Below are 56,003 nucleotides of genomic sequence, written 5' to 3' on the forward strand. Positions count from 1 at the left end.
CCCCTGAGCGCGCTGGTCAATAATGCCGGCATTCTGTTTACCCAGAGCGCTATTGAAGACCTTAACGCTGAGCGGATTAATCGGGTGCTGGGCACCAACGTCACCGGCTATTTCCTCTGCTGTCGCGAGGCGGTAAAGCGGATGTCGCACCGTCACGGCGGCAAGGGCGGGGCGATCGTCAACGTCTCTTCGGCGGCGGCGCGTCTGGGCTCACCGGGTGAATACGTTGATTACGCTGCGTCGAAAGGGGCGGTCGATACGCTGACTACCGGCCTGGCGCTGGAGGTGGCGGCGCAGGGCATTCGCGTCAACGGCGTGCGTCCGGGCTTTATCTACACCGAAATGCACGCCTCCGGCGGCGAGCCGGGGCGCGTAGAGCGGGTGAAAGCGGCGCTGCCGATGCAGCGCGGCGGGCAGCCGGAAGAGGTCGCCCAGGCGATCGCCTGGCTGTTGAGCGACAAAGCCTCCTACGTCACCGGCAGCTTCCTCGAGCTGGCCGGAGGAAAATAGCCTCCGGCCAGCGCAAACCCGGGCGTTACTCTACCCGGGCTCAGCGACTTATGACGCCAGCCACAGCCGCAGGCGCATCCCCCAGCCGCTGGTCCAGCCGGTGGTCACGGATTTCACCTCGCCGCGGGAAATCACCACCAGGGTGGGCGTCACCTGCACGTCCCACTGGCCTGAAAGCCGGCCGTCGGGATCGTTAACCGTCGGCAGCGCCATTTTTTTGCGCGCCAGCCACTTCTCCAGCGCCGGGTCATCGCCGGAGCGCAGCGCCACCGTCATCACGTTGCCGCCATCGGCAGCCAGCGCGGCGACGGACGGCGTGGTGTAGCGACAGATGCCGCACCACGTGGCCCAGACGTAGAGCAGCAGCGGGCGCTCCTCACTCATGGCGCGCAGATCGACCGTCCGGCCGTCAACGGTCTGCAGCGGCGTGCTGGTAAAACTCTGCGGCAGCGCGGGTCGGCGCAGATAATCCATTCCGCCGATAGTCGCCGCCACGAGCAGCAGCAGAATCATCAGTTCGCGCAGCCAGCGGCGCAGTTTACTGCGCATGGGATTGTGCCAGCTGCTCTTTCACCAGCCCCTCCAGGTCGGCATACGAAATGGCCCCCGCCACCATCTGGTCGCCGACGATGGTCGCCGGGGTCCCCTGAACGTTCAGCACCTGGGACAAAATCAGGTTCATCTTCAACGAATCCATCGTCTTATCATCCACCTGTACGCCATCGGTAGCGGTCTTCTGCCGGGCGGCGAGAATGCTGGCATCATCGTGATACCCCTTTTTCGCCATCAGCCGCTGGTGCAGCGCCCAGAATTTGTCCGGCTGCTGACGCCAGGTTGAGAGCGCGGCTTTGGCGGCGTTGACCGAGCTTTGTCCCTTAAACGGCAGCAGCTTGACGATCAGCAGGACGTCGGGATTATCGTGGACGATTTTTTCCAGCAGCGGGTCGAACTGCTTGCAGTAGGGGCAGTTGTAGTCGGTAAACGACACGATGGTCAGACGCGGCGCTTTGGCCCCGATGCGCGGGCTATTGGGATCGTTAAACAGCAGGTTCGCCAGCTGAGCGTCGGAGGATGATTCAGCCTGCGGCGCCGGAGCGGCGGAGGCGAAAGCTGAGATGCACAGCAGCAGGAGGGCGGTAATCGTTCTCATCATTATTGTCCTTTGGCGGCGGAGAGCGCGGCGAGCAGCGCGTCACGATTTAACAGCGCGGGGAGTATCTGGCCCTGGGCTAAATCCGGTCCGTAAATTTGGTTGAAGGGGACCGCGGCGCTGCCGCGAGCGTTCAGAAAGCGGCTGATGGTTTCCGACGGCCGGCTCCAGTCACCGCGCAGCGCCACCACGTCGGGCGCAGAGAGCGCGTCCTGCACATCATCCCGCAGCAGCACGTTGTATTTATTCGCTTTACAGGTCACGCACCAGTCGGCGGTCACGTCGATAAAGACCCGCTTATGGTCAGCCAGGGCGGCGGTAATGGCCTGCTCGCTGAGCGGCTGCCACTTCACCCGGTCACGCCGGGACCCTTGACCGTCCTGCGGGAAAACGAGGACGACCGCCGCCGCGACGGCCACGGCCAGCGCGCCGGCACGCAGCGCCGTACGCCAGCGGTAGCGCCAGGCCGTCGCCATCAGCAGTACGACCGCTAAAATCACCATCAGCGCGAGCACCGGCGTGCGGCCTGTGTGCACCGTCAGCAGGCTCATCAGCCACAGCGACGAGCCGAGCATCATCAGCCCGAGCACGACCCGCACGGCGTTCATCCAGCGGCCGGGACGCGGCAGGCGCAGGGCCAGCCCGGGCCAGGCGGCAACCAGCAGCCACGGCAGGCTCATGCCTAATCCCATGGTGAAGAAGATGCCCCACAGCAGAGGCAGCGGCGCGACCAGCGCCACCGAAACCGCGGTGCCGAGAAAAGGCGCGGTGCACGGGGTTGCCAGCAGCGTGGCCAGCGCGCCCTGGGAGAAATGCCCCATCAGACCGTTGCCGCCGCGGGTGGCGAGGAAGGTGCTGGCGCGGGAGGAGAGGCGGATCTCCAGCAGCCCCAGCAGGCTGGCGCTGAACAGGACCATCACTAGCGCCATGACGCCGATAAACCACGGATTCTGGAACTGGATCCCCCAGCCTAAGGCCTGATTACCGAGGCGCAGCAGCGTCATCATCAGCGCCAGGGCGAGGAAAGAGGTGACGATGCCGCTTACTGACGCGAGGAACTGCCGCCGCACCGCGCCGCGCTGGCGAACGTCGGTTTGCACCAGCGAGCCGAGCTTCATCGCCAGCACCGGCAGAACGCAGGGCATAACGTTGAGGATCAGCCCGCCGGCCAGCGCCATCAGCAGCGCCCATCCCCACGACGTAGCGGGAGTCGGGGAGGCTGCGCCGATGACGAGCGCGCTCTCCTGCGCCTGGCCGCCGTCGGCCAGCACCAGAGAGAGGCGCTGATTGCGCAGGTCCGGCGCCGCCTCGCCCCAGCCGTCTGTCACCGGCAGCGTGGCGGTAAGGGTGTCGCCCTTGATGGTAAAGGTGGGTTTAGCGAAATCGACGTCATCCATGCTATCGATAAACAGGGAGGGCTGCTGCCAGCCGGCCTCACGAACGGCGGTCACCGTGAGCCTGCCGCTGCTGTAGCCGGCGGAGAGGTGCGTCGTCAGCCCGTCGGGCAGCGGCAGTGTGCCCATTGCGCGGGCGTAATCGTAGCCAAAGTCGCCTCCCGCAGGGGCGGTCATATCCAGCGAGAAGGGATAGTCGGTCAGAATGCAGACGTTGCTGCAGGTGGAAAGCGTCAGCACGCCGCTCAGCGTCGCGGGTAGCGGGCCGCGGATCGCCATCGGGAAGCTGACGTTGCCGTCATAGCCCTGGGTCGAAATACCGGCGACGTCAAAACGCTGCGGCACCGGCCAGCGCCAGCTCACCTCCAGCGGCTGATGCCAGGCGATGGCGGGCGCGATCCCACCTTCGCCCGGCGAGCGCCAGTAGGTTTCCCAGCCCTTTTCCAGAGCCACGTCCAGCAGCAGGCGGGTGTCGCCGCTGCCCTCGTTTTGCGCGCGCAGCCTGACGCTGGCGTGCTGATTATCGGCGGCGCGTAGCCAGCCGCTGTCGGCGGCCTGGCTTGCGGGCAGCCATAGCCAAAGCAGGCAGACCAGCAGTCGCCTGAATACCATAAGCATAAATTTTCTCCGTAAATGATTGATTAACCTGAACTGTCAGGAAAATTCTCATTCACGGAAGACGCAGAGCCGCAGATGCACCCGTAGCCGGGGAGGGGAGATAACGCGGGGAGGCCACAGCCGCTCGATGCGCGGCGGCACTGCCGCCAGCACCGTCAGCAGAAGCGCGAAAACGAACAGCGCCCCTTCAAACAGCACCGGCGGTGAGGCCAGCAGCGACTTTGCGCTCAGCTCGCAGGGGGTGACCGGCGCTTCGGCGCTGTCCGAACTCTGCTGGGCGGACTGCGTGACGGCGGCGGCGTTCATGACCAGCGCGTGCAGCCCCGCCATACGCTGCGCGGTGCATACCAGCACCACCAGACAGGCAAGGACTACAAGAAGAATGGCTTTTCGCTGTCGCTTAATCATGATCGCCTCAAATATTCACGTGGCCTATCTTAGCGGGCGAACGCGTTTTGGCAATGTGAAAGCTGTAAAGAAGTGTCCGCAACAGGTGTCCGGGAGGGGCATGACTCCTCTCCCGGCAGGGGGAGAGGAGGAGGCAGAGCAAGAAATCAGAGGTTTTCGCCGTTGCTGGCAATCACTTCTTTATACCAGTCGAAGCTCTTTTTACGCGAACGGGACATATCGCCGGTGCCGTCATCGTGCTTGTTGACGTAGATAAAGCCGTAGCGCTTGCTGTACTGGCCGGTGGTGAAGGAGACGCAATCGATGCAGCCCCACGGGGTGTAGCCCATCAGCTCGACGCCATCGTAAGTGACCGCTTTTATCATCTCTTCAACGTGGGCGCGCAGGTAGTCGATGCGGTAGTCGTCATTGATGCTGCCGTCTTCTTCTACTTTGTCATAGGCGCCAAAGCCGTTTTCTACGATGAACAGCGGTTTCTGATAGCGTTCGTACAGCTCGCACAGCGCGTAGCGCAGGCCCACCGGGTCAATCTGCCAGCCCCAGTCGGAGGCCTTAACATGCGGGTTCGGTACGCTGCCTTCAAAGCCGGAAATGGCATCGCCGCTGCCGCCTTCGGCCTTCACGGCGTTGGTCATGTAGTAGCTGAAGCCGAGGTAGTCGCAGGTGCCTTCACGCAGGATCTGCTCGTCACCCTCTTCCATCCTGATGTTGAAGCCGCGTCGCTCCCACTCGTTCAGCACGTAGGTCGGGTAGTAGCCGCGCAGCTGCACGTCGGTGAAGACGTAGCGTTCACGCATCGACTCCTGAGCGAACATCACGTCTTCAGGCTTGCAGGAGAACGGATAGAGGGCAACCATCGCCAGCATGCAGCCAACCTGCATCTCGGGGTTGATACGGCGCGCCGCCTTCACCGCCAGCGCGCTGGCCACGAACTGGTGGTGCAGCACCTGGTACATGGTCTCTTCCGGGTTTTCATGCTCGGTATAGACCACGCCGGAGCAGCAGTAGCCGAACAGCGGCGCGCGCCAGTTACGCTGGTTGTTGATCTCGTTAAAGGTCATCCAGTATTTCACTTTGTGCTTATAGCGCTCGAAGACCACTTCGGCAAAGCGCACGAAGAAATCGACAACTTTACGGTTAGTCCAGCCGCCGTACTGCTGCACGAGGTGCAGAGGCATTTCAAAGTGGGAGAGGGTGATAACCGGTTCGATGTTGTACTTCAGCAGCTCATCAAACATGTCGTCGTAGAACTTCAGCCCCTCTTCGTTCGGCTGAGCTTCGTCGCCGAGCGGGAAGATGCGGGTCCAGGCAATGGAGGTACGGAAGCATTTGAAGCCCATCTCGGCGAACAGCTTGATGTCCTCTTTGTAGCGGCCGTGAAAATCGATGGCTTCGTGGTTCGGATAATATTTACCCGGCTCAACCTGGTGGGTTATCTCGCGCGGTACGCCGTGCGCGCCGCCGGTCAGCACGTCGCAAATGCTCGGGCCTTTGCCGCCTTTATTCCAGCCGCCTTCCACCTGGTGCGCCGCTACCGCGCCGCCCCATAAAAAATCTTGCGGTAAGGATATTTTTTTCATGGTTGCTAATCTCGTTTGATGATCCGTTGTTTTCGAGTCTAGCAAAGGGCATATAAATGTCACGATATAACAATTTCCCGCCGCTGGAATATGTTACATCGAAAAAACAGGGTGTTATTTTCAGGCTATTTTACGGGCTAATTTACGCCCGAGGCTTTCAAGAATATAAATGACCGGAATTTGCGTTGTAATATCGTAGACGCCGCCGATGCGCGTTTGCGGTATGTGCCAGGAGAGGTTGAAATCAGCCAGCTTCGCCAGCCGCGAGTGTTCGTGGCTGGTTATCGACATCACCTTGCAGCGATGGAGACTGAACTGGCCGGCAAAGCGCAGGATCTCTTCGGTTTCACCGGAAACGGAGAGGACGATCGCCAGCGCGTTGCGGGCCATATCGTTCGTCACCGGGAAATAGGGATCGTCGATGTGATTACTGAATTTCCCGACGTTCGAGAAGAAGCGCGCGCCATATTTCGCCAGCGCGCCGGAGGTTCCGGCACCGACGAAAATAATACGCTCCGAGGCGAGGATAATATCCACCGCGCGCTCGAGTAAATCATCAAATTCATCGTTATTGACGCTTTTAAAAAAGCTCATTATTTCGCTGGCGCCGATATTTGCCTGTTGAGGCTGGTTCTGCTCGAGATATAATTTAAAGCGGACGCGAAACTCTGAGTATCCCTCACACTGCAGCTTGCGGCAGAAGCGCAGCACGGTGGTGGTGGAAACGCCGGCGGCTTCCGACAGCTCGCGGATGGTCATATACATCACTTTGTCACGATTCTTAATGACGTAGTGGTAGACCATCATCTCAAGATTGTTGAGACTGGCAATAGCGGCGTGGGAGAACATACTCACGGTAATAACTCACAATTCAGAATGACCAGGACGGAATGATATCATGCAGCCGAATGACATAACCTTTTTTCAGCGCTTTCAGGACGACATCCTCAGCGGCCGCAAAACGATCACCATCCGCAATGCCGCGGAGTCGCATTTCAAGGTCGGCGACGTGCTGCGCGTCGGGCGTTATGAAGATGACGGCTATTTTTGCACGATTAGCGTGGTCGCGACCTCCACGGTAACCCTCGCCACGCTGAGCGAACGGCACGCGCAGCAGGAAAATATGACCCTTGCGCAGCTGCGGCAGGTCATCACGGAGATCTACCCGGATGAAGAGCAGTTTTATGTCATTGAATTCAAACTGCTTTGAAAATAGTGAACGACTGTTAGGTGAAATTTAACTGTAACATTATGATTTTAAACTGCTTACAAATATTCATCGTTTTATTTTAGCTAACAGGTGTTCACTGGAATCATTCTCAGTTACCCTAGGTAGGCGTTGAAAGATTTCACGTTTTTGGAGTCAAATATGGTTCGCAAACCATTAATCACACAGGGATATTCTCTGGCAGAGGAAATTGCCAACAGCATCAGTCACGGGATTGGGCTGGTGTTTGGTATCGTCGGCCTGGTGCTGCTGCTGGTGCAGGCGGTGGACGCTAACGCCGGCGCCATGGCGATTACCAGCTACAGCCTCTACGGCGGCAGCATGATCCTGCTGTTCCTCGCCTCTACGCTCTATCACGCCGTTCCGCATCAGCGGGCTAAGCTATGGCTGAAAAAATTCGACCACTGCGCCATCTATCTGCTGATTGCGGGTACCTATACCCCTTTTCTGCTGGTGGGGCTCAACTCGCCGCTCTCGCGCGGCCTGATGATCGTTATCTGGAGCCTGGCGCTGCTGGGGATCTTGTTTAAGCTGACCATCGCTCACCGCTTTAAAGTTCTGTCCCTGGTGACCTATCTGACGATGGGCTGGCTGTCGCTCATCGTGGTCTATCAGCTGGCGATTAAGCTGGCGGCTGGCGGGGTAACGCTGCTGGCGATCGGGGGGATTGTCTATTCGCTGGGGGTTATCTTCTACGTCTGCAAGCGGATACCGTACAACCACGCTATCTGGCACGGCTTTGTGCTCGGCGGCAGCGTGTGTCACTTCCTGGCGATCTATCTGTACGTTGCGCAGGTTTAAATAACCGGCGCGCGGCGATGGCCTGTCGCGCGGGTTACGTGGCGCGGATAGCAGCGTCAGCGCTGCCTGCGGGCAGAGCGCTGGCGCCATTATCCGCACGCGGAGAGCTACTCTTCTTCCAGCGAGTACGGCAGCGGGGTGATGCTTAACGTGCCGGCATCATCGCGAACGCGGAACACGCTATCCGCTTCCATGTCGTTGTTCATCACCACCTGTACCAGCAGATGACCATCATCTAACTGTACGGCGGCCAGCACGGTGCCGGTACGGCGCCAGTTCTCGCCCATCTGCAGCTCAAGATCTTCACCGGCCTGCGGAACTCGGCTGGCTTTCCCGGTCAGAGACCACAGCGCCCGCTTGTTGGCTCCGCGGAATTTTGCCCGTGCGACCATCTCCTGCCCGGTATAGCAGCCCTTTTTAAAGCTGATGCCGCCCAGCGCCTGCAGGTTAGTGGCCTGCGGCAGAAACTGCGCGCTGTTGGCGCTATCAATGACCGGTAAGCCGGCTTCAATATTCAGCGCCAGCCACTGCTGGCTGTTATTCAGCTGGGCATCGCTGCGCAGGGCTTCGGTCACCCGGGCGGCGGTTTCAGCGTCGGTCACCAGCAGGAAGCGCTCTGCCGGATGTTCAAACCACAGCAGGCTGGTCGCGCCGTCGGTCACCACCTGCTTGTCGGCATTTGGCAGCTCGCTGAACAGCGGTGCCAGCGCGGCGCGGGCCTGGAAGCCGGCGACGCCCAGCAGGACGAGTTCATCGTCCGCGGCGATGGTCACCTTAGAGAACACCGCGTATTTTTTCAGTTCGGTCAGCTGCGCGTCGCGCAGGCTGCGGCGCTCAATCCACGCGAAGCCGCCGTCGCGGCGAAACACGCGCAGGTTGCTCCACATTTTACCCTTGGCGTCACAGTGCGCGGCCAGCAGGTGGCGATCGTCAGCCAGCGCGCTGACGTCAGCGGTGACCTGTCCCTGCAGATATTTCTCCGCATCCTGACCGGTGATTGTCGCCAGCGCCCAGTCGTCGAGGGTCATCAGCGTTAACGGCAGCCGCGCGGAAGAAGAGGGCTGACGTGGAGGAAAAGGTGTAAAAGCCATAGTCATGTCCTGAATAGCTTAACGCAGAGTGAATGACTAATGGTAAAAGAGCTATGGTGCAATGCAAGCGCTTTCGGCAGGCCATTTGTGCCCTAAGGGCGCAAGTGGGCGAACGAAGGAAAAGGATAAGGCCATAATAAATTTGTGGTTTTTATGGAATGCTGCTCGCGCTTCTCGATAATGCTGTAAAGTAAGTGCTAAAAACGGGTTAAACTAACCTATAGCCTAAATAATTCGAGTTGCAGGAAAGCGGCAAGTGAGCGAGTCCCCAGGAGCTTACTCGGGTAAGTGGCTGGGGGAACGAACGCGGCTAACGCACATGCAACTTGAAGTATGACGGGTATATACCTTTACGCTGGAAGGATAACATGGACATTACTAATAAAGCCCGCATCCACTGGGCATGCCGCCGGGGTATGCGTGAACTCGATATCTCCATCATGCCGTTTTTCGAGTATGAGTACGATACGCTCAGCGATGAAGACAAGCTGCTGTTCATCCGGTTGTTAGAAAACGACGACCCGGATCTGTTCAACTGGTTGATGAATCATGGCGAACCCTCCGATGCCCAGCTGCAGCGGATGGTAAAATTAATCCAGACTCGGAATCGGGAACGTGGTCCTGTGGCAATCTGATTTACGCATTTCCTGGCGTTCGCAGTGGTTCTCGCTGTTGCTCCACGGCATCGTGGCGGCCATCGTCCTGCTGATGCCCTGGCCGCTCAGCTACACCCCGCTATGGCTACTGCTGCTCTCTCTGGTGGTGTTTGACAGCGTACGCAGCCAGCGGCGGATCCACGCCTGTCAGGGAGAAATAAAGCTGATGACCGATTCCCGACTGCGCTGGCAAAAAGCGGAGTGGGAAATAGTCGGCATGCCGTGGGTCATTAACAGCGGGATGCTGCTGCGTCTGCGCCATCCGCAAACGCGTCGCAGCCAGCACCTGTGGGTGGCGGCTGATAGCATGGATGCGAAGGAGTGGCGCGATTTGCGCCGGCTGGTGCTGAACAAACCAGCGCAGGACTAGCAGGATTAAGAGCCTGGAGCGTCAGGCTCTTGCTTAAGCTCAGGCGACTCAGGCGAACTGTTCGGCCATTTCCCCAAGGATTTGCTCGCACCAGCTCTGGATACGATCGTCGCTCAGGTCATACTGGTTTGTTTCATCGAGCGCGAGGCCAACGAACAGTTGGCCATCGGCGACGATCGGCTTCTGGCTGGTGAACTCATAGCCTTCGGTCGGCCAGTAGCCGATAAACTTCACGCCCCGGGTTGCCAGCCTGTCGTGCAGCATGCCCAGCGCGTCGAGGAACCACTCACCGTAGCCCAGCTGATCGCCCATGCCGTACAGCGCCACTATCTTATCCTGCAGATCCAGCGTCTCGAGCTGCGGCCAGATAGCCTCCCAGTCTTCCTGAATCTCGCCGAAATCCCAGGTGGGGATGCCGAGGATCAGCACGTCGTAGCCGGTCATCAGCTCAGGGGAGTCATCTTTCAGATTGTGCAAGGTCACTAATTCAGGACCGATAATATCGCGGATTTTCTCCGCAGCCATTTCGGTGTAGCAGGTACTGGAACCGTAAAAAAGGCCTATGTTCATGACGTAAACATCTCAATTCATGCTGTGACTTTGCGGCTAGTCTACCAGAAAGGTGATGATACCCGTCATACTTCAGGCAGCCCGCCGCCGCCGTTTTTGTCCAGTCGTGCGGCTTATTTGGGTATACTGGGGACGATTTAACGAGCAAAGAGGCCGATGTGGAACAGGATCTGGCACAAATCGAGCAGTTTCTTGATGCCCTGTGGCTGGAGCGCAACCTGGCGGAAAATACGCTGAGCGCCTACCGCCGGGACCTGACGATGGTCGTGGAGTGGCTGCACCATCGCGGGCTGACGCTTGGCAGCGTCAGCGGGGAGGATCTCCAGTCCCTGCTGGCCGAAAGGCAAACCGGCGGCTACAAGGCCACCAGCACCGCGCGGCTGCTGAGCGCGGTGCGCCGTTTTTTCCAGCATCTGTATCGGGAAAAAATCCGCACCGACGATCCCAGCGCGCTGCTGGCGTCGCCAAAACTGCCGCAGCGCCTGCCGAAAGATCTCAGCGAAGCGCAGGTGGACCGCCTGCTGCAGGCGCCGCTGGTGGAGCAGCCTCTGGAGCTGCGCGACAAGGCGATGCTGGAGGTGCTGTATGCCACCGGCCTGCGCGTCTCGGAGCTGGTGGGCCTGACGATGAGCGATATCAGCCTGCGTCAGGGCGTGCTGCGCGTGGTGGGTAAAGGCAACAAAGAGCGGCTGGTGCCGCTCGGCGAAGAGGCGGTGCTGTGGGTTGAGAACTACCTTGAGTACGGCCGCCCGTGGCTGCTGAACGGCGTCGCCTCCGACGTGCTCTTTCCCAGCCAGCGCGCGCAGCAGATGACCCGGCAGACGTTCTGGTATCGAATTAAGCACTACGCGGTGCTGGCGGGGATCGATAGCGCCAAGCTCTCCCCGCACGTTTTACGCCACGCGTTTGCGACGCATCTACTAAATCATGGCGCCGACCTGCGCGTGGTGCAGATGCTTTTAGGACATAGCGATCTCTCGACGACGCAGATATACACCCACGTGGCGACCGAGCGTCTGCGACAACTTCATCAACAGCACCACCCGCGGGCGTGAGTGCTGAATAAAAAGGATTGAGTATGAAAAAAGGTTTACTGATGTTCACCCTGCTGGCGGCAACGCTCTCCGGCGCGGCGCACGCCGATAGCGCGACGATTAAGCAGTCGCTGGCCAAGCTGGGCGTGCAGAGCACCGACATTCAGCCTTCGCCGGTTAGCGGTATGAGCACCGTACTGACCGACGGCGGCGTGCTGTACGTGACCGACGACGGTAAGCACATTATTCAGGGGCCGATGTACGACGTCAGCGGCGCCCAGCCGGTTAACGTCACTAACTCGCTGCTGGTGGGTAAGCTGAACGCGCTGGAAAAAGAGATGATTATCTACAAGGCGCCGCAGGAAAAACACGTCATCACCGTCTTTACCGACATCACCTGCGGCTACTGCCACAAGCTGCATGAGGAGATGAGCGACTACAACGCCCTCGGCATCACCGTGCGTTACCTGGCCTTCCCGCGCCAGGGGCTGCAGAGCCAGACCGAGCAGGATATGCAGGCCATCTGGTGCGCTAAAGATCGCAACAAAGCGCTGGATGACGCGATGGGCGGCAAAGGTGTACAGCCGGCCAGCTGCAAGGTTGATATCAGCAAGCACTACACGCTCGGCGTGCAGTTCGGCGTCAACGGCACGCCGGCAATGGTATTGAGCAACGGCTACGTGTTGCCGGGCTATCAGGGACCGAAAGAGCTGAAAGCCTTCCTCGATGAGCATCAAAAACAAACCAGCGGTAAATAACTCGCGTGAAACAACAGACACAACTGCGCCGCCGTGAGGCGGTCGATGGCGCGGAGCTTCCCGCCGACCTTTCGCCGCTGCTGCAGCGGCTCTACGCGAGCCGCGGCGTACGCAGCGCGCAGGAGCTGGAGCGCGGCGTCAAGGGCATGCTGCCGTGGGCGCAGCTCAACGGCATCGACAAAGCCGTGGAGATGCTCTACGACGCCTTCCAGCAGGATTTGCATATTGTCATCGTCGGTGATTTTGACGCCGATGGTGCCACCAGCACTGCCCTGAGCGTGCTGGCGCTGCGCGCGCTGGGCTACGGCAACGTCTCTTATCTGGTACCGAACCGCTTTGAAGATGGCTACGGCCTGAGCCCGGAAGTGGTCGATCAGGCCCACGCCCGCGGCGCGCAGATGATCATGACCGTCGATAACGGCATCTCCTCGCATAGCGGCGTCGATCGCGCGCACGATCTGGGGATCCCGGTAGTCGTCACCGATCACCACCTGCCGGGCGATACGCTGCCGGCGGCGGAGGCTATCGTCAACCCAAACCTGCGCGACTGCGGCTTCCCGTCAAAATCGCTGGCCGGCGTCGGGGTGGCGTTTTACCTGATGCTGGCGCTGCGCACCTTCCTGCGCGATAAAAACTGGTTTGAAACGCGCGGGATTGCCGCGCCTAACCTCGCTGAGCTGCTGGACCTGGTGGCGCTGGGAACGGTGGCCGACGTGGTGCCGCTGGATGCCAATAACCGCATCCTCACCTGGCAGGGGCTGAGCCGCATTCGGGCGGGCAAGTGCCGCCCGGGAATTAAAGCGCTGCTGGAGATTGCCAACCGCGACCCGCAGAAGCTGGCGGCCAGCGATCTCGGCTTTGCCCTTGGCCCGCGGCTGAACGCGGCGGGAAGGCTGGACGATATGTCGGTCGGCGTGGCGCTGCTGCTGTGCGATAACGCCGGCGAAGCGCGGGTGCTGGCCAACGAGCTGGATGCCCTGAACCAGACGCGCAAAGAGATAGAGCAGGGGATGCAGGCGGAAGCGCTCACCCTGTGCCAGCAGCTTGAACGCAGCAGCGAAGCGCTGCCGGGCGGGCTGGCAATGTATCACCCGCAGTGGCATCAGGGCGTGGTCGGCATTCTGGCCTCGCGAATTAAAGAGCGCTTTCACCGTCCGGTTATCGCCTTCGCGCCGACGGGAGATGGGCTGTTAAAAGGCTCCGGCCGCTCTATTCAGGGGCTGCACATGCGCGATGCGCTGGAGCGTCTCGACACGCTCAACCCGGGGCTGATCCTCAAGTTTGGCGGCCACGCGATGGCGGCAGGACTGTCGCTGGAGGAGGCCCGCTTCGAGGAGTTCCAGCAGCGCTTCGGCGAGCTGGTGACCGAGTGGCTGGATCCCGCGCTGCTGCAGGGGGAAGTGGTTTCCGACGGTCCGCTGGACGCCGGGGAGATGAGCATGGAGGTGGCGCAGATGCTGCGCGACGCCGGGCCGTGGGGGCAGATGTTCCCAGAGCCGCTGTTCGACGGCCGCTTTCGCCTGCTGCAGCAGCGTCTGGTGGGCGAGCGGCACCTCAAGGTGATGGTCGAGCCGGTTGGCGGCGGGCCGCTGCTGGACGGGATCGCCTTTAACGTCGATACCTCGATTTGGCCGGATAACGGCGTGCGCGAAGTGACCCTCGCCTATAAGCTCGATATCAACGAGTTTCGCGGCAACCGCAGCCTGCAGCTTATCATTGACCATCTTTGGCCGGTGTGACGAAAAAACCGACAACAAAGAGGCCGCCTGAGGGCTGAAGTGGCTATAAAAGAGAGCGGGGATCCGGTACAATTCCGCTCTTATCACCGCATTTTGACCAATCCATTAAAAGAAAATCGATCATGTTTGAAATAAATCCGGTAAAAAACCGTATTCAGGACCTCACGGAGCGCTCCGACGTTCTCAGGGGGTATCTTTGACTATGATGCCAAGAAAGAGCGTCTGGAAGAAGTAAACGCCGAGCTGGAACAGCCGGACGTGTGGAACGAGCCCGAGCGCGCACAGGCGCTGGGCAAAGAGCGTTCTTCACTGGAAGCCATCGTTGACACCCTCGATCAGATGTCCCAGGGTCTGGAAGACGTTTCCGGCCTGCTGGAGCTGGCCGTTGAAGCCGAAGACGAAGAGACCTTCAACGAAGCCGTCGCCGAGCTGGATGTGCTCGACGAGAAGCTGGCTCAGCTTGAATTCCGCCGCATGTTCTCCGGTGAGTACGACAGCGCCGATTGCTACCTCGATATTCAGGCCGGCTCCGGCGGCACCGAAGCGCAGGACTGGGCCAGCATGCTGACGCGCATGTATCTGCGCTGGGCCGAAGCGCGCGGCTTTAAGACCGAAATTATTGAAGAGTCTGAAGGTGAAGTGGCGGGCATCAAGTCCGTGACCATCAAGATTATCGGCGATTACGCCTACGGCTGGCTGCGTACCGAAACCGGCGTCCATCGCCTGGTGCGTAAGAGCCCGTTCGACTCCGGCGGCCGTCGTCATACCTCCTTCAGCTCCGCGTTCGTTTACCCGGAAGTCGATGACGATATCGACATCGAGATCAACCCGGCGGACCTGCGTATTGACGTTTACCGTGCCTCCGGCGCGGGCGGTCAGCACGTTAACCGTACCGAATCCGCAGTGCGTATTACCCACATTCCAAGCGGGTTAGTGACGCAGTGCCAGAACGACCGTTCGCAGCACAAAAACAAAGACCAGGCCATGAAGCAGATGAAAGCCAAGCTTTATGAACTGGAGATGCAGAAGAAAAATGCCGAGAAACAGGCGATGGAAGATACCAAATCAGACATCGGCTGGGGCAGCCAGATCCGTTCTTACGTGCTGGATGATTCCCGCATTAAAGATCTGCGCACCGGGGTGGAAACCCGCAACACTCAGGCGGTGCTTGATGGCAGCCTGGATCAATTTATCGAAGCAAGTCTGAAAGCAGGGTTATGAGGAACCAACATGTCTGAACAACAAGCACAGGGCGCTGACGCGGCAATTGACCTTAATAATGAACTGAAAAGCCGTCGTGAAAAGCTGGCTGCGCTGCGCGAGCAGGGTATCCCGTTCCCGAACGATTTCCGTCGTGACCATACCTCTGACCAACTGCACGCTGACTTCGATGCGAAAGAAAACGAAGAGCTGGAAGCGCTGAACGTTGAAGTCTCCGTGGCTGGCCGCATGATGACCCGTCGTATCATGGGTAAAGCCTCATTCGTCACCCTGCAGGACGTCGGCGGCCGCATTCAGCTGTACGTTGCGCGTGACGATCTGCCGGAAGGCGTCTACAACGAGCAGTTCAAGAAGTGGGACCTCGGCGATATCCTCGCGGCGCGCGGCAAGCTGTTCAAAACCAAAACCGGCGAGCTATCTATTCACTGCACCGAGCTGCGTCTGTTGACCAAAGCCCTGCGCCCGCTGCCGGACAAATTCCACGGCCTGCAGGATCAGGAAGCGCGCTATCGCCAGCGTTACCTGGATCTGATCTCCAACGATGAATCCCGCAACACCTTTAAAGTGCGCTCGCAGATCCTGGCCGGCATTCGCCAGTTCATGGTCGGTCGCGGCTTTATGGAAGTTGAAACCCCGATGATGCAGGTGATCCCAGGCGGCGCGTCAGCTCGTCCGTTCATCACCCATCACAACGCGCTGGATCTGGACATGTACCTGCGTATCGCGCCGGAACTGTACCTCAAGCGTCTGGTTGTCGGCGGCTTCGAGCGCGTGTTCGAGATCAACCGTAACTTCCGTAACGAAGGCATCTCCGTACGCCACAACCCAGAGTTCACCATGATGGAACTCTATATGGCGTATGCGGACTATAAGGACCTGATCGAGCTGACCGAATCCCTGTTCCGCACCCTGGCGCAGGATATTCTCGGCAACACCGCGGTGCCTTATGGCGATCAGACCTTTGACTTCGGCAAGCCGTTTGAAAAGCTGACCATGCGTGAGGCTATTAAGAAATACCGTCCGGAAACCGAGATGGCGGATCTCGATAACTTCGACTCTGCGAAAGCGATTGCTGCCGCCGTCGGCGTCAAGGTTGAGAAGAGCTGGGGTCTGGGCCGCGTTGTGACCGAAATCTTTGAAGAAGTGGCGGAAGCGCACCTGATTCAGCCGACCTTCATCACCGAGTACCCGGCTGAGGTTTCTCCGCTGGCGCGTCGTAACGACGACAACCCGGAAATCACCGATCGCTTTGAGTTCTTTATTGGCGGACGTGAAATCGGTAACGGTTTCAGCGAGCTGAACGATGCTGAAGACCAGGCGCAGCGTTTCCTTGACCAGGTGAACGCTAAGGCCGCCGGCGACGACGAAGCGATGTTCTACGACGAAGACTACGTGACCGCGCTGGAGCACGGCCTGCCGCCGACCGCTGGCCTGGGCATTGGTATCGACCGTATGGTGATGCTGTTTACCAACAGCCACACCATCCGCGACGTGATCCTGTTCCCGGCGATGCGCCCGGTTAAATAAGACCGACTACGACCACCGCGAACGACAAAACCCCGGCCTGCGTGCCGGGGTTTTTTTATGGGTGCTGCCGGTAGCCTGTGCAATGGCCGCTTGAGGAGGCGCTTACGTACGGTAGGGCGGCCGTCAGCGCAGTGACGCGGCGTAGTCTTGCAGCGCCGCACCCGCATCCGTGGCCTCCAGCACCATCCACGGGCTGAAGGCCCACGGCGTTATTGCCAGCGCGTTGAGCAGGTCCTGCAACGGGCACCATTGATAGTCCATGACCTCATCGCTATTCGGCCGCAGCGGGCCGGTGACGCGCGCTGCGTATACCGGGCAGACTTCGTTTTCGACGATGCCGTTGGGGGCCACGGCCCGGTAGCGGAACTGCGGCGCGACCGGCGCGATAGCGGTGATTTCGGCGCCGAGCTCAAAGCGGCTGCGCCGCGTGACGGCCTGCTCGAAGGTTTCGCCCTCCTGAGGGTGTCCGCAGACCGAATTTGTCCAGACTCCCGGCCAGGCTTTCTTCTCCAGCGAGCGCCGGGTGACCAGCAGCTGGCCTCGTGCGTCAAACAGCCAGCAGGAAAACGCGAGGTGCAATGGGGTATCGAAGGTGTGGGCGGCATACTTTTCCAGCATGCCGGCAGGCTTATCCTGCTCGTCCAGCAAAATGACGTGTTCCCCGGTCATAACGACTCCTGAAAATAATAAATGACCCGGTACAAACCCGCCGGGCCATGTACTCAGGCCGTTAGGGTAGACCATTCGCGGACGAAAGGCATTACCAAAACAAGCCCAGGAGCCTGGCGGACAGCGGCAGGGCGCGATATTGGCGGCTGTCAGCGGGGTGTTTAATCCTTAAGGATAAGAGGCGTATCGATTGGGGATCCGGCTATGGGCTGGTATGATATTCGTCCCTTCTGACGAGGTGAAAGTTTGTGTTGAGTGCAGGACGCCTGATGAGAAAACGCTTTTATATCACGATGATGTTGGTTAGCAGCCTGGTGATTGCCGGATGCTCCAGTTCATCTGATTCTGGTTCCGCCTATACCGTTAAACGCGGTGATACGCTGTACCGTATTTCCCGCACCACCGGCACCAGCGTCAAAGATCTGGCCCGGCTGAATAATCTTTCGCCGCCCTATACCATCGAAGTGGGACAGCGTCTGAAACTGAACAGCGCCTCGGGGACGAGCGGCGGAAAGAGCGCGAAGAAAAGCAGCGCGACCCGCACCGCAGCGGCTAAGCCGCCGGCCGCTCTGCCGCAGGTGTCGTGGCCGCCGGTGGGGCAGCGCTGCTGGCGCTGGCCGGCCAGCGGTAAGGTGATACTGCCTTATTCCTCAAACGATGGCGGCAATAAGGGCATTGATATCGCCGGTACGCGCGGCCAGCCGGTGTATGCGGCCGGAGCAGGGAAGGTGGTGTACGTCGGCAGCCAGCTGCGCGGCTACGGTAATCTGATCATGATTAAGCACAGCGATGATTACATCAGCGCCTACGCGCACAACGATAAAATGATGGTCAATAACGGCCAGAGCGTGAAGATAGGCCAGCAGATCGCCACGATGGGCAGCACCGATGCTGACTCCGTGCGCCTGCACTTCCAGATACGCTACCGGGCCACGGCCATCGATCCGCAGCGCTATTTACCGCCGCAGGGCAGTAAGCCTAAGTGCTAACGGGTTATTTTATCAGCAGTTAGCATGGTTCAGTCTTGTCAGACGGTGCGTAAGGTCTATAATGACCCTCGCACCTCTTTGCGGGCGTAGTTCAATGGTAGAACGAGAGCTTCCCAAGCTCTATACGAGGGTTCGATTCCCTTCGCCCGCTCCAGATTTTCCCCCTTGTGGCAAAACCTCAATAAAACTCATCTTTCTTTCAACAAGTTACCTTAGATAAGTTGTCGCGATCGTTCTACCAATGAACGGCGAAGTACCAACACAAGAAAATCGCTACGCCCCGCTTGTCGCTGTATCACCAATGAGGCTTTATGGCTTCTATTGCCTAAAAATCAGAAGTTTCGTGGAAGAAAGCTTCCCCCTCTCAGATTGCGTAGGAGTACGATAAATAAGCAAGCCAATAGAAAGTATAGGGTTACTGATGGATACAGTTGAACAGCTAAATGGAACGTACTTCTACAAAGGGATCGATAACATTTCAGCGGGTGAATTGTTCTTTTGGCTCTTTCTGGACAAGACAAACGAGCAGTTTGGAGGGGTTACAGACCTTCTGGCATTGAGTTGCATCATACTGGGGTTACCACTGTTAAAGACAAGGGGCAAACCTTATGGGGCGACTCAAGGAACCTCTATAGCCTCTAAATACTTACGCCAGTATCTTAACGTTGAATTACCGATCAGACTTCCCACATTGACAGAAGCCAGCATAGCAACGCTTAAACCAAAGTACGTAACTAATTTAGGAGCTTTCGTAGGTCGTGGCTTTCCTGTAATCGGTTGGGTGATTCTTGCAAGTGATGTTAGTCAGATCGTTTATAAAACTGTTCGAGACTATAACACCATTGCTCATGAGAAAGATCGCATATGGTAACGGATCAGGAAGTATTAGAGTTTTTCCGTAATGAGCTGCCTGTGTTGGGTACTTTCTCAGGAAAACTAATATCGTTGGAACTGGACGACGTATTGCAAGATTATGCTGCTGATGATGATTTAATTTGCTGTATTGATAAATACGATGAAGTATTTCAAGTTGATGTATCAGTAATGAATTACGAAAAATATTATCCGTGGTTTCATACGTGGTTCTTTAGAAAATGGTTCACTGATAAACCAGTAAAACAAATATCAAAACCTCTTACTGTAAGAATGTTTGCAGAATCGGCTAAAGCCGGGAAATGGTTGTACGACTAATTGCAAGGAGCTTAATAAATGGCTGTACCTGTTCACCTAATTTTAAAAGATGATGGCGGATCGCAGATTATGGGATCTTGTGATGTTCACGGAAGGGATGGAAGTATAGAGCTACGCAGCTTGCAACATGGCGTAGTTATTCCTACAGATCCCCATACTGGTAAAGTTACTGGTTCCCGTCAACACTGCTCTTTTAATTTCACCAAAGAGATCGATAGTTCATCACCTTACCTGTTTAAAGCCGTTGCAACAGGCCAGACGCTTAAAAGTGCTGAATTTCAGTTCTACAGAATAAACTACAATGGACAGGAGGAAATTTACTACACGATCGCTTTGGAAAATGTGAAAGTGGTTAGCCATAGCCCGCTGATGCACGACACCCGCAACGTAACAGGTACAGGACACATGGAAGATGTTTCTCTGAGTTATGAGAAAATCACTCATCTCTATAAAGACGGTAATATTCTTCACTCTGACGCGTGGAACGAGAAGAAACAAGCCTAACCACGCGTGTACTTAATCGACAATGGCGAATAAACGAGCGGATGTCCGCGGCGGCTCAAAATCTGGCGACGCTCAAAATGTCTGGCGAAGACGATGACCTACGATTGTACCCGCAGCCCGTCTACGCTTTCCGGCGGCAGGTTTATCACTGTTTTCAAGCTGGTTTCAATGCTGTAAATGATCTCTTCGCGTGGGCCGTTGCGCCAGTCAGCGCTGGCGTAAAAAGAATCGAGAACCGTAGCCATGCTTTCAGGATTATCAAAGGCGCGCATCAGGTAGTAGCAATCCGGGTCATGTAGCGAGTTGCCAAATGACACGACATCGATCCCGTGTCGTTGGTGTAGGGGAACGCTGATGTCCTGCATGATGGCGTGAAAAGTGGCTCCGGTGCCTTTGCGTAGGATGTACTGCAGTATCTCGACGGTTTTCAAAGCGTTATCTCCGTTTCGCCTCTGAGCGGTTCCTGGCTAATAGCAATAAAGTAAACCGGACCGGGCCACGAAGCTACTACTAATCAGACCGTCATTCGTAAGCAGAAGCAGCAAGACCCCTCAGACGCGCTGGGAAGCTCTCTGGCGAGTTTTAACTTTATCACGCAGCTTTAACTTTGGAGGCTGTTTGCCTCATTAACGTTAACTTCACCCCTCTTGCGATCCCCATACCAGCGCCATACCTTCGCTCTCCGGGCGCACCAGCTTAAAGCCGAATTTTTGATACAGCTCAGGGACGTCGGCCACCAGGCTCACGTAGGCGCCCACTGGCGCATGCTGCTCGAGCCAGGCCATCAGGTGCTCCATGATTTTTCGCCCCAGCCCTTTTCCCTGATGCGCCGGATCGACGGCAATATCGACGATCTCGAAGTTAAGCGCGCCGTCGCCAACGATGCGCCCCATGCCGACAATCAGCCCGGAATACTCCACGTACACGCCGTGGCAGCTGCGGGGAAGCGCGCGCTTAGCCGCCTCAAGAGGCCGGGGCGTTAAACCGGAGATGACGCGCAGGCGACAAAAATCGTTTGCCGGAGGAACGGTTTCCACAAAGGTGTAGGTTGCTAACATGTATCGATCTCAGAAGTGGGCGTTACCCTGTTTACCATCAACCACGCGTTCGCTCAATCGCTACGCGTCGCCAGCAAACTACCGATCCGCCTGCAAAAAAAGAGATGAATAAAAACGGGGCCAGGCGCGTTTACCGGTTATCGATACTGAGGATAACCCACTATGACGCGCATTGTTTCCGCCATTGCCTTCGGGCTGCTGATCGGCCCGGCGCCGCTGTACGCGATGCCGGTTAGCTACGGCATCAGCACCCCCGACACCGCGATCGGGCTCTCATGGCAGGCTTTCGGCGGCACCTCGCAGGCGCATCTTGCCGGCGTAACGGGAGAATTTACGCTGGATATGGCTAATGACATGGACGATCGCCTGAGCGTCAACATCCCGGTCGCCACCCTTACGGCTTCCAATAGCCTGCTGACCTGGCAAATGAAGGGCCGTCTCTTTTTCGACGCCGATCGCTACCCGGCGATCCGCTTTACCAGCAGCCGCGTGGTGGCGCTGGGAGGCGGACGCTTTCGAGTTTTTGGCTACCTCGGCGTAAAAAATATCCTGCGTCCGGTCATTCTCGAGGCGATCCTCGAAGCGCCGACGGGCAGTTCCGTTGGCCGGGAGGTGCTTTCGCTGCATGCGACGACCGCCATCTCACGCTCGGCCTTTAATATGGACAGCCTGGCGGCGCTGGTGGGCGATACCGTTACCATCGATATCGCCATCGAGGCTAAAGTCCGGCATCGGGCATAGCTCCCCGCGCGCTCTTTGCGTGGGGGCGTTATCTAACCGTCAGGGATTAGCGGCCGGCGCGTCCGGGCAGCACGCTATCGCGAAGCCGATACAGGCGTTTGCCTCCTGCTGCGCGGCAGGAGATTGCTGCCGTTCGACGACGGCGCAAAATCAAGAGCCCTGTTTATCCTCCTTTCCCGCTGTAGATGCTGCCAACCCTACATTTACCCTGGTTTTAATCACGCGGTTCCGCCGCCGCTGGCTATCCATTTATGCTGAATGGATATTCATTAACGTTATGTTTATAAACAATAAAATTGTTAAAATACTCAAGATGTCAATGTCAACAGTATTCACGTCTCGACCAACTTAAAATCTATAAAAGTAGACGTTTGTCGACTTTTCATCTAAAAAGTCTGGGTAAGGGGCTAGACAAAACCACCATCCGGTTATCAAATGGTTAAATAATATTAAATTTTAAGTAAATGATTGGCCAAATGAAAAAATGGCCAACGCGCTTTCCGCGATTTACAAGCGCTTCGGCGCACCTTATTGGGAGAAGTTATGCATTCCTCTGTTAATAAAAACGAAAGTCGGACCTTCTTTGGTCACCCCTATCCGCTAGGGTCGCTGTTTTTTACCGAAATGTGGGAGCGATTCTCTTTTTACGGCATTCGCCCGCTTTTAATCCTGTTTATGGCCGCCACCGTCTATGACGGCGGAATGGGGCTGGCGCGCGAAAACGCGTCGGCGATCGTCGGCATCTTCGCCGGCAGCATGTACCTCGCGGCGCTGCCGGGCGGCTGGCTGGCGGATAACTGGCTGGGTCAGCAAAAGGCCGTCTGGTACGGCTCGATTCTGATTGCGCTCGGCCATCTGTCGATTGCCCTCTCTGCCTGGATGGGCGACACCCTGTTTTTTATCGGGCTGATGTTTATCGTGCTCGGTTCCGGCCTGTTTAAGACCTGTATCTCGGTGATGGTCGGCACGCTGTATAAGAAGGGCGACGCGCGCCGCGACGGCGGATTCTCGTTGTTCTACATGGGCATCAATATGGGCTCGTTTATTGCCCCGCTGATCTCCGGCTGGCTTATCAAATCCCACGGCTGGCACTGGGGCTTTGGCATCGGCGGTATCGGGATGCTGGTGGCGCTGGTTATCTTCCGCCTGTTCGCCGTTCCGGCCATGAAGCGCTACGACAGCGAAGTGGGTCTCGACTCCACCTGGAACAGCCCGGTGGCGAAGAAAAACGGCGTCGGCGCCTGGCTGCTGGCGCTGGCGGTCGGTGTTGCGGCGGTGATTGTTCTGATTGCTCAGGGCGTTATCGTGATTAACCCCGTGGCGGTCGCCAGCACGCTGGTGTACGTCATTGCGGCGTCGGTGGCGCTGTACTTTATCTATCTGTTCGCCTTTGCCGGCCTGAGCCGCAAAGAGCGCGCTCGCCTGCTGGTGTGCTTTATCCTGCTGGTCTCTGCCGCCTTCTTCTGGTCGGCCTTCGAGCAGAAGCCGACCTCGTTTAACCTGTTTGCCAACGACTACACCAACCGCACCATCGGCAGCTTCGAGATCCCGGCGGTATGGTTCCAGTCGATTAACGCCCTGTTTATCATTCTGCTGGCACCGGTATTCAGCTGGGCATGGCCGGCGATGGCGCGTAAAAACGTCCGCCTGAGCAGCATTACCAAGTTCGTTATCGGTATTCTCTGCGCCGCCGGCGGCTTCGGTCTGATGATGCTGGCCGCCGAGAACGTGCTGAGCAGCGGCGGAGCGGGCGTATCGCCGCTGTGGCTGGTGGGCAGTATTCTGATGCTGACGCTGGGCGAGCTGTGCCTGAGCCCGATTGGTCTGGCGACCATGACCCTGCTGGCGCCGGAAAGAATGCGCGGTCAGATGATGGGGCTGTGGTTCTGCGCCAGCGCGCTGGGTAATCTGGCCGCCGGCCTGATTGGCGGTCACGTCAAGGCCGACCAGCTGGATATGCTGCCGGATCTCTTCGCCCGCTGCTCGATTGCGCTGCTGATCTGCGCCGCCGTACTCTGCGTGCTGATCGTTCCTGTGCGCCGGATGCTGCAAAATGCCCAGAGCAAAACCGCCCAGGAGCCGGCGGCGAACGCCTGACGCTAAAAAGAACCGATACTCTGTAAGCCGGCGCGTGATGCGCCGGTTTTTTTTCGCCCATACTCTGCCGACGGGCTTATGCCTCCCGCCACGTGCAGCGGTAAATGAGCATCATGGCAAAGGCGTACAGCACCACCACCGACCGCCAGATAGCCCCGGGGCGATAATAAATCCTGCGCCGAAGTTAGCGTTGAACATGTAGGCAATGCGCCAGCCGTTGAGTACGATGCTGGCAATCAGCTGCGCCAGCGGATCGTGGGCGTGCAGACTGAAGGAGAGGGTGAGCCGAACCGCGCGGTGAACGCGGCCCGGCGTCAGGATTTAGCGGTAGACGATGCCGCCGTCGATGAGGATCGACTGACCGGTAACGTAGTCAGAGTCTGGGCCAGCGAGATAGGAGACCAGGCTTGCCACGTCGTCCGGGGTTTCGGCACGGCCCAGCGCGATGCCTTCCACGTATTTCTTGTAGGTTTCACCTACCGGCGTGCCGGTAATCTCGGAGAAACGCTTGTCGATCTCGGTCCACATGCCGGTACCGACAATCCCCGGACAGTAGGCGTTTACCGTGATGCCACGGCTGGCGTACTCTTTGGCCGCCGCCTGGGTCAGCGCGCGGACGGCAAATTTGGTGGCGGAGTAGATCCCCAGCAGGGCGAACCCATCGTGCCCGGCAATGGAGCAGGCGTTGATGATTTTACCTTTCTGCTGACGGTCGATGAATTTTTTCGCCGCGGCCTGAATGCCCCACAGGGTACCCTGGACGTTGATGCGCATGATGCGATCGACCTCTTCCGGGGTCACGTCGGCCAGCGCCTGCACCTGAGCAATCCCGGCGTTGTTCACAATAATATCGAAGCCGCCCAGCTGCTTCTCCGCTTCGTCAATCGCGGCGTAAACCTGATCGCGGTCGGCGATATTGGCGACGAAGGTAGCCGCCTTGCGGCCCAGGGCCTCAACCTCAGCGGCGACGGCGGCAATCCCTTCCGGGTTGACGTCGACGAGCATCAGCGATGCGCCATCTTTAGCCAGACGTAAAGCAATCCCGCGGCCAATGCCCTGACCTGCGCCGGTGACCAACGCCACTTTATTTTCGATAGCCATTCTGTACTCACCTTGAGCTAATTAATAAACGACGGCTGCCCGATGCGTTGTGGACCCGGTGCGGGAAGGGCGCAGCGGGCCAGAGGAGCATCAGCGGCAGAGAATGTCACTACTCTATAGCGGCGGATAAACGTGGCCTACCCCCCAGCCGGGGGGGAATGGGGTGCAGTGATGAAAAGCTGGAGCGCGCTCGGATATCGCAGCGATGCATTGGTTCAACCTCCTCTCCTTGGGTACACTCGGGGAATGGACTGGATGAAAAGGTAACGGCACGATGGAATTTTTGCCCGCAACGGATGACTCACTGAGTGAATGTGTTCCCGAAGAGCCTTTAGGCTTTACGCGCCAGCTGCCGCTTATCGCCACCCGCTTTACGCCGCCTCGCTCACCCGGTGCGCTGCAGCTGCGCGACCGCCTGCTGCGGCGTCTGGACGCCGCCACCGGCAGCGCGCTGACGCTGGTGTGCGCCCCGGCCGGGTTTGGCAAAACGACCCTGCTGGCCCAGTGGTACCACCATCGCCAGCAGCAGGGGGATGCCCTGGCCTGGCTGAGCATGGATGAAGACGACGGCCCGCCGGCGCTGTTTATGCGCTATCTACAGGCGGCGCTGGCACCCCTGTGGCAAGGGTGGAGCCCGGCGTTTCTCCGCCAGGCGGATGACGGCCCGGCGGCCGATCTCACGCTGTTTCTGGCGGAGCTGGTGAACCAGCTGCACCGCTGCCCGCACCCGCTGTATCTCATCATTGACGACTATCAGAATATCTCCCACCCGGCGATCCACGCCGGGCTAAGCTGGCTGCTGAACCACGCCCCGCCCGCTCTGCACCTGATTATCGGCAGCCGCTGCCAGCCGACGCTGGCGCTGGGCCGGCTGCAGATGCAGGATCAGCTGGTGGAGGTGGACGATAGCGAGCTGCGTTTTAACGTCGGCGAAGCCAGCGCCTATTTTTCCGCCGCGCTGGCGCCGGGGTTCAGCCAGCAGGAGATCCCCCGGCTGCTGGCCCTGACGGAGGGCTGGGTCGCCGGGATGAAAATGGCCACCTTATCCAGCGGTCCCGCGCACTCCCACCCGGCGGCGGGCGGACTGAACGCCGGCTCGCGCTCAATTGCCCGCTATCTTGACGAAGTTATTTTTGCCCCTTTGCCCGCCGAGGTGCTCGACTTTCTCCTGCAAACGTCGGTGCTCAACCGCCTGCATCCGGCGCTGTGCGACGCCGTCACAGGCAAAACTAACGGCGAGGCGATGCTGGCATGGATTGCGCAGCGCAATCTGTTTCTTTCCGCCCTCGACGAGGGTGGGCTGTGGTTTCGCTACCATCCGCTGATGCGCGACGCGCTGCTCTCTCGCCTGCAGCGCGGCGGCGAGGAGGATATTCGCCGGCTGCACGAACGCGCCGGCGGCTGGTTTGCCGGGCAGCAGCTGTGGGCGGAGGCGATCCGCCACGCTCTTGCCGCCGGTAAGGGCGGAGCCGGGCACGCGGAGGTCGGGGCGCAGTCGCTGGCGGAAGAGGGGGATATCGACACGATGGTGCGCTGGATCCGCTACCTGCCGGCGGATCTCGACCCTTCGCGGATCGATCTGCAGATTAACCTCGCCTGGGCGCTGGCGCACCGTTTTCGCTTTCAGGATGCCCGCCAGCTGCTGGACGCGCTCGAAACCCTGGCGGCGGCCAGCGGTGAAGCATTAGCCCACAGCTCGTGGGTCAAGCTGCGGGTGGTGCGGGCGATTTGCGAAGCCTTTGCCGAGAATATCCCGCAGAGCATTGCTATCGTTGAGCCGCTGCTGCGGGAGGTGCCCTGCGGCGACGTGTGGGTCGATGGCCTGGTGTGCAACATTCTCAGCTACTGCCATCTGGCCAACTCCCGGCCGCAGCAGGCGCTCGACGTTCAGCAGCGGGTATCGGGCGCGCGTGAGGCCAGCCGCAACCTGTTCGTCGGCGTGTATCGGGCTTTCGTCATGGCCCAGGGCTACCTGCGCCAGGGTAACCTGGTGGAGGCCGAGCGTCAGGCCAGCCGGGCGCTGGAGGCTGCGGAACGGCAGACCGGCGCCCGCTCCAGCAGCGGCGCGACGCTGGCGCCGATCCTCGCCGAAATCGCCTGGGAGCAGGGGGAGACGCAGCGCATTGACGCGCTGCTGGCGCTGCGCCTGGAGACGATCGATGATTTTTGCCCGCCGGACGGCTTCAGCCGCTGCTATATCGTGCTGGCGAGGCGGGCACGGCTCAACGCCCGTCGGGAGGACGCGGAATCCCTGCTGCTGCACGCTGAAGGCCTGGCGGTTCAGCGCGGATGGCTGCGGGCGCTGGCGCCGCTGCTGGCCGAGCGCCTCAGCCAGTCGCTGCAGGACGGCGATATCTCCGCCGCCGAAGCGCTGCTCTCCCGGCTGCAGGCGCTGGCCGAAGATGCGGACAAAAGCGACGTGGCGCACACCTCTCTGGCCCTAAGCCGTTGCCGGGTGCTGATGGCGAAAGGGGAAGCGATGGCGGCGGCGCTGCGGCTCGATACGCTGGCGGCCGAGCAGGAGCGCTGCGGGGAGTGGCTGTTCGCCGTGCGCCTGCGGCTGCTGCAGGCCCAGGCCCTGTGGCAGGCGAATGCCCCGGAGCAGGCCGTGGCGGTCGGCGTTCCCGCGCTGCGGCGGGCAATGCGCCAGAAGCTGCTGCGCAGCCTGCTGGACGGCGGCCCGGCGCTGGCGTCGTTGCTGCAGCTGATCGCTAAACGCGGCGCGGCAGGGGCGGAGTTCAGCGCCGACCTGACCCAGCTACTGGCGCACTTCGCCGCCGCCGGGATCCCGCTCAGCGCCGGACGCGCCGCGCCGCCAGACGTACGCCTAACCGAGCGGGAACGGCAAACTCTGCGCCTGATTGCCGAAGGCTACTCGAATAAGGGGATGGCGCGGGAGCTGGGGATTTCGGCGGAGACCGTCAAGTGGCACCTCAAGCAGCTGTACGAAAAGCTGCAAGTCAGCGGCCGCATCCAGGCGCTCAACCAGGCGCGCGAGTGGCAGCTGCTAAGCTAGAGGTACAGTTCGCGCCGTCATTTCTGCGGGGCCGCGTTCGCCGCCCCGCCTTTATTGCTGCTCGTATTACTTCTCGCTAACTTCCGCCAGCGGGCTGCGATAGTCGCCACCCAGCGCCTTGATCAGCGTAACGTCGGTGCTCAGGCGCTGGGCCTGGATATCCAGCAGCATCAGCCGCTGGGCGATGGCCGGGCGACGCGCCTCCTGGGCGGCGTAATAGCTGAGCAGCCCGCGCTGATAGTGCGCGCTGGCGCTGTGGGTGGTGGCCATGGCGGCGGTCACCTTCAGCTGCTGGAGCGCCACCTGCTGGTTGAGATCGTTGAGCTGGCTGGAGCTTATCGCCACGTCGCGAACGGCATCGAGGACGGCCTGGTTGTACTGCTTGATCAGGATATTGCTGGCGGTGCGCACCGAACGCAAATTGGCGTTCAGACGCCCGCCGTCAAAGATCGGCAGATAGAGGCCGGGCAGCAGGTTAATCTGCTGGAACGTCGATTTAAACAGATCCCCGACGCTCAGCGCGTTATATCCCCAGAAGGCCTTGATATCGAAGTGCGGGTAGAACGCCGCCTTCGCCGCATCGACCTGGCTTAACGAGGCGGTGACGTAGCCGCGCAGCGCCTGCAGGTCCGGGCGGCGGGCCAGCAGCTCGAAGGAGAGCGAATCGGGAAGCGTCTCCTGCAGCGTTGGCAGCGGCACCGGGTGGATCTCCGGCATGCTGTTGGCGTCGGCGCCGATCAGCGCGCGCAGGGTTTCGCGATACTGGGTCAGGGTACCTTTGGCGGTAATCGTCTGCTGCTGCGCCGCCAGCAGCTCGGCCTGGGCGTTGGCGATATCGACGCTATCCTCCACGCCCCGGCGGGTGCGGTGCTCGTGCGCCTGTACCGACAGGCGGGCAATCTCTTCCAGCTGGTTGAGCAGCTCAATTTTCTGGAAGGTAGCCTGCATCGCGAAGTACAGCTGCGCCACGCTGCTGGCGAGATCCAGCTCGATACCGGCGGTTTCCGCCTGGCGCGCGTTTTTCTCGCCGATGGCCGCCGCGACGTGGGCGCGGTCGGCGCCCCAGAGATCGATATTCAGCGTGGCGCCGACGCCTACCGTATTCAGGGTGTACCAGGGGCCGTTTTTATCGACCGGCAGAGAGTAGGAGTAGGGCCAGGTGAACTGCTTGTTGGTCACCCGCAGGCGGTTTTGCGCCGCCACCGCGGTGGCCTGCACGCCCATTGCCGACTGCGCCAGCTCTACCGTTGACTGCGATTGCGAAATGCGCAGCCGGGCGGCCTGCATGGTCGGGGAGTTCTGCAGGGCGCGGTTCACCAGCATGTTGAGCTGGGCATCGTCATAGCCTTCCCACCACCTGGCTGTCGGCCAGCCGCTGTTCGCCAGATGAATCACCTGCGCGAGCTCGGCCTGCTGCGGGTTGACTATCCTGACCTGAGAAGGATCGTCCTGAATCAGCGCGCACCCGGCGAGCAGGACGAAGGCGAGGGGTGAGTAGCGCAGGTAGCGTGCTGCGGTGTCCATTTTTCTCATGACTTATCTGCCTGTCGCGGAAGATCTGAAGGTGCGGACGACCACGTCGGTAACGTCGTCAGTAGCGTCGCCAGCGGCGGACCAAAGGGGTTGTGCGGATCCGGATGCACTCCGTGGGGCAGCGCCGGCGCGGCCTGCTGGCGCTCGATATCCTCGGCGTAGGCCTGGAGCTGCGCGGCGCTGCGCTGGAGAAAATCATCCCCCGGCGCGGCGTACAGCCGGTAGCCTTCGCTTAAGCGCACGATCTCCTGGGCCCGCAGCCAGGTCGCTTTGACCGGCCAGGTTTTGGCCTCCGGATGCGGATGGGCCCAGGCGTTGAGCGGCTCGGCTGCCACCCGATGCATCAGCGTTTCGGCGCCGTTCAGGGAGTGGAACAGCGGCACCAGCCTGACCTCATCATCCCCGGCGCGCAGGTAGCCGGCAATCTGCCGGTAGAGCTGCGCGAGGCGCGATTTCAGCGGCAGGGCTTCGCTATCCGGCCACAGGTAGAGGTGGACGATCGACGACACCAGCACCCCGAGCAGGATGCCGATAACCCGATCGCGCAGCTCGGTGAGATTGGTCAGCGGCCCGAACCAGCTGAGAAACGCCAGCGAAAAGGTAAAGCCTATCTGGATCCCGGCGTAGGCGATGCGCTCCGAGCCGGCAGCAATCCACGCAGACAGCGCCATCACAGGAAGGGTCATCGCCAGCAGCCCGACGATGGATTCGGTGTGCGGCTGAACGTAGACGATCATCAGCAGCGCCAGCAGGGTGGCGAGCAGGGCGCCGCCGATGCGCAGCCAGGTCTTCTGCAGGGTTGCCCCCAGCCCCGGCTGGGCGACAATCACGCAGCTCAGCATAATGGTGTGGATACCCTGCCAGTCGGCGGCGGTATAAAAAACGTAGCACAGCAGGGTCGCCAGCAGCGTTTTGAGGGCGAAGTGCAGATAGGTCGGATTGGTCCAGGCATCGGGCAGCAGCAGCGGGGCCTTTTCCTCTTCCCCGGCCGGCAGCGCAACCGCTTCGCCGCGGGCCAGCTTGCCCAGGGTGGCGGCCATCTCCTGGAGAATTACGCCGTTGGCGCTATCCCGGGCGACGATCTCCGGCTGTGCAGGCAGGGCGTCGGCGCGCAGATTCTCCGCCAGTGCCGAGAGCGAAGCGGAGAGCTGCTGGCGCTCTGCGGGATGGTCATCCCCCGGCTGAAGCAGCGCGGCAAGGTGATAGCAGTGCAGCGCGGCGGCCATCAGCGATTGCCACCCCTGCGGGTCGGCGGCCATCTCCGGGCTGGAGCGGGTAGCCTGCTTATAGAGGGCGTTTAGCTGGGCAAAGTTTTCGGCGATCTCTTTAAACGTCGGCTGGTTTTTCAGCGGCTCCGGCTGGACGAGCAGCTGCGCAACCTGGCGCAGCAGGACGACGATCCGCGCCTTGAGCTGGTAGCCGGGAAACGCCTGCTGAAAACAGGCGTTCACCAGCAGGGTGACCACGATGGCGGTGTTAATGACCACCCACAGCCACAGCAGCAGGCGCACCAGGATCTCGCTCTGGCTGGTCATCGACGGGAAGGTTTGCGCGTAGATAACCACCAGCGCCACCACGAAGAAGGCCAGCCCCAGCTTGCCCAGCACCCGCATCAGGTAGATCGCGCCGAAAAAGAGCAGCACCGAGGCCACCAGGCGGATCAGCGGATAATCATAGGTCCATTTGATGATCAGCAGCACGCAGCCCAGCGCCACGCTGACGGTGATAAAAAACACCACGCTCACCAGCTTGATCATCAGCACGTTCGGCTGGCTGACGTAAAACACCACGATCAGCGCGACGGCCAGGAAGGGGATCTGCAGCGTCATAAACAGGACGATCAGCACCGCGCAGCTCAGCGTCAGGCGCAGGGTATAGTTGGCCCGGCCCGGCACATCGCGGAGTTCCCGGGTCAGGAACGACCAGAAGTTCTGCATGCCGTCCCCTTACTGCGGCTGAAGCACGGCGCTGGCAGAGGCGCCCATGCGGAACAGTTCAGGGTCGGGATCTTTGACGGCGATCTTCACCGGGAAGCGCTGGGAAACGTGGACCCAGTTGATGCTCTTCTGAATAATCGGCAGGCCTTCAATCACGCTCCCGCCCTCGGGCAGCACCCCGGAGCCCACGGAATCCACCACTCCCGAGAAGGTTCTGTCGTGGTTGGTCATCACGGTAACCCGCGCCGGAACGCCCGGGCGGACGTTTTTAAGATCGGTCTCGCGGAAGTTGGCGATCACGTACCAGCGGTCATCGTCCATTAAGGTAAACACCGGCTTGAGCGCCGAGGCGTACTGGCCGACGGTGGTTTTCAGCGCCACCACCACGCCGTTGAAGGGGGCGTGGACTTCGGTAAATTCAAGATGCAGCTCCGCCAGCGCAATCTGCGCCAGGATCCCTGCCCGCTGGGCAACCATCGCGTCTACGCCGGAGACGGCGGCGGAGGCCTGTTTCGCCTGCAGCAGCGTCGCCTGCAGCTCGGCGCGGGCGGCCTTTTCCGCGGTTCTCGCCTGGTCGAGATCTTCCTGCGAGGCAAAGCCCTGCGGCACCAGCGGCTCGAGGCGGGTGCGGGAAGAGGTGGTCTGCTTAACCAGCGCCCTGGCGCGCTCGACGGCGGCGGCCACCGACTGGGCGTTGTACTCCTGGGCCTTAACCGTGCGCTGGGTCAGCATGATTTGCGCATCCAGCGTCGTCAGCCGGGCTTTGGCGTCGTCGAGCATCGCCTGGTAGGGGCGGGGATCGATGCGGAACAGCAGATCGCCTTTCTTCACCCGCTGGTTGTCGCGGATCGGCATCTCGACGATCCGCCCGCTCACCTCCGGCACCACGTCAATGGTGTCGGTATAGACGTAGGCGTCGTTGGTGGCCGGCGAGGTCTGGAGCTGCCAGATAACCACAATAAGCGCCACGATCGCGGCGAGGACGAGGGCCAGCAGGGGCCACTTTTTCCGTAATACGCTTGGGCTGGAGTTTGTCATAGCGGCTTAGTTAACAAAGAAGAGGAACCACAGGATCGTGGCGAACAGGAACATCAGCGCCAGGTAGCTGAAGACCAGCGGCGAAAATCGCGACTGCCAGCCCCGGCGAACGATCAGGATATGGCAGGGAATGAGTAAAAATACGCCGCCCAATAAACAGAAGAACCAGCCGGGAAATGCGGCGCCTAATACCGGGATCGCCGGTGATAAAGAGCAGCCGGAAATTAAAGGCGCGGTTAATAATAGTGCCGGCGGAGCCAGCTTCGCTATACGATTCAAGGGAGGATACCTGCGCGCTCATATCATTGTGGAGTGAGTTTAATCGGCCTGAAGGGTAATTAAAAGCTGCTCGGCAGACTAAAAACCTATATTCCTGGCGTCGCTTGAGCGTAGCCTTTGCATAGCGAATGAATATAAACGCATTTATTTTGCATTAACCGCGATAGCGGCCGATAAAATAGGGGGAGGGGTTTCTGCTGCTGCCCGTAGTCAGCGCCTCCAGCCAGGGCTATGCTTAGGGTCTGAACAATAAAAACAATGGGGCAATGTCATGGATAAGGAACTACTGGACGCGGGATTTCGCGCCTACAGGGGAGAGAAAATCGATGTCTACTTCAATACGGAAATCTGCCAGCACTCGGGGAATTGCGTACGCGGTAGCGCGAAGCTCTTCAATCTGAAACGTAAGCCGTGGATCGTGCCGGACGAGGTGGATGCCGCCACGGTCGTGCGCGTCATCGATACCTGCCCGAGCGGCGCCCTGAAGTATCGCCAAAAATAAGTGAGGACGTGATGGAAATACTGGAAGGCCACAACAAGTTTTACGTTAACGACGCCGAGGGCAATCAGGTCGCCGAAATTGTCTTTGTCCCCACCGGGGAGCATCTCAGCATTATTGAACATACCGACGTCGACGAGAGCCTGAAAGGGCAGGGCGTCGGTAAAAAGCTGGTGGCGAAAGTGGTGGGAAAAATGCGCGACGAGCAGCGTAAAATTATCCCGCTATGCCCGTTTGCTAAACACGAGTTTGATAATACCCGCGAATACGATGATATCCGCGCCTGATATAAATGCGCCGGCTTTTGCCGGCGCTAAATGTTAGGCGAGAAACGCAGACGCGCTTGCCGCATCCGGGATCTCTTTTCTGGCGCTTATTTCGTTGAGAAAGAGCTTAGCCAGAATTTTTACCGAAGCCGCGCGCGTCAATATTATTTCGGCAGCCTGTTTCCGGCTTCGCGCATAAAGTACCTCGCATCTTTGCTATCAGCGGGTGCCTTCATTTTCCAGCTTCTGCCGTTTGCGCAGATGCGGGAAAATGGTCATCCATATCGCCACCACCACCAGCGTACCGATCCCGCCGAGCGCCGCGGCCGGTACGGCGCCCATCCACGCTGCCAGCAGGCCGGACTCAAACTCGCCGAGCTGGTTCGAGGTATTGATGAAGATGGCGTTTACCGCGTTCACGCGGCCGCGCATATCATCCGGCGTATCCAGCTGCACCAGCGCGCCGCGAATGACCATGCTCACCATATCGAACCCGCCGAGCGCGGCCAGCGCCAGCAGGGAGAGCCACAGCTTCGTCGAGAGCGCAAACACCAGCGTCGCCAGGCCAAAGCCGGCCACCGAGGCGAACATGATCATACCTACGTTCTTCTCCAGCTTGTTGCGGCTGAGCCAGACGCCCACCAGCAGCGCGCCGACCGACGGCGCACCGCGCAACATCCCCAGCCCCCAGGGGCCGGTGTGCAAAATATCCTGAGCGAAGATCGGCAGCAGCGCCGTCGCCCCGCCGAGGAGCACGGCAAACAGATCGAGCGAGATCACGCCGAGGACGTCTTTTCTCTCGCGGATAAAATGGACGCCGGCAAACAGGTTCTTGAGGTTCATCGGCAGGCGGGTTTGCGGCGGCCGCTCGTAGCGCAGCCGGCTCACCAGCACAATCGAGAACAGATAGAACAGGGCGGAGACGCCGTAGACCACTTCCGGACCGGCGACGTACAGCAGGCCGCCCAGGGTTGGGCCGATAATCACCGCCGCCTGTCCCCCGACGGAGCTGGCCGCCATCGCGCGGGCGAGGATCGGCGGCGGCACCAGCGCCGGCAGCATCGAGGTGATCGCCGGCCACTCCAGCGCTTTTGCCACCGAGATTAAGAAGACCAGCCCCCAAATCTCAATTTTGTCCGCCCAGTGCAGCAGCGTCAGCGCCACCAGTCCGAGCAGCGCCGCCCATTCGATGAACTGGCCTAGCAGCACGATGCGCCGGCGATCGAACTGATCCGCGAGGTGTCCGGCGGGCAGGGCCAGCAGCACTGAAGGGAGGAACTGCATCAGGCCGATCATCCCCAGCGCCATCGCGCTGTGGGTGATGGCGTAAATTTGCCAGCTCACGGCAACCGAGAACATCTGAAAACCAAACGATGAACAGGTGCGCGCCAGCCAAAAGGTGACGAACGACCCGTGCCGCAGGAGAGAATCTTCCGCTGCGGATACCTGTGAACCCATAGTCTTATCCCATTCAAAGCCAATATTCCGGCCAGCATCGTTGTGCCGGCCTGGTGAGGCGCCCGTAACGGGCGCTTCTTATCTTTTTTTGCACATTGCAGAGTGCGGTATCCTGGCCGTTCGGACAGTGGCGAGGCGTGCGCTGAGCATGCGATTAATTATCTTAAATGGGTTTAAGCAGGTGCGTTTAAGTATTCGCCGTCTTGCCCTGCGCCTCGGGTCTGGCGTGCCGGGTCAGCTCATCGATCAGCGCTCGCAGGGCGGGTGAAACGTGACGATGGCCGGAATAGTAGAGGCAAAGCCCGGGATACGCCGGACACCACTCCTCTAAAACCCGTTCAAGACGGCCATCCCGCAATGCGTCCATGGCAAGGTGGTCAGGTACAAAGGCGATCCCTATTCCATCGAGCGCTGCTTCCACCATCATGGGCTGATCGCTCAGGGTCAGCGGTCCCGTGACGTTAATCTTTTCAATTAACCCCTTACGCGCAAACTCCCAGCGATAGATCGCCCCGCTGTCAAAGCGAAAGCGTATGCAATCGTGGCGATAAAGATCCTGCGGAACGGCGGGGCGAGTGCGGCGTTTGAAATAATCGGGCGAGGCGATAGCGGCGAAACGGATCGGCCCCATAAGCGAAACCGCCACCATATCCTTTGGCACCGCCTCGGCCAGACGGATGCCGGCATCGAAGCCGTCGCCAACGATATCGCTGAGCCTGCCGTCGCTAACGATATCGAGATGAATGCCGGGATAGCGCGCCAGAAAGCCGGCCAGGATCGGCTTCAGGACCAGGCGAATGGCGCCCTCGCTGGCGTTAATCCGCACCGTTCCAGTGGGCGTCTGGTCATGTGTATCGAGTTCCTGCAGCGCATCTCCAATTGCTTCCATTGCCGGACGTAATTTGGCAACCAGGCGCTCTCCCGCCTCGGTCAGAGAGACGCTGCGCGTGGTCCGGTGAAAAAGCCGGACGTTCAGCCGCTTTTCAAGGACCTTGATCGAATGGCTGATTGCCGACGGCGTCATGTTCAGCTGGATCGCTGCCGCACGAAAGCTGCGGTTAACCGCGACGGCCAGAAAAGCGGTAAAGGCTGAAAAATCAGCGCCCTTCAATTGGTGAATGTCTTTCATCATCACATCAAAAATTGCGTGGATTGTTTTGATAATCCACGAACCATAGACTCGAAATAGCAGGAACTCAACATGCTTCGTTAACTTTGCGTTTCCCATTAACGGTAACCGCGCACCCGCCTGCTTCCCTCATCAACGACAAGTGAAATAAGGATAACCAAATGAAAATGAAAGCGATTGTTATGACCGGCGCCAACCGACCGTGGGAAGTCCAGGAAGTCCCTGTTCCTAAGGTCGAGCCCGGGCAGGTGCTGGTAAAAGTGCATGCTTCAGGCATGTGCTACACCGACGTGTGGGCGACGCAGGGGTATGGGGGCGACATTTACCCGCAAACGCCGGGTCATGAAGTTGTCGGGGAGGTTGTCGAAGTTGGGGCCGGGGTCCACACGCGCGTGGTGGGAGATCGCGTAGGAACCACCTGGGTGCAATCGTCCTGCGGCCGCTGCCCATACTGTCGTGAGAACCGGCCGTTGACGGGCCAGACGGCAATGAACTGCGTTCAGCCGCGTACCACCGGCTTTGCCGCGCAGGGAGGCCACGCGGAGTATATTACGATTGCGGCTGAGGGAACCGTGCTTCTGCCCGACGGGCTGGATTATGTCGATGCGGCGCCGATGATGTGCGCAGGCTACACCACCTGGAGCGGTTTACGCGATGCCGCGCCGAAGCCCCGTGAGAAGGTGGCGATTGTCGGCATCGGCGGGCTGGGGCATGTCGCGCTGCAGCTCTCCCGTGCCTGCGGGTTTGAAACTATTGCCGTTACCCATTCAGAGGATAAGCATGCGCTGGCCCGCCAGCTGGGGGCCAACCATGTGGTGGCGAACGGGAAAGCGCTGCGGGAAATGGGGGGCGCGGACGTGCTGCTGGTCACCACCAACCACTTCAACGCGGCTGAGGACGCGCTCACCGGGCTGCGGGCTGACGGCAGGGTGGTGCTGTGCGGGCTTGATTTTAACCGGCCGTTCTCGATCTCTTCCGAAGGCGTGCCGTTTCACATGATGCGCCAGCGCGTTATCGGCTCAACGCACGGCGGGCAGCACTACCTGAGTGAAGTGCTCGATCTGGCGGCAAAAGGCAAAGTGAAGCCGATCGTGGAAACATTTTCGCTGGATCAGGCTGCGGAAGCCTACGAGCGCCTGGCCTCCGGCAAGATGCGCTTCCGGGGCGTGTTTACGCCCGCGCGGTAATAGGGGAGGAGTTGAAAAGGGGGCATTATTGCCCCCGCAGGCGGCCGCGGCGGCGCATTTCCTGCAATTAAACACGATGCATTTATACGGCCGGAGGCGAATCACGTGGGCGCGGTGGTCGAGGCAAGGGAAGCGTAAAGGGGGAAGAGCGGGGCAGCACATAGCAGGGCGGGGGCTGGATGATGCCCGTATGCTATAGTTTTAGGCTTCTCTGTGGATGAGAAGGTATTTAATCACTCCACCACGACAGGAAATGTAATTTGCCTCAACCCCCGGAACGGTCGATGCGTCGGACCGCATTTATTGCAGATACCGCTGCGCTGATCCTCTTCTTCACCACAACCGGCATTATTAACGAACGCGTGATAGCCGGTATGACCTGGGAGCAGGTTCTCCACGCCCGCCTGCTGGGGGCGGCGCTGATGGTCCCGGTCGCAAGGCCCTACGGCATCTGGCGGGATTGGCTGATGCGGCGCGCCGGCCCCGGTCGGGTGTCTCAGCTGCTCTGGGACAGCGCGGCTCTGGTCAGTTTTCAGGTGCCGATCTATGCGCTGATTATTGCCTTCAGCGGCGCTTCGGGAAGCGGGCTGGTGCGAGGCACTCTCGGCGCTGCGCTGATGATGCTTTGCCTGGGACGGCCCTACGGCGCGTTTCTTAACTGGGTGCGTCGGTTATTTGGTTTACCTCCTGGGGGAAGTAAGCCGATGTCGTTGAACAGCTGAGCGGGGCTGTGACCCGCTGCACCTTTAGAGTCCGGGCCACATGCCGCCATCAAGTCTTAAATTCGTTCCGGTAATGTAGCTTGCCCGGGGGCTGGCATGAAGTGTGACGGCATCGGCTATTTCCTCAAGCGTTCTCACGCGGCCCATCGGAACCTGGGCGAACATGGGAAGCACCGAGCATCGGTGCCTGGTACGTAGGGAAAATCGATCGGGAAAACCTGTTGCAGGTAGCCTGCAATAATTTTTACGTCCAGCGGATTGATGCCTGTCGCCTCAATGCGAACCATAACCTCAGCCGGCTGCAGATCGCGCGCCGATGCTGACGACATCCGGGCCGCCAAAACTCTTTATTAACGCTGCTTTCATGATGAATCTCGTTTTCAATACGATCAGGATTGAGCCGGGAACTGGCCGAGCTGAATGAACAGGCCGAACCAGTCCTCCAGATGCCAGGTGGTGGTGACGCGACCGTCGCTCAGCGTGTGAAATTCATGCAGTCGAAAACTTATCTTCTTGCCAGTCGGGGCGATGCCGAAAAATTCTCCCTGATGCGTACCGCCGATCTCTGCACGCACGCCGATCCGACCGGGTACCTGAATCATGTCGTGGATGGCAATATGTACATCGGGAAAAGCCTCGCCGAAGCTGCGGATGATTGGCTTGATGCCTTCCGGCCCAGGGCCTTGATTCGGCGCAAGCGGGATGTCGTCCCACTGCGGCGCCAGTACGGTATCAACCAGGTCGGGATTCTTTTCGTTGAAGGCGCGATAGAGCGTTTCTACGGCCAGACGCTCAATGCGCAGGCGTTCGGTGAGTTCAGCACTCTCTGTATTCATGGGTCACCTTGGTTGGGTTGCAGTTACGTGCGATGGCTTAAGAGTGACGAGAGTATCTGCTCGATGCTAAAATCCGTCTAACAAATAAACTGTATAATGGATTATTTGATTTATGGATTTTCATGGCATTGATTTGAATCTGCTCGCCGCCTTTGACGCGCTGATGAGCGAATGTAATGTGACGCGAGCCGCCACCCGGGTCGGGGTGAGTCAACCAGCCATGAGCGCAGCCCTGTCCAGGCTACGAAAGCTGTTAGGCGATCCGTTGTTTTTGCGCAGCGCCGAAGGCCTGCTGCCGACGCCGCGCGCGCGCGAGTTGGCCGAACCCATTTCACAGGCATTGCGGCAGCTCGAAGCCACTCTGGTCAGGAAGCCGGATTTTGTTCCGGGGGTAGCAAAGCTGACGGTCAACCTGGGTCTGTCAGACTATCCGGCGTTCGTTGTGCTGCCCGCATTGTTAGAGGCGCTCGCAGAACAAGCACCCGGTATTTCGGTCAATGTGCATGCCTTTAACGACCGCGACCATGCGGTGGACCTGCTCGATGCCGGAGCGATCGATGTGGCCATTGGCGTGCCGCCTACGCATTCCGATGGCCGCATCCTGACCCGGCCGATCCTGCGTGACGAATTCGTCACCATCATCGCAAGTAAGCATCCCGCAGCAAGACGCGGGATGAATATGAAGACCTATTTGTCACTTCCCCATGCGCTCGCCTCGCCGGAGGGGCAGCGACATGGTCTCGTGGATCAGGCTCTTGCCCAGTTGGGCCAGCAGCGCACGCTCGCGCTAACGCTTCCTCACATGTTCGCCCTACCGGCCATCGTGGCCCGCACCGGTATGACGGCAACCGTCATGAAGCGGGTCGCGCTTCAATCTCCGGCTGGAAGACAGTTGGCCTTTTTCCCGCCGCCGGTTACTTTGCCCGAGATCGTTTTTTACCTGATCTGGCATCGTCGAAGCGATGGCCACCAGGCGCAGAAGTGGTTGCGGACGCTGATCGAATCCATCGCGTTGGCGCTGTAGTTACCCGGCCAGTTTTCGAGTTCGGACGGTAGCGTCAATCTGCCATCGCCGGCATAAACACCAGAGAGGGTTCATGCATTTGCCTGTGCGTCAGCCAGGACTGGAGGCCGTTTGGCATCGACAATCCTCCAGCACTGCCGTGAGCCGTAGATCTGCCACGCATAGAGTTTTCCGAGTTCATATTTTTAATATTTATTAGTAGGTTAGTCATACATCAGGCAATGACTTTTTGTGGCAAATATGCCGCAGGAGGGAGGGAGACTGAAGCCGTTGATGATCTAAGTTGAACTTAATATGACGGTCATCTATGTGCCAGGAGCGGACGGACTGGCACGCTATTAAAAAGATTGCTGTACAGCTTATCCAACCCGTCATCTAAAAATGGCACTCACTGAAAGACGCCAATCCATCTCCTCATGTATATCTACATCCATACATAGTCATTAAGAAAGGATGAATGAAGATGCTAAAAGGTAAGAGGGCTGTGATTACCGGTGGTGGCGGGGGATTTGGTCAGGCGTTGAGCGTATGGTTGGCACGAGAAGGCGTCGAGGTAGATTTTTGCGCGAGGCGTGCCAATGATATTCAAAAAACTTGCAGTATCATCTCGGCTGAAGGCGGAATTGCGAAAGGATATATCTGTGATTTAACCCAGCCTGAATCCCTTTCTCAGTTTTCTTCACAGTTGTTAACTTCAGATAAGCCCATAGACATTTTAATCCTCAATGCTGCCCAGTGGTTATCCGGAACGTTAGACGATCAACCAGACACAGAAATTATCAATACTGTCAGCTCAGGACTAACAGGTTCGATTCTACTGACTCAGGCATTGCTGCCCAGCTTAAGACGTTCAGAAAGTGCGGATATAGTCTCAATTATATCTTCATGTGGGATTCCGAATTTCACAGATTCAATTGCGCATCCCGCATTTTTTGCCAGTAAACACGGCCTTAGCGGGTTTACAACTAAACTCTCACACCAGTTGTCCGAAGAAAATATACGTGTGACTGGGTTATATCCCCCAGATTTCGAACTGACAGGATTAGATACGTTTGTCGATAACCAATTCAAAATGGGGGAGCGTTTAATGAATGGGCGCTCGGTCTGGGAAACAATTCGCTTTGTGTTGGTTCAACCGCGTAGTTGCCACATTAGTAACATCTATTTTGATGGTCCTACACGCGAAAAAGTGGGGAATAAAGGCTGAATTTGGGGACGTTGAACAGAGTAGCCAACTTCCGCTTTTCGCTCTCAGCGGACCCACAGCACTCACATCCGCTTGGTACCCGGAGCGGATGTGAGCAGGTATAATTCAACAAGGGTCAGGCCAATGTTGAATACGGTATTAAGTCAGCGAACTCTCAATAACGAAAAAGTTCGCTGCACGCTCGTTTGAGTGGATGTCTGAAGGGAACAAGGATATCTACAAATCAAAGGCAGGCTTCGGAAACTGCGTAGCTATCCTCGAACATACGAAAACGGGTAATAAGACCATCTTCAATGTGCATATCGAGTACAAACTCGGTTTCAATCAGCTTGTTCGTTTTTTTAACGCGTGATGCAAGTTCACCGATAGCCGCTACATGCTTATCTTTGATAAGGATATCTTTGATTTCAAAATGTTCTGATGAAATCTGTGCCCGGATTTGCGCATAGAATTCGGCTACACCCTTTCTGCCGTGTTTGCGGCCAATCCAGGGAACTACCTGAGTATTTCCGGCGACCAGCCAGTCTACATTTTCACTAACCAATTCAGCTATTTCATTCACATCTTCTGCTGTGGCTATACGATGAAAAAAAGCTTCCGTTACTGCCTGCGGTGTTTGAATTGTCATAGCTTGTCAATCCGTAGTTAAGGGCCTTTAGATTAATTGATTGTCTTAAAAATCACCTTATCCTGTAGTGCCACTTAGTGAGGTAATTGAGAGCAATTGGCAAGTGACTCATTTTTATGGCTACATTCACAATACGGTCTGTGAGTTTATCAACCTGGCATGCTTTTACTTATATGCCAGTCATCAAAAAGAAGAGCATATAGCATGCTCGGAGGGGCGTCTTTGACATCATCTATATCTCTGACGTAGCTCAGGCCTGCCTTTTGTAGAACTTTTTGCGATGCCAGATGGTTTGCTCTTACAACAGCATTAACTTCTGCAAGTTTTATTACCTCAAAGCCATACCTTACGGCATATTCAGCAAACTCCGTCGCCAGTCCTTTTCCCCACGCTTCAGTTGCAAACCGATACCCCAGATTATTGAACGGCTTATCGGTATAGCTGAGGATACTCAATCCACCGAAGCCAATGATATCTTCGGGGCTGTCGAGAAGGGATATTGCCCAGTTACCAAAACCATTGGCTACCCAATGCTCTACCCATCGATTCAAAACCGCCTGCGCATGTTGAATATCTGGATAAGGTCCAGCCGGATTGAATTGGTTCGTGGCAGGGTCGCCATATATCCTGAATAGATCGGCTACATCTGATGCAACTACCGGTCTAAGACATAAACGCCTGGTTTCAAGCTGCAAACTTACCTCCAGATTGCTGATTTCAATGTATTGGCTTCGATGACGCCGCAGGTTGATTTAAGCACACTTCGGCTGCGAAGCCATCGCCTTGCTCGATTTCGGGTATGCCCGCTCGTCGTTCGTGGCCGGCCTGGATATGAGGGACTTCCCATCCGTCATACGCCAAGGGACAATAATGTTAACTTTGGCGGAGTGGCATCCGCAGCAACGAACAAAGTACCTGCTTACGACTCCCGCAGCTGAACACCACCTTTCAATTATGCAAAATAATTCTCATTCACATGTAATATAGTGTGATGTTTATTAGCGCTTTTGGTTTTAAAAGGATGTGAAATGGGGACTCGATTTTCGACATTACGGCGCATTCCCGGTGGCGTCTGGATTATTGGTTTTGTCAGTCTTTTGATGGATGTTTCTTCTGAAATGATCCACAGCCTTCTTCCACTTTTTATGGCCACTGCTTTAGGGACGCCAGTAGTCATCATTGGTCTGATTGAGGGACTGGCTGAAGCGACGGCTTTATGCGTCAAAGTTTTTTCAGGTGTAATCAGTGATTACATTGGCAAACGTAAAGGGCTTGCAGTGCTTGGCTATGGCCTTGGTGCACTTAGCAAGCCACTTTTTGCGCTGGCTTCAACCTCAGGGATGATCTTCAGCGCGCGCATGATTGACCGAGTCGGAAAAGGAATTCGGGGCGCACCACGAGATGCGATCGTTGCCGACGTTACTCCCCCCGAGATCAGAGGGGCGGCTTATGGCCTGCGCCAGACACTGGACACGATGGGCGGTTTTCTTGGGCCGCTGCTGGCTGTGGGGCTAATGCTTTTATGGAGTAACGATTTCCGTGCTGTTTACTGGGTTGCCGTCGTGCCGGCATTTCTGGCCGTAGCCCTGTTATTTTTCGGATTACATGAACCACGCACACCAGTCGCTACGGTCAGAACTAATCCGGTGAGAAAGGAAAATCTGAAAAGGCTGGGTGTGGATTGCTGGTGGGTTATAGGACTCGGTGGGGTATTTACTCTCGCCAGATTTAGTGAGGCTTTCCTGGTGCTAAGGGCGCAAGAGGTTGATATCCCACTAGCTTTAATTCCTCTCGTGATGGTCGCCATGAATGTCGTCTTTTCTTTTACTGCGTACCCTTTCGGGCGCTTATCAGACAGCATCAGTCATAAGCGATTACTTCAAATGGGACTTGTAGTGCTCATCGCGGCTGACTTAGTTCTCGCCCTCAGTCATACCTGGGTCGGAATAATCGTGGGTGTTGCTTTGTGGGGCGTACATATGGGAATGACTCAGGGTCTGCTGAACACCATGATTGCCCGTACGGCACCCGCTGATCTTCGTGGTACGGCCTTTGGATTTTTCAGCTTACTGAGCGGAGCAGGATTGCTGATTGCAAGCCTGGGCGCAGGCCTGTTATGGGACATTTGGGGTTCTGCTTCAACATTTTTTGCCGGCGCGGTTATTTGTGTCTTGACGCTATTGCTGATGTATTTTGTGCCAGACCAGTCTAAATGAATCCTTCATTTACGGTCATGTGCTGACATCTGCCGGTTAAACCTGTTTAGCCCCTCCAGGAGACTCAATATTATTTCGAGGGGCTTTATTCCTGGTCTACTATTCGCACAGAGTGGACCTGCACACCCACGCTTCGGCCGTCCTCGCGCCAGGAGCGGGCATTGCTAACATCAACCTATGTTTGCTGGCCGGCCATGAAAACAGCTATTCCGGGTGTAGAATACGTTCGTATTATGGAATGTTAATAATTAATTGTGCTTATTTTATTTCAAAATAATATGTAGCGTACTCTTCATGATGTATTAATCTCTACATTAGTAAAATACTCATTCTGATCCTTATGCTCTCAACTGAGCAGGCCGCGCTTCGTATGCGGGCCTGGCGAATGTTAAAAACTGCCGGTGCGGCAGTATTACGCGATGGCGGTTACCTTATGCCAGACAACCATTCAGGGAAGGAGACCTTTAACCAGATTGCACTGGGTGTTCGCGCCGTTGGCGGTACTGCTTTTGTTATGCTGGCTAAGGAGCCGGAACACGTTGATTTCAGATCTCTGTTTGACCGTGCTGAGGATTACGCCGGATTACTCACAGAAATACGAAAAACACGCTCAGTTATCACGAAAGAAACTGCACTGACTCAACTCTTCGACATCTGCTCTTGAAACCCTTTCTGTCAGTGAATTCAACAACAGGATCTGGGCAACATGCCGTCGACCCTGGGTGGACAGATTAGCCAGCGCCTGGTTGATCCTTCGTTTTATCGATATAGAAGCTCGTTTCATATGGCTGGATGACATCGCTTCCTGCCCGACTGATGCAGTCGGTTTGACGGCCTGTTAATGACTTATCGAATGGGGTCTGAACATCATGAATAAAAGTCCGTCGCTTGCTGTTACCGCTACAGAAAGTCCCCCTCATCCGGTCAGTTTCCGGGAAGCGTTTTTATTCTGGCTGAAGCTGGGATTTATCAGTTTTGGCGGTCCGGCGGGACAAATATCAATAATGCATCAGGAACTGGTGGAAAACCGGCGCTGGATCTCGGAACAACGCTTTCTGCATGCGCTGAATTATTGCATGGTATTACCCGGACCTGAAGCACAGCAGTTGGCAACGTATATCGGCTGGCTGATGCACCGTACCCGGGGCGGTATTGTGGCCGGGGCATTATTTGTTCTGCCTTCACTATTTGTGTTAATCGCCCTGTCCTGGATTTATATCGCCTGGGGTCATCTCCCCATCGTCACGGGATTATTCTATGGCATCAAGCCCGCAATCACCGCTATTGTCGTGCAGGCAGCGCATCGCATCGGCTCCAGGGCGCTACGCAACAGTACTCAGTGGGCAATCGCCGCTGCCGCTTTTGTGGCGATCTTTGCTTTGAAAATCCCGTTCCCTCTTATCATTTTGGCAGCGGCGCTGACAGGCTTCATCGGTGGGCATTTCTCCCCCGGAAGTTTCAAAGGTGGTGGTGCACATGCCGGAACCGATAAATCTTATGGCCCGGCCATTATTGATGATGGCACTCCGACACCAGAGCATGCTGTTTTCAGGTGGTCACGGTTGATGTGGGTCGTCGTTAGTAGCGCACTACTGTGGGTACTCCCGATGGGAACACTTTATCTTACTCTGGGCCAGGAACATCCGATAACGCAGATGAGCTGGTTCTTTACCAAAGCAGCACTGCTCACCTTTGGTGGAGCTTATGCTGTACTACCTTATATTTATCAGGGGGCCGTTGTTAATAACCACTGGCTGACCCCCACCCAGATGATCGACGGCCTGGCATTGGGCGAAACTACCCCCGGTCCTTTAATTATGGTTGTCGCCTTTGTTGGATTTGTTGGCGGATATACAAATACTGTATTTGGGTCAGAGCACCTTTTCCTCGGTGGTGCTGTTGCTGCGGCATTCGTAACCTGGTTTACATTCCTTCCGTCTTTTTTGTTTATCCTGGCTGGTGGTCCATTTATAGAAACCACGCACGGCGATATCAAATTTACTGCTCCGCTCACTGCTATCACTGCAGCCGTCGTCGGCGTCATTCTCAATCTGGCGTTATTCTTCGGTTATCATGTATTGTGGCCAGAAGGCTTTGCCGGCAATATTGACTGGGTAGCTGCTTTAATTGCTCTCGCAGCAGCGGTTGCTCTGTTTCGCTTTAAATATAAAGTGACACATGTTATTGCCGCTTGCGCTATTATGGGGCTGATTTTGCATCTGTTATTCTTATCATGATTACAGTTCCTTTGGCTGATTCCTGAGCCGTCCGCATGTTTCTGGCTCTGTTGTGCTTGAACCACAGCCATCAGCACGCACATCTCATTCGCCAGACAACCTGCGCTCAGTCTGTAAGTATCCCGCTTAACCGAACCATTCGCTTTTAGAGAATATCCAGAGAACGGTCCAGCTATGCTATAAGGTCAATGTCCGCTCCTTGCTCATAGCTGCCACTGGCCGTTACTGTAGACTGCTTTGTGCCATAAGAGGGGACACCTCGGACATTACGACACGTTAGGTTAGATATCAAAAAGTGCATGGTTCGTTTTGCAGGGATACTTACAGGTCCACCCCTCGCTCATAAGGGACAACCATACTCAAATCTCCCACATTGCAGGAGATTTGAGTATGAACACGTCACCGTGCTTCTGTTGGGCCATAAGAAGCTGGAAAGCACAGTCCGTTATCTGGGCATTGAAGTCGATGATGCGTTAGAGATCTCTGAATCGATTGAAGTCTCAGGTTGTCAGAGCTGCAACAGCAGCACTGTGCCGGATATAGGTATTGTAATATCTGTAGGAGGTTATGGTAATTCTGACAAACAAGGGGCGATAAGATGAGTGAAATCTGTCAGAGCATGGCGGCTTCACTGCATTACCGATGCCAGACGACTATTGCGTTTTATTTGGCAGGTGCATACCAACTGAATAGCGTCTGCGTTAATCAGTGTTGAATCAATCTTTAACTCACTGAAAAATAATTAATACTTCACGATTCTTAACTTTCCTCCCGTTTCACGAGATGAAACATCTGTGATTCACCTCTTATTTACATCATTTAAACCAACCGTTAACTGGATAAAAACGCGACAGCCTCGTTATAGTAGTTTTGTAAAATAAAACACAGTTGTACAAGGTACAACAAATACGAGGTGTTCATGGAGATCGTTACCGCACCGCATCTTGCGGTCAGAAACGAGTGGCTTGCGCTACATCGTGAGGCGCCACTACAACCCGAACTGCCCATCATTGATGCGCATCATCATCTCTGGGATCGGCAAACCGGACGCTATCTCACCCATGAGTTCAGCGACGATATCCAGACCTCAGGGCATCGCGTTTTCTCATCGGTCTACGTGCAGTGCCGCTCTATGCTGCGGCTCGAAGGGCCGGAAACGCTGAAACCGTTTGGTGAAATCGAGTTTGCCGGTGGTATAGCCGCGATGTTCGCCAGCGGACATTATGCAAACGCTCTCGGATGTGAAGCCATCATCGGCGGCCTTAGCTTGCTAGCGGGCGATGCGATGCAGCCTGCCATCGAGAGTGCGCTGGCTTTATCAGGCGGGCGGTTGCGCGGAATGCGTAATCCACTGGCCTGGCATCCGGATCCGCGGGTAACGTCCAGCCCGGTTGCGCCACCGGCAAGCCTGGCGCTGAGCGCTCCGTTCCGCCGGGGCGCTGTCTGCCTCGCGAAAAATGGATTGTCGCTTGATGTGTGGGTTTACCACACGCAACTGGATGAAATTGCCGAGCTGGCGAGGCAAATACCAACGCTACAGATTGTGCTCGATCACTGCGGCGGGCCAGTCGGCGTAGGGCCCTATTCAGAAAAGGATCCTGACATGTTTCAGCAGTGGCGAAGGAGTATGCAACATCTGGCGGAACTGCCGAACGTATGCGTAAAAATTAGCGGCTTTGGCATGACGGTGAGGGGATTTCACTTCGCAATGGCAGAGACACCGCCGGATTCGCGAATGCTGGCACAGGCCTGGCAACCGTGGTTTGAGACGATCGTTTCTCTTTTCGGTGTGGACCGCTGCATGTTCGCCAGTAACTTTCCGGTCGACAAAGGCATGTTCAGCTACGGCGTCTTCTGGAATGCCTGCAAACGCCTGGCGCAACAGGCTTCCCCTGACGAACAGGCGCAGTTGTTCTGGCGCACTGCCGCAACCTGCTACCGGATAACCTCTGTGGAGAATATCAATGACCAGTAAAAGCGAGCTCAAGCAGTTTACTGCGACTAAAGCGACGACAGACTCTTTGCCTCAGCACGTGGCTGAGAAACGAACGCTGGCGCTGGGTGGCCTTGGCTGGGTATTTGAAAGCTACGACTCATTTCTACTCTCATTGCTATTGCCGGTATTAGGAGTGGTGTTTGGCGTGAATAAAAGCGAGCTTGGACTGCTTATCAGCGTAACGGCCGGTGGACAGATCATCGGCGGGATCCTTTTTGGTTTTATCGCCGATAAAATTGGTCGTGTAAAAACGGCTCTGACCTGTATCGCCATCTATTCACTCTTTTCCGGACTGTTAGCCTTTACGCATGATCAACAGCATTTCGCTCTTTTGCGTTTTTGCGGTGCGCTGGGTATGGGCGGAATGTGGACGTCAGGTGCGGCGTTGATTGCTGAAACCTGGCGACCTGAACGGCGTGCGCGCGGCGGCGCTTTGATGCAAATGGGCTTACCTGTTGGCGCTATCCTGGCTATCAGCCTGACGGCAATCGTGACCTCGATTAACGGCGGCCTGGAGCAGGGCGCATGGCGCTATCTGTTTATGATCGGCGCGCTGCCAGTATTCATTATGAGCGTGGTGGCCAGGTTCACGCCGGAATCACAGGTTTGGCTTGCACGGCAGCAGGGGAAAGCCAAGCGCACTCAACCTGCCTCGATGCTGGGCAAACAAAATCTGAAAGGCCTGCTGCTGGCTTTCGTCTTTATCTTCTTTATTCAGTATCTGTTCTGGGGTGTATTTACCTGGACACCAACCTATCTACGGGAAGTAAAACATTTGGATTTTCAACACAGCCTGAAATTTGTGCTCGCGTTGCAGGTCGGGGCGATCGCAGGTTTTCTGGTCTTTTCAGTGCTGGCGGATAAATGGGGGCGTCGTCCGATGTTCCTGATTTATCTGTTAACGGGCGCCATGGCTGTTGCGCTTTACCTTGTTACTACTCAACCCTTCATTCTGATGCTGGCGATTTTCATGGCTGGTTTTGGTGTTAACGGTATTTTTGCGGGCTCGGGACCCTTCCTGGCAGAAATCATCGGAGATACGTCATCGCGTGGCTTCCTGATGGGGCTCGCCTACAACGGAGGCCGGCTGGGCGGGTTTATCGCGCCCCTACTCATCGGCGCGGTCGCCAGCTCCGGCGGTTTCACTGCGGGACTGGCGACTACCGTGGTCGCTTTCCTGGCGGCAATGGTGGTGGTGTGGCTGGTGCCGGAAACCAGAGGCATCAAGCTGAAGTAAGGTATTACATCTCTACATCGTTTTCCTGATAAACATAATGAAACCCTGCGAGGAAACAATGACCGATCAATTACCGAATAGCGCTATCGACAACGACGCGCTAGAAAAAGAGACCATGCGGCGGGTTATCTGGCGCATCCTGCCTTTTCTGGTCGTAAGCTACCTGGTCTCGATTATTGACCGGGGCAATATAGGTATGGCTGCGCTACAGATGAATGAGGATCTGGGCCTGAGCAAGGCGGCTTTTGGTTTCGCCAGCAGCTTATATTTTGTGGCCTACTTTATATTTGAGGTACCCAGCAACCTGGCGATGCAGAAGGTGGGCGCACGATTGTGGCTCCCGCGGATTATGATCAGTTGGGGAGTGGTGTCGATGTGTATGGCGCTGGTGCAAAATACAACCTCCCTTTATATCGTGCGTTTTCTGCTGGGAGCGGCGGAAGCGGGCTTTTTCCCTGGCGTGGTGCTCTATCTTACCTGGTGGATCCCTTCGCGTTACCGCGGGCGCATTATTGCCTCTTTTATGGTGGCCATTCCGCTGGCTAACTTTATCGGTTCACCGCTTTCAGGTTTGATCCTGACGCTGGATGGCTTGTTCGGGATGCGCGGCTGGCATCTGTTATTCCTTATTGAAGGGCTGCCTGCGGTGCTGCTGGGGATAGCCGCATTTTTTATTCTGCGGGACCGCCCGCATCAGGCTGGCTGGTTGAACGAGCGGCAGAAAGCGTGGCTGGAAAACACGTTAGATGCCGAGCGCCAACAGCAGAAACAAATCGACCACATCAGCACATGGCAGCTATTGAAGCACCGCCAAATCTGGCTTATGGCGCTGATTTACGCCGGCGCGTCGTCTGCTGGCACCACGCTTAGCGTCTGGTCGCCGCAGCTACTAAAGTCTTTCCATCTTGATAACCTGACCACCGGGCTGCTTAATGCCATCCCCTATGGCCTGGCCTCGGTGCTGATGATTGTCTGGGGACGGAGTTCGGATCGCACCAATGAACGTCGCTGGCACACGGCTCTCACCCTATTTATGATTGCGGTTGGCGTGTTCGCAGCGTTCATCAATCTGTCGCTGCCGATGACCATTGTTATTCTCAGTACCATATTAATTGGCGCTTATTCGGCGAAGGGGCCATTCTGGGCGCTGGCCACAGGCTGGATGAGCAGCACGTCAGCCGCCGCGGGGCTGGCGGCAATCGGCGCGATAGCCAACCTGATTGGCGGAGTGGTGATGGTGAATGCCTATGGTGTTATTAGCGAACAGACAGGAAGCCATACGCTGGCGATGCTACCACTGGCTGGCTTGTGCCTGGCAGGCGGCATCGCGGTGCTGATCATAGGACGCCATTACTCGCAGCCTGCCGGTCAGGAAAAACCGGTCACCCATTAATAAGCAAAGGCGGGATTTTTCCCGCCTTTTCAACATACGTTATTCTTTTATACCGTAAAACTTTTCGCAGAAGGGTTTACTGGCCCCTAACTTGATCGACAGGCGGTTGGCCGTCTCTCGCATTAGCTGGCTGAGGCCGCTCTCTTTGCGGTCTGCAGTCAGACGCGATGACGGTCCTGTCAGCGCCAGTGCCGCGATGAGGTTATCGTGGACGCCAAAAACCGGCATCGCGAAGGCCGCAGTGTGCGGATCGCGCGCGCCAGAGGTATAGAACGGCAGGGTTTCTTCGTCTTCCGGAAGTGCCTCCCCCAGTCCCCAATGACGTAAAATTTTGCTGATAGCGGAGCCATCCAGTGGGAACTGACTGCCGGGCAGGTTGCTATGGCGTAATCCCTCTGAAGCTTCGGCGCGGAACAGACACAGGCGTTGGCCGCCCTCTATCACATACCAGCTCGCGCTTTCACTGGAGGCCTGAGACAGCGCCTGCAATTCCGGTTGTACAATTCTCGCAAGCTGAAATGATTGCTCATAAAGCTTGCCGAGATAGAGCAGACGGTGGCCGAGCGAATAGGTGCCATCGTCATGCCGGATAATGTAGTTCATACGCTCAAGCGAATTCATTAAGCGATAAACGGTGGTTTTGTGATATCCCGAGAGCTGGGCCAGCTCAGTTAACGTCAGGCTGTCATTACCGGGCCGGAAACAATCCAGTAAAGCGAGCGCCTTTTCAACGGCAATTACGCCTTCATTCCCCATCATTCTCTCCTTTTGGCCGAACAAAATTGTACCTGAATTTTGTGATTAACTTCGTGTTTACATCACAAACAAGCTCGCAACGCTGGCGAAAAGAGAAGCAATGCTCGTATAGTTGTTTTATATAGTACATTCATGTTGTACATAGTAAAACAAATGGAGACTAACCATGCCTGCCTCACAACAGAAATTAATAAATTTGAATATTGAGCGTGTCAGCGCGGAGGAGGTCCGTCAGGCCGCCGAATATCAGGCGGCGATTCTCGCTGATGTGGCCGGACGCCGCGGCACATTACATGGCCGTATCAAGCCACTGGCGCCGCATATGGCTGTGGCCGGCCCGGCAATTACCGTAGAGGTCCGCCCGGGAGATAACCTGGCTATTCACGCTGCGATGGCCATCGCCAAACCTGGCGATGTGCTAGTGATAGACGGCAAGGGCGATCTCTCCTGCGCTTTACTGGGTGAGATCATGGCAACGCAGGCACTGGCCAGCGGCATCGCAGGTATCATCATTGACGGCGCAGTTCGCGATGCTGAAACCTTAAGCAAACAAAGCTTTCCTGTTTTCGCAGCCGGCCTTAATCCGTGCGGTCCCACCAAGTTCATTCCAGGTCGGGTCAATCATGCTATTTCGGTAGCGGGCGCCGCGGTACAGGCGGGTGACCTGGTGGTTGGGGATATTGACGGCGTCGTGATTATCCCCCGCGATGAAGTACGCACCATCATTGAGCTGGCAAAAGGTAAACTGGAAGGGGAGCAAAAACGTCTATCGGCTATCCACGGCGGCGATCTTCGCCCACACTGGCTGGAGAACGCTTTGCGTCAGGCGGGTATGCTGAGCGAAGGGGAGGCATTGCCATGAGCGATAAAAAAGTCGTACTGGTTACCGGCAGCGATTTGGCTGAAGCGGCGCTCGGCATGCTGGAAGATTATGAACTCGTATTTGCTGGCCGCCAACCAACAGAAAACCAACTGATAGAATTATGCCAGCAGCATAATCCGGTCGCCATATTAGTGCGCTATGGCAAGATTGCGGCATCTGTGATGGATGCCGCTCCGGCATTGAAGGTAATTTCCAAGCATGGCAGCGGCATTGATGTCATTGACGTCGAAGCGGCATCGGCGCGCGGCGTGATGGTTCGCGCGGCGACAGGCGCTAACGCCGCCGCGGTTTCAGAACACGCCTGGGCATTAATTCTGGCCTGTGCCAAGTCAATCATTCCGCTTGACCGCCGCCTGCGTGAAGGGCACTGGGATAAATCGACGCATAAATCGCTCGAACTGGAAGGCAAAACGCTGGGGCTAATAGGCCTGGGCGCGATTGGTAGCCGCGTGGCGAAAATTGCCGGCGCCTTCGGTATGAAGGTGCTGGCTTACGATCCTTATGCCACCACTGTTCCCCCCGAATGCGAACGTGTTGATGTACTAAAAAATCTTCTTACGCAGGCTGATGTTGTGTCCCTTCATTGTCCCTTAACGCAACAAAATCGGGGAATGATAAATGCCGTTACGCTGGCCCAGTGTAAACCTGGCGCCATCCTGGTCAATACCGCGCGGGGCGGATTGATCGACGATGCGGCACTGGCAGCGGCATTAAAAGGGGGGGCGTTGCGCTGGGCGGCGCTCGATAGCTTTAACAGTGAACCATTAACCACGCCGCACATCTGGGAGCGGGTCGAAAATGTCATTCTGTCTCCACACGTTGGTGGCGTAAGCGACGCCTCTTACGTGAAAATGGGTACAACCGCAGCAGCCAACATTTTGCAGGTGCTCCAGGAGTTATCTCAGACAGAGACAACGTACTAAATTTTATTCCCTCCTGTTTTTTTAGCAGCTCCGGCTTGTTCGGGGCTGCTATAACTTATGCATTATTTTTTGTAACAAGTGAAAGGTCTGCTGTTCGCTCATAGCGGCCACTGGCCGTTACTGTAGACTGCTTTGTGCCAGGAGCGGACATTTCACACTTCTGCTTATGTGACCAAAATCGGTATACCACTACAGGGCATCTCCATCTCTGCCATGATGCAATTATGGCGAATTGTGTTTATATATACTTTTTCATCGGCTGGATTTCCGCCGCATACACTCTTTCGGATGATAACGAAACACCATGAATCTTCGTGAAAACATTGTGAGTCAGTTCAGCCTGCTGTCGCCTGAACTCCAGCGCGCGGCGGAATTTTCCCTGCAAAACGCCAACCAGTTAGTGGTGCAATCTATGCGCGCCTTCGCCGCAGAAGCCAGGGTTAAACCTGCCACGCTATTACGGCTGGCGCAGCGTCTGGGCTATAACGGTTGGGGGGAATTGAAAAGCGCCTTTATCGACGATCTCGGCTTACTAAATGATACATATGTATCTAAGGCGGAAAAGTTGATCGCGAAAGGAACGCAACCCGCACTGTACGAAGAGGTGTTCCTCGCGCATCAGGCCAATCTGGCCTTCACCCAGGCTGAGAATCAGCACTCCATGCAGCAAGCCGTTACGCTGCTGGATGAGGCGAAGCAGGTCTATATTTGCGGTTTCCGCGCCAGCTTTCCCATCGCCTGGTCGTTGTTTTATGTCTACCGATTGTTCAATCGCCACGTGTCGCTGATTGACGGGCTGGCCAGTAATATCGAAGTATTCACCCGCGAGATCACGGCAGAAGACTGCCTGTTATTGACCAGCTTTGCGCCATATTCCCGCGAGTCCCTCGACGTTCTCAATGCTGCCAGGCAGGCCGGGGCGCGGATTATCGCCATCACCGATTCGCCGGTTTCGCCGCTGGCGCAGGCTGCGGATTGCACGTTGCTGTTCTCCCTCAGCAGTCCGTCATTTTTCCCTTCGGTGGCAGCCGGTATGGGTGTCGCAGAGTGTTTGCTGGCAATGCTTGTTGCTCACCACGGACGGGAGGCGGTGAGTAAAATTGAGAGCGCAGAACGTTATCTTCAAAGCTCTGGGGCGTATGTGATGCCCGGAAAACCCTGACAAATGATTCATTTGCCTCCATCATAAGAAAATGAAATGCATTTGAATCATTGTTGCATTGACGAGATTCAAATGGATCCTGCAAGATGCTTTCAACTTACGCGAAAGCGATTTCTAAAGCAGGAAGAAAAGCATGAGTCAAATCATTCACCGCAGCCTCCGTACCACGCCAGTCGTGGCGGTCGGTGCGCAAGGGGCTTACATCACGGATGTCAGTGGTAAACGCTATCTGGATGCCTGCGGCGGTGCAGCGGTTTCGTGTCTGGGTCACGCCCACCCGGATGTGCTGGCGGCGATGCACCGGCAGATCGATCAACTGGCCTATGCCCACACCAGTTTTTTCACCAGCGATACGGTGGAACAACTGGCAGAGCAACTCGTCCGCACCGCGCCCGATTCTCTGAACTACGCCTATTTCGTCTCCGGCGGGTCGGAAGCGGTTGAAACGGCGCTGAAGCTGGCGCGCCAGTATTTTGTTGAGATCGGGCAACCGGAGCGCACGCTGTTTATTGCCCGTAAACAAAGCTACCACGGTAATACGCTGGGTGCGCTGGCCGTTGGTGGTAACGAGTGGCGCCGCCGCCAGTTCGCGCCGCTGCTGATGGATGTGGTGCGCGTATCGGCCTGTAATGAGTATCGTGACCGTGCGGCGGGTGAAAGCCAGCAGCAGTACACCGAACGTTTGCTTGGCGAACTCGAAGCGGCCATTCTGGACGCCGGACCGGAAAAAATTATCGGTTTTTGTGCCGAAACGGTGGTTGGTGCAACCACCGGCGCAACTCCGCCAACGCCGGGTTATCTGCAGGGCGTTCGTCGGTTGTGTGATAAATACGGCATTTTGTACATCGCTGATGAGGTGATGTGCGGCATGGGGCGTACCGGCACGCTGCACGCCTTTGAGCAGGATGGCATTGTCCCTGATATCGTGACCATCGCAAAAGGGTTAGGCGGGGGCTACCAGCCCATTGGCGCGGTGCTGGCCAGTGAGAAAATCGTTTCCGCACTACAGGCTGGTAGTGGAATGTTCCAGCATGGTCACACCTATATCTGCCACCCGACGGCAGCAGCAGCTGCACTGGCAGTGCAACAGGTTATCGAGCGGGATCATTTGCTGGAACAGGTGCAGCAGCAGGGCGCGTATTTGCAGCAGGCACTGCATGACGTGCTGGGCGAGTTACCTTATGTTGGTGATACACGCGGTCGGGGTTTGTTCGCTGGTGTGGAACTGGTACGCGATAAAACGAGCAAAACGCCATTCGATCCAGCTCTGAAACTGCATGCTGCTCTCAAAGCGCAGTGCATGGCACAAGGGTTACTGGTCTATCCGATGGGCGGAACTGTTGATGGTCAACTGGGTGATCATATTCTGATTGCACCACCGTTTATTGTCAGCCGTCCAGAACTCGATTTCGTGGTTGATACCCTGCGTAAGGTCA

58 protein-coding genes and 1 tRNA gene (2 of these 59 running past the window's edge) are annotated in these 56,003 nt (G+C 57.2%); 35 read left to right on the forward strand and 24 right to left on the reverse strand.

All coding sequences use genetic code 11. The features are described from left to right. On the forward strand, positions 1-510 hold the 3' portion of the coding sequence (locus HCK03_RS04125) for an SDR family oxidoreductase (RefSeq protein WP_148250356.1). 234 nt of this gene lie to the left of the window's left edge; the window shows 510 of its 744 coding nt (coding positions 235-744); its start codon lies beyond the left edge, outside the window; its stop codon occupies positions 508-510. Positions 511-558: 48 nt separating this feature from the next. Here HCK03_RS04125 and HCK03_RS04130 read toward each other — a convergent pair whose 3' ends face one another. From HCK03_RS04130 to HCK03_RS04155, 6 genes are all read right to left on the reverse strand, one after another. Beyond that, positions 559-1,059, reverse strand: coding sequence for a protein disulfide oxidoreductase (locus HCK03_RS04130; RefSeq protein WP_167691174.1), 501 nt, complete (start codon positions 1,057-1,059; stop codon positions 559-561). Further along, entirely contained in the window at positions 1,049-1,660 is a 612-nt protein-coding gene (locus tag HCK03_RS04135; protein WP_041147152.1) for a DsbA family protein, read from the reverse strand. The genes HCK03_RS04130 and HCK03_RS04135 overlap by 11 nt, the downstream gene beginning before the upstream one ends. 2 nt (positions 1,661-1,662) lie before the next feature. Next, on the reverse strand, positions 1,663-3,672 hold the full coding sequence (locus tag HCK03_RS04140) for a protein-disulfide reductase DsbD family protein (RefSeq protein ID WP_167691175.1): 2,010 nt from the start codon (positions 3,670-3,672) through the stop codon (positions 1,663-1,665). A gap of 48 nt (positions 3,673-3,720) precedes the next feature. Beyond that, positions 3,721-4,080 (reverse strand): copper resistance protein, encoded by a 360-nt coding sequence (locus HCK03_RS04145; RefSeq protein WP_167691176.1) that lies wholly within the window; start codon positions 4,078-4,080, stop codon positions 3,721-3,723. Positions 4,081-4,226: 146 nt separating this feature from the next. Continuing rightward, positions 4,227-5,660 (reverse strand): 6-phospho-beta-glucosidase, encoded by a 1,434-nt coding sequence (locus HCK03_RS04150; RefSeq protein WP_041147149.1) that lies wholly within the window; start codon positions 5,658-5,660, stop codon positions 4,227-4,229. A gap of 120 nt (positions 5,661-5,780) precedes the next feature. Then, positions 5,781-6,509, reverse strand: coding sequence for a MurR/RpiR family transcriptional regulator (locus HCK03_RS04155; protein ID WP_045857150.1), 729 nt, complete (start codon positions 6,507-6,509; stop codon positions 5,781-5,783). Between the two features lie 49 nt (positions 6,510-6,558). Between HCK03_RS04155 and yqfB the strand changes: the two genes are divergently transcribed. Both yqfB and trhA read left to right on the forward strand, forming a co-directional pair. Next, positions 6,559-6,870, forward strand: a complete 312-nt coding sequence (gene yqfB, locus HCK03_RS04160) for a N(4)-acetylcytidine aminohydrolase (RefSeq protein WP_076948127.1) — start codon at positions 6,559-6,561, stop codon at positions 6,868-6,870. Positions 6,871-7,029: 159 nt separating this feature from the next. Further along, entirely contained in the window at positions 7,030-7,689 is a 660-nt protein-coding gene (gene trhA, locus HCK03_RS04165) for a PAQR family membrane homeostasis protein TrhA (RefSeq protein ID WP_041147747.1), read from the forward strand. A 107-nt stretch (positions 7,690-7,796) separates the two neighbouring features. Here the strand turns inward: trhA and ygfZ are convergent, their stop codons facing one another. Beyond that, positions 7,797-8,780, reverse strand: coding sequence for a tRNA-modifying protein YgfZ (gene ygfZ, locus HCK03_RS04170; protein ID WP_167691177.1), 984 nt, complete (start codon positions 8,778-8,780; stop codon positions 7,797-7,799). 368 nt (positions 8,781-9,148) lie between these two features. Here ygfZ and sdhE point away from each other — a divergent pair, with 368 nt between their 5' ends. Together sdhE and HCK03_RS04180 are read left to right on the forward strand one after the other, a co-directional pair. Next, on the forward strand, positions 9,149-9,415 hold the full coding sequence (sdhE, locus tag HCK03_RS04175) for an FAD assembly factor SdhE (RefSeq protein WP_041147145.1): 267 nt from the start codon (positions 9,149-9,151) through the stop codon (positions 9,413-9,415). After that, positions 9,396-9,806 carry a protein YgfX gene (locus HCK03_RS04180; RefSeq protein WP_041147144.1) on the forward strand — a complete coding sequence of 137 codons (411 nt, stop codon included), beginning with the start codon at positions 9,396-9,398 and terminating at the stop codon, positions 9,804-9,806. The genes sdhE and HCK03_RS04180 overlap by 20 nt, the downstream gene beginning before the upstream one ends. A gap of 48 nt (positions 9,807-9,854) precedes the next feature. Here the strand turns inward: HCK03_RS04180 and fldB are convergent, their stop codons facing one another. Next, positions 9,855-10,376: a flavodoxin FldB gene (gene fldB / locus HCK03_RS04185; RefSeq protein ID WP_041147143.1), complete on the reverse strand. Its 522-nt coding sequence runs from the start codon at positions 10,374-10,376 to the stop codon at positions 9,855-9,857. Positions 10,377-10,534: 158 nt separating this feature from the next. On the opposite strand from fldB, the gene xerD reads away from it, so the two are divergent. The 5 genes from xerD (at position 10,535) to lysS (ending at position 16,655) form a co-directional block, all read left to right on the forward strand. Beyond that, positions 10,535-11,431, forward strand: coding sequence for a site-specific tyrosine recombinase XerD (gene xerD / locus HCK03_RS04190; RefSeq protein WP_041147142.1), 897 nt, complete (start codon positions 10,535-10,537; stop codon positions 11,429-11,431). Positions 11,432-11,454: 23 nt separating this feature from the next. Next, positions 11,455-12,168: a bifunctional protein-disulfide isomerase/oxidoreductase DsbC gene (gene dsbC, locus HCK03_RS04195; RefSeq protein ID WP_076948124.1), complete on the forward strand. Its 714-nt coding sequence runs from the start codon at positions 11,455-11,457 to the stop codon at positions 12,166-12,168. Positions 12,169-12,173: 5 nt separating this feature from the next. Then, the gene (gene recJ / locus HCK03_RS04200) at positions 12,174-13,907 is read left to right on the forward strand and encodes a single-stranded-DNA-specific exonuclease RecJ (RefSeq protein ID WP_041147140.1); all 1,734 of its coding nucleotides are present in this window, start codon (positions 12,174-12,176) and stop codon (positions 13,905-13,907) included. A gap of 122 nt (positions 13,908-14,029) precedes the next feature. Further along, a protein-coding gene (prfB, locus tag HCK03_RS04205; RefSeq protein ID WP_115191916.1) for a peptide chain release factor 2 occupies positions 14,030-15,128 on the forward strand; the annotation gives its coding sequence in 2 pieces (ribosomal slippage) (positions 14,030-14,104 and positions 14,106-15,128; 1,098 coding nt in all). Between the two features lie 9 nt (positions 15,129-15,137). After that, on the forward strand, positions 15,138-16,655 hold the full coding sequence (gene lysS, locus HCK03_RS04210) for a lysine--tRNA ligase (RefSeq protein WP_041147139.1): 1,518 nt from the start codon (positions 15,138-15,140) through the stop codon (positions 16,653-16,655). Between the two features lie 123 nt (positions 16,656-16,778). Here lysS and idi read toward each other — a convergent pair whose 3' ends face one another. Further along, positions 16,779-17,324 (reverse strand): isopentenyl-diphosphate Delta-isomerase, encoded by a 546-nt coding sequence (gene idi, locus HCK03_RS04215; RefSeq protein WP_041147138.1) that lies wholly within the window; start codon positions 17,322-17,324, stop codon positions 16,779-16,781. A gap of 269 nt (positions 17,325-17,593) precedes the next feature. On the opposite strand from idi, the gene actS reads away from it, so the two are divergent. From actS to HCK03_RS04240, 5 genes are all read left to right on the forward strand, one after another. After that, the gene (actS, locus tag HCK03_RS04220) at positions 17,594-18,313 is read left to right on the forward strand and encodes an amidase activator ActS (protein ID WP_041147137.1); all 720 of its coding nucleotides are present in this window, start codon (positions 17,594-17,596) and stop codon (positions 18,311-18,313) included. 80 nt (positions 18,314-18,393) lie between these two features. After that, positions 18,394-18,467: transfer RNA gene (locus tag HCK03_RS04225), tRNA-Gly, on the forward strand. Between the two features lie 267 nt (positions 18,468-18,734). Then, positions 18,735-19,184 carry an STM2901 family protein gene (locus HCK03_RS04230; protein ID WP_115191919.1) on the forward strand — a complete coding sequence of 150 codons (450 nt, stop codon included), beginning with the start codon at positions 18,735-18,737 and terminating at the stop codon, positions 19,182-19,184. Further along, positions 19,178-19,504 (forward strand): DUF1493 family protein, encoded by a 327-nt coding sequence (locus HCK03_RS04235; protein WP_167691178.1) that lies wholly within the window; start codon positions 19,178-19,180, stop codon positions 19,502-19,504. The genes HCK03_RS04230 and HCK03_RS04235 overlap by 7 nt, the downstream gene beginning before the upstream one ends. Before the next feature lie 18 nt (positions 19,505-19,522). Further along, positions 19,523-20,008: an Hcp family type VI secretion system effector gene (locus HCK03_RS04240; RefSeq protein WP_041147134.1), complete on the forward strand. Its 486-nt coding sequence runs from the start codon at positions 19,523-19,525 to the stop codon at positions 20,006-20,008. A gap of 98 nt (positions 20,009-20,106) precedes the next feature. Here HCK03_RS04240 and HCK03_RS04245 read toward each other — a convergent pair whose 3' ends face one another. Together HCK03_RS04245 and HCK03_RS04250 are read right to left on the reverse strand one after the other, a co-directional pair. Next, positions 20,107-20,439 carry an NIPSNAP family protein gene (locus HCK03_RS04245; protein ID WP_115191922.1) on the reverse strand — a complete coding sequence of 111 codons (333 nt, stop codon included), beginning with the start codon at positions 20,437-20,439 and terminating at the stop codon, positions 20,107-20,109. 207 nt (positions 20,440-20,646) lie between these two features. Then, complete coding sequence (locus tag HCK03_RS04250) at positions 20,647-21,066, reverse strand: GNAT family N-acetyltransferase (protein ID WP_167691179.1); 420 nt, start codon at positions 21,064-21,066, stop codon at positions 20,647-20,649. A 162-nt stretch (positions 21,067-21,228) separates the two neighbouring features. On the opposite strand from HCK03_RS04250, the gene HCK03_RS04255 reads away from it, so the two are divergent. Then, complete coding sequence (locus tag HCK03_RS04255) at positions 21,229-21,807, forward strand: YceI family protein (RefSeq protein ID WP_115191929.1); 579 nt, start codon at positions 21,229-21,231, stop codon at positions 21,805-21,807. Positions 21,808-22,350: 543 nt separating this feature from the next. Next, positions 22,351-23,904 carry a peptide MFS transporter gene (locus HCK03_RS04260; protein ID WP_123552010.1) on the forward strand — a complete coding sequence of 518 codons (1,554 nt, stop codon included), beginning with the start codon at positions 22,351-22,353 and terminating at the stop codon, positions 23,902-23,904. A 321-nt stretch (positions 23,905-24,225) separates the two neighbouring features. Here the strand turns inward: HCK03_RS04260 and HCK03_RS04265 are convergent, their stop codons facing one another. Then, positions 24,226-25,005: an acetoin reductase gene (locus HCK03_RS04265; protein WP_134527671.1), complete on the reverse strand. Its 780-nt coding sequence runs from the start codon at positions 25,003-25,005 to the stop codon at positions 24,226-24,228. A gap of 274 nt (positions 25,006-25,279) precedes the next feature. Here HCK03_RS04265 and HCK03_RS04270 point away from each other — a divergent pair, with 274 nt between their 5' ends. Further along, entirely contained in the window at positions 25,280-28,021 is a 2,742-nt protein-coding gene (locus HCK03_RS04270) for a LuxR C-terminal-related transcriptional regulator (protein ID WP_167691180.1), read from the forward strand. 66 nt (positions 28,022-28,087) lie between these two features. On the opposite strand, the gene HCK03_RS04275 is transcribed toward HCK03_RS04270, so the two are convergent. The 4 genes from HCK03_RS04275 to HCK03_RS04290 are packed head-to-tail and all read right to left on the reverse strand — an operon-like array spanning position 28,088 to position 32,808. After that, on the reverse strand, positions 28,088-29,554 hold the full coding sequence (locus HCK03_RS04275) for an MdtP family multidrug efflux transporter outer membrane subunit (RefSeq protein WP_041147127.1): 1,467 nt from the start codon (positions 29,552-29,554) through the stop codon (positions 28,088-28,090). Beyond that, complete coding sequence (locus HCK03_RS04280) at positions 29,551-31,491, reverse strand: FUSC family protein (protein ID WP_167691181.1); 1,941 nt, start codon at positions 31,489-31,491, stop codon at positions 29,551-29,553. The genes HCK03_RS04275 and HCK03_RS04280 overlap by 4 nt, the downstream gene beginning before the upstream one ends. A 9-nt stretch (positions 31,492-31,500) precedes the next feature. Beyond that, positions 31,501-32,529, reverse strand: a complete 1,029-nt coding sequence (gene mdtN, locus HCK03_RS04285) for a multidrug transporter subunit MdtN (RefSeq protein ID WP_115191934.1) — start codon at positions 32,527-32,529, stop codon at positions 31,501-31,503. Positions 32,530-32,535: 6 nt separating this feature from the next. After that, positions 32,536-32,808: a YtcA family lipoprotein gene (locus HCK03_RS04290; protein WP_041147124.1), complete on the reverse strand. Its 273-nt coding sequence runs from the start codon at positions 32,806-32,808 to the stop codon at positions 32,536-32,538. A gap of 271 nt (positions 32,809-33,079) precedes the next feature. Here HCK03_RS04290 and yjdI point away from each other — a divergent pair, with 271 nt between their 5' ends. Together yjdI and HCK03_RS04300 are read left to right on the forward strand one after the other, a co-directional pair. Then, complete coding sequence (gene yjdI, locus HCK03_RS04295; protein ID WP_041147123.1) at positions 33,080-33,310, forward strand: 4Fe-4S mono-cluster protein YjdI; 231 nt, start codon at positions 33,080-33,082, stop codon at positions 33,308-33,310. An 11-nt stretch (positions 33,311-33,321) separates the two neighbouring features. Beyond that, positions 33,322-33,594: a GNAT family N-acetyltransferase gene (locus tag HCK03_RS04300; RefSeq protein ID WP_167691182.1), complete on the forward strand. Its 273-nt coding sequence runs from the start codon at positions 33,322-33,324 to the stop codon at positions 33,592-33,594. Between the two features lie 198 nt (positions 33,595-33,792). On the opposite strand, the gene HCK03_RS04305 is transcribed toward HCK03_RS04300, so the two are convergent. Together HCK03_RS04305 and HCK03_RS04310 are read right to left on the reverse strand one after the other, a co-directional pair. After that, on the reverse strand, positions 33,793-35,031 hold the full coding sequence (locus HCK03_RS04305) for an MFS transporter (RefSeq protein WP_167691183.1): 1,239 nt from the start codon (positions 35,029-35,031) through the stop codon (positions 33,793-33,795). Positions 35,032-35,218: 187 nt separating this feature from the next. Beyond that, positions 35,219-36,160, reverse strand: a complete 942-nt coding sequence (locus HCK03_RS04310; protein ID WP_206110946.1) for a LysR family transcriptional regulator — start codon at positions 36,158-36,160, stop codon at positions 35,219-35,221. Positions 36,161-36,321: 161 nt separating this feature from the next. Here HCK03_RS04310 and HCK03_RS04315 point away from each other — a divergent pair, with 161 nt between their 5' ends. Further along, entirely contained in the window at positions 36,322-37,347 is a 1,026-nt protein-coding gene (locus tag HCK03_RS04315) for an alcohol dehydrogenase catalytic domain-containing protein (protein WP_206110933.1), read from the forward strand. Between the two features lie 284 nt (positions 37,348-37,631). Further along, the gene (gene alaE / locus HCK03_RS04320; RefSeq protein WP_228283760.1) at positions 37,632-38,069 is read left to right on the forward strand and encodes an L-alanine exporter AlaE; all 438 of its coding nucleotides are present in this window, start codon (positions 37,632-37,634) and stop codon (positions 38,067-38,069) included. A 24-nt stretch (positions 38,070-38,093) separates the two neighbouring features. Here the strand turns inward: alaE and HCK03_RS26570 are convergent, their stop codons facing one another. From HCK03_RS26570 to HCK03_RS04330, 3 genes are read right to left on the reverse strand one after another with little or no spacing between them, the layout of a single operon-like run. After that, positions 38,094-38,234, reverse strand: coding sequence for an SDR family oxidoreductase (locus tag HCK03_RS26570; RefSeq protein ID WP_206110934.1), 141 nt, complete (start codon positions 38,232-38,234; stop codon positions 38,094-38,096). Continuing rightward, entirely contained in the window at positions 38,204-38,398 is a 195-nt protein-coding gene (locus HCK03_RS26575; RefSeq protein ID WP_407692376.1) for an alcohol dehydrogenase catalytic domain-containing protein, read from the reverse strand. The genes HCK03_RS26570 and HCK03_RS26575 overlap by 31 nt, the downstream gene beginning before the upstream one ends. A 60-nt stretch (positions 38,399-38,458) precedes the next feature. Further along, on the reverse strand, positions 38,459-38,905 hold the full coding sequence (locus HCK03_RS04330) for an ester cyclase (RefSeq protein WP_167691184.1): 447 nt from the start codon (positions 38,903-38,905) through the stop codon (positions 38,459-38,461). A 112-nt stretch (positions 38,906-39,017) separates the two neighbouring features. On the opposite strand from HCK03_RS04330, the gene HCK03_RS04335 reads away from it, so the two are divergent. Together HCK03_RS04335 and HCK03_RS04340 are read left to right on the forward strand one after the other, a co-directional pair. Beyond that, a complete protein-coding gene (locus HCK03_RS04335; RefSeq protein WP_134527659.1) occupies positions 39,018-39,929 on the forward strand; it encodes a LysR family transcriptional regulator in 912 nt (303 codons plus the stop codon). Positions 39,930-40,392: 463 nt separating this feature from the next. After that, positions 40,393-41,136: an SDR family oxidoreductase gene (locus HCK03_RS04340; protein ID WP_041147743.1), complete on the forward strand. Its 744-nt coding sequence runs from the start codon at positions 40,393-40,395 to the stop codon at positions 41,134-41,136. Positions 41,137-41,359: 223 nt separating this feature from the next. On the opposite strand, the gene HCK03_RS04345 is transcribed toward HCK03_RS04340, so the two are convergent. Continuing rightward, on the reverse strand, positions 41,360-41,764 hold the full coding sequence (locus HCK03_RS04345) for a nuclear transport factor 2 family protein (protein WP_041147117.1): 405 nt from the start codon (positions 41,762-41,764) through the stop codon (positions 41,360-41,362). Positions 41,765-41,913: 149 nt separating this feature from the next. Further along, complete coding sequence (locus HCK03_RS04350) at positions 41,914-42,459, reverse strand: GNAT family N-acetyltransferase (protein WP_135184008.1); 546 nt, start codon at positions 42,457-42,459, stop codon at positions 41,914-41,916. A gap of 333 nt (positions 42,460-42,792) precedes the next feature. On the opposite strand from HCK03_RS04350, the gene HCK03_RS04355 reads away from it, so the two are divergent. The 7 genes from HCK03_RS04355 to HCK03_RS04385 all read left to right on the forward strand — a co-directional run bounded on the left by HCK03_RS04355 (position 42,793) and on the right by HCK03_RS04385 (position 50,843). Beyond that, positions 42,793-43,980 carry an MFS transporter gene (locus HCK03_RS04355; protein WP_041147116.1) on the forward strand — a complete coding sequence of 396 codons (1,188 nt, stop codon included), beginning with the start codon at positions 42,793-42,795 and terminating at the stop codon, positions 43,978-43,980. Between the two features lie 385 nt (positions 43,981-44,365). Then, a complete protein-coding gene (locus HCK03_RS04360; RefSeq protein WP_148707964.1) occupies positions 44,366-44,644 on the forward strand; it encodes a hypothetical protein in 279 nt (92 codons plus the stop codon). 58 nt (positions 44,645-44,702) lie between these two features. Then, a complete protein-coding gene (locus tag HCK03_RS26580) occupies positions 44,703-44,822 on the forward strand; it encodes a chromate resistance protein ChrB domain-containing protein (protein WP_167691185.1) in 120 nt (39 codons plus the stop codon). A gap of 27 nt (positions 44,823-44,849) precedes the next feature. Next, positions 44,850-46,217 carry a chromate efflux transporter gene (chrA, locus tag HCK03_RS04370; RefSeq protein WP_167691186.1) on the forward strand — a complete coding sequence of 456 codons (1,368 nt, stop codon included), beginning with the start codon at positions 44,850-44,852 and terminating at the stop codon, positions 46,215-46,217. Positions 46,218-47,136: 919 nt separating this feature from the next. After that, positions 47,137-48,192 (forward strand): amidohydrolase family protein, encoded by a 1,056-nt coding sequence (locus HCK03_RS04375; RefSeq protein WP_167691187.1) that lies wholly within the window; start codon positions 47,137-47,139, stop codon positions 48,190-48,192. Then, positions 48,182-49,450, forward strand: coding sequence for an MFS transporter (locus tag HCK03_RS04380; protein WP_167691188.1), 1,269 nt, complete (start codon positions 48,182-48,184; stop codon positions 49,448-49,450). Before HCK03_RS04375 ends, HCK03_RS04380 begins: the two co-directional genes overlap by 11 nt. Before the next feature lie 58 nt (positions 49,451-49,508). Continuing rightward, complete coding sequence (locus HCK03_RS04385; protein WP_148250368.1) at positions 49,509-50,843, forward strand: MFS transporter; 1,335 nt, start codon at positions 49,509-49,511, stop codon at positions 50,841-50,843. Positions 50,844-50,882: 39 nt separating this feature from the next. Here HCK03_RS04385 and HCK03_RS04390 read toward each other — a convergent pair whose 3' ends face one another. Beyond that, on the reverse strand, positions 50,883-51,599 hold the full coding sequence (locus tag HCK03_RS04390; RefSeq protein WP_143992194.1) for an IclR family transcriptional regulator: 717 nt from the start codon (positions 51,597-51,599) through the stop codon (positions 50,883-50,885). Positions 51,600-51,765: 166 nt separating this feature from the next. Between HCK03_RS04390 and HCK03_RS04395 the strand changes: the two genes are divergently transcribed. The 4 genes from HCK03_RS04395 to HCK03_RS04410 all read left to right on the forward strand — a co-directional run. Continuing rightward, on the forward strand, positions 51,766-52,461 hold the full coding sequence (locus tag HCK03_RS04395; RefSeq protein WP_167691189.1) for an RraA family protein: 696 nt from the start codon (positions 51,766-51,768) through the stop codon (positions 52,459-52,461). Next, positions 52,458-53,405: a hydroxyacid dehydrogenase gene (locus HCK03_RS04400; protein ID WP_041147109.1), complete on the forward strand. Its 948-nt coding sequence runs from the start codon at positions 52,458-52,460 to the stop codon at positions 53,403-53,405. The genes HCK03_RS04395 and HCK03_RS04400 overlap by 4 nt, the downstream gene beginning before the upstream one ends. 304 nt (positions 53,406-53,709) lie before the next feature. Beyond that, on the forward strand, positions 53,710-54,567 hold the full coding sequence (locus tag HCK03_RS04405) for a MurR/RpiR family transcriptional regulator (protein WP_135184011.1): 858 nt from the start codon (positions 53,710-53,712) through the stop codon (positions 54,565-54,567). 133 nt (positions 54,568-54,700) lie between these two features. Beyond that, positions 54,701-56,003: the 5' portion of an aspartate aminotransferase family protein gene (locus tag HCK03_RS04410; protein WP_041147107.1), read on the forward strand. It continues 41 nt past the right edge of the window; 1,303 of the gene's 1,344 nt are visible here — the first part of the coding sequence; the start codon lies at positions 54,701-54,703; the stop codon falls past the right edge of the window.

Origin of the sequence: Klebsiella terrigena (assembly GCF_012029655.1) — a bacterium.
In the GTDB taxonomy this organism is placed as follows: domain Bacteria; phylum Pseudomonadota; class Gammaproteobacteria; order Enterobacterales; family Enterobacteriaceae; genus Klebsiella; species Klebsiella terrigena.

Coding starts and splice junctions, on each gene's coding strand:
- HCK03_RS04260 (WP_123552010.1), top strand. CDS start 22,351: ATGCATTCCTCTGTTAATAAAAACGAAAGTCGGACCTTCTTTGGTCAC.
- HCK03_RS04405 (WP_135184011.1), top strand. CDS start 53,710: ATGAATCTTCGTGAAAACATTGTGAGTCAGTTCAGCCTGCTGTCGCCT.
- HCK03_RS04140 (WP_167691175.1), bottom strand. CDS start 3,672: ATGCTTATGGTATTCAGGCGACTGCTGGTCTGCCTGCTTTGGCTATGG.
- fldB (WP_041147143.1), bottom strand. CDS start 10,376: ATGAACATAGGCCTTTTTTACGGTTCCAGTACCTGCTACACCGAAATG.
- HCK03_RS04150 (WP_041147149.1), bottom strand. CDS start 5,660: ATGAAAAAAATATCCTTACCGCAAGATTTTTTATGGGGCGGCGCGGTA.
- HCK03_RS04155 (WP_045857150.1), bottom strand. CDS start 6,509: ATGTTCTCCCACGCCGCTATTGCCAGTCTCAACAATCTTGAGATGATG.
- HCK03_RS04340 (WP_041147743.1), top strand. CDS start 40,393: ATGCTAAAAGGTAAGAGGGCTGTGATTACCGGTGGTGGCGGGGGATTT.
- mdtN (WP_115191934.1), bottom strand. CDS start 32,529: ATGACAAACTCCAGCCCAAGCGTATTACGGAAAAAGTGGCCCCTGCTG.
- HCK03_RS04390 (WP_143992194.1), bottom strand. CDS start 51,599: ATGGGGAATGAAGGCGTAATTGCCGTTGAAAAGGCGCTCGCTTTACTG.
- alaE (WP_228283760.1), top strand. CDS start 37,632: ATGCGTCGGACCGCATTTATTGCAGATACCGCTGCGCTGATCCTCTTC.
- HCK03_RS04145 (WP_167691176.1), bottom strand. CDS start 4,080: ATGATTAAGCGACAGCGAAAAGCCATTCTTCTTGTAGTCCTTGCCTGT.
- HCK03_RS04270 (WP_167691180.1), top strand. CDS start 25,280: ATGGAATTTTTGCCCGCAACGGATGACTCACTGAGTGAATGTGTTCCC.
- HCK03_RS04255 (WP_115191929.1), top strand. CDS start 21,229: ATGACGCGCATTGTTTCCGCCATTGCCTTCGGGCTGCTGATCGGCCCG.
- HCK03_RS04240 (WP_041147134.1), top strand. CDS start 19,523: ATGGCTGTACCTGTTCACCTAATTTTAAAAGATGATGGCGGATCGCAG.
- yqfB (WP_076948127.1), top strand. CDS start 6,559: ATGCAGCCGAATGACATAACCTTTTTTCAGCGCTTTCAGGACGACATC.
- HCK03_RS04300 (WP_167691182.1), top strand. CDS start 33,322: ATGGAAATACTGGAAGGCCACAACAAGTTTTACGTTAACGACGCCGAG.
- HCK03_RS26570 (WP_206110934.1), bottom strand. CDS start 38,234: ATGTTCGCCCAGGTTCCGATGGGCCGCGTGAGAACGCTTGAGGAAATA.
- chrA (WP_167691186.1), top strand. CDS start 44,850: ATGAATAAAAGTCCGTCGCTTGCTGTTACCGCTACAGAAAGTCCCCCT.
- HCK03_RS04135 (WP_041147152.1), bottom strand. CDS start 1,660: ATGAGAACGATTACCGCCCTCCTGCTGCTGTGCATCTCAGCTTTCGCC.
- HCK03_RS04380 (WP_167691188.1), top strand. CDS start 48,182: ATGACCAGTAAAAGCGAGCTCAAGCAGTTTACTGCGACTAAAGCGACG.
- HCK03_RS04345 (WP_041147117.1), bottom strand. CDS start 41,764: ATGACAATTCAAACACCGCAGGCAGTAACGGAAGCTTTTTTTCATCGT.
- HCK03_RS04385 (WP_148250368.1), top strand. CDS start 49,509: ATGACCGATCAATTACCGAATAGCGCTATCGACAACGACGCGCTAGAA.
- dsbC (WP_076948124.1), top strand. CDS start 11,455: ATGAAAAAAGGTTTACTGATGTTCACCCTGCTGGCGGCAACGCTCTCC.
- HCK03_RS04265 (WP_134527671.1), bottom strand. CDS start 25,005: ATGGCTATCGAAAATAAAGTGGCGTTGGTCACCGGCGCAGGTCAGGGC.
- HCK03_RS04330 (WP_167691184.1), bottom strand. CDS start 38,905: ATGAATACAGAGAGTGCTGAACTCACCGAACGCCTGCGCATTGAGCGT.
- HCK03_RS04335 (WP_134527659.1), top strand. CDS start 39,018: ATGGATTTTCATGGCATTGATTTGAATCTGCTCGCCGCCTTTGACGCG.
- HCK03_RS04310 (WP_206110946.1), bottom strand. CDS start 36,160: ATGAAAGACATTCACCAATTGAAGGGCGCTGATTTTTCAGCCTTTACC.
- HCK03_RS04375 (WP_167691187.1), top strand. CDS start 47,137: ATGGAGATCGTTACCGCACCGCATCTTGCGGTCAGAAACGAGTGGCTT.
- HCK03_RS26575 (WP_407692376.1), bottom strand. CDS start 38,398: ATGTCGTCAGCATCGGCGCGCGATCTGCAGCCGGCTGAGGTTATGGTT.
- actS (WP_041147137.1), top strand. CDS start 17,594: ATGAGAAAACGCTTTTATATCACGATGATGTTGGTTAGCAGCCTGGTG.
- HCK03_RS04355 (WP_041147116.1), top strand. CDS start 42,793: ATGGGGACTCGATTTTCGACATTACGGCGCATTCCCGGTGGCGTCTGG.
- HCK03_RS04305 (WP_167691183.1), bottom strand. CDS start 35,031: ATGGGTTCACAGGTATCCGCAGCGGAAGATTCTCTCCTGCGGCACGGG.
- sdhE (WP_041147145.1), top strand. CDS start 9,149: ATGGACATTACTAATAAAGCCCGCATCCACTGGGCATGCCGCCGGGGT.
- HCK03_RS04275 (WP_041147127.1), bottom strand. CDS start 29,554: ATGAGAAAAATGGACACCGCAGCACGCTACCTGCGCTACTCACCCCTC.
- HCK03_RS04395 (WP_167691189.1), top strand. CDS start 51,766: ATGCCTGCCTCACAACAGAAATTAATAAATTTGAATATTGAGCGTGTC.
- trhA (WP_041147747.1), top strand. CDS start 7,030: ATGGTTCGCAAACCATTAATCACACAGGGATATTCTCTGGCAGAGGAA.
- HCK03_RS04315 (WP_206110933.1), top strand. CDS start 36,322: ATGAAAATGAAAGCGATTGTTATGACCGGCGCCAACCGACCGTGGGAA.
- yjdI (WP_041147123.1), top strand. CDS start 33,080: ATGGATAAGGAACTACTGGACGCGGGATTTCGCGCCTACAGGGGAGAG.
- ygfZ (WP_167691177.1), bottom strand. CDS start 8,780: ATGGCTTTTACACCTTTTCCTCCACGTCAGCCCTCTTCTTCCGCGCGG.
- HCK03_RS04400 (WP_041147109.1), top strand. CDS start 52,458: ATGAGCGATAAAAAAGTCGTACTGGTTACCGGCAGCGATTTGGCTGAA.
- HCK03_RS04130 (WP_167691174.1), bottom strand. CDS start 1,059: ATGCGCAGTAAACTGCGCCGCTGGCTGCGCGAACTGATGATTCTGCTG.
- lysS (WP_041147139.1), top strand. CDS start 15,138: ATGTCTGAACAACAAGCACAGGGCGCTGACGCGGCAATTGACCTTAAT.
- HCK03_RS04360 (WP_148707964.1), top strand. CDS start 44,366: ATGTTAAAAACTGCCGGTGCGGCAGTATTACGCGATGGCGGTTACCTT.
- HCK03_RS04280 (WP_167691181.1), bottom strand. CDS start 31,491: ATGCAGAACTTCTGGTCGTTCCTGACCCGGGAACTCCGCGATGTGCCG.
- HCK03_RS04230 (WP_115191919.1), top strand. CDS start 18,735: ATGGATACAGTTGAACAGCTAAATGGAACGTACTTCTACAAAGGGATC.
- idi (WP_041147138.1), bottom strand. CDS start 17,324: ATGACCGGGGAACACGTCATTTTGCTGGACGAGCAGGATAAGCCTGCC.
- HCK03_RS04235 (WP_167691178.1), top strand. CDS start 19,178: ATGGTAACGGATCAGGAAGTATTAGAGTTTTTCCGTAATGAGCTGCCT.
- HCK03_RS04250 (WP_167691179.1), bottom strand. CDS start 21,066: ATGTTAGCAACCTACACCTTTGTGGAAACCGTTCCTCCGGCAAACGAT.